Origin of the sequence: Pseudoalteromonas sp. S554 (genome assembly GCF_005930865.1) — a bacterium.
GTDB classification, from domain to species: domain Bacteria; phylum Pseudomonadota; class Gammaproteobacteria; order Enterobacterales; family Alteromonadaceae; genus Pseudoalteromonas; species Pseudoalteromonas marina.
In genome coordinates, this window is record NZ_PNDV01000001.1 from 1 (window position 1) to 57671 (window position 57671).

A 57671-nucleotide genomic window follows, 5' to 3' on the forward strand; every position below is an offset into this window, starting at 1 on the left:
AGGCTCAATGAGTATCAAGCTAATTAATAAGGACAAAAAACAGTTGGCTGTTTTCGTTCCTCAACATTTTAGCCAACAATTTTTTGCCCATTATTAGGGCGTTATATTGCTTTGTAAGGTCAAGTATTGAATTTAAAAGAAAGGAAGGAAAGCGGCATCTTATATGCGGTGTTCATTACCGTTCTGTTGTATTTCTTTTTTAAAATTACTTTAATTTTCTCTATAGTTTCAGTCAGGGATTCCACTTGCTTAAGCTCTATTTGGAGTAACTCTGATACTGTAATAACACCATTCTCTGCATTTTTTATTGTGGCAATATTTAGCTGCATTTGGTTATTTTATTGCGGTATAAAGTACAAACAAAAAGTAGGTAAATCGGCATATTTACTATTAGCCGTCGGAGCTGTGTTCTATTATTTTTGGTTCCAAGGTTTTTACGGTTTCTGGCAGCTAATGAGCTACGAGCAAAAGGAAATTACATTACAAGAGTTTTTTGAAAAAACAGGTGGTACAGAAAGGTTAAAGTTGTATGGTAGTGGCGCTAATCAAAATGTATTGTGTAAATCGCAGTATAACAAAGTAAATTAAAAGTGCGGACAAAAAACAGTGGGCTTTGTTCGTACCTCACAAATTATAGCCCACTATTTTTAGCCGTTTATTTGCGGCGTTATGTGTTTCGTAAAGTATGAGTTTCAAAAATAGCGACGAAGGTTTCGAATGTGAAACAGTACAAAAACATAATAAACTAGACAGATACTTTTATTTTCGCACTTTGATGAGCTACGTATCAGGCTTTAATTAGTGAAGAAATAAGTAAAGTATTACATAACAATCGTAAATTAATTAAGTGCTCACCTACTTTAATTTTTTCACAGGGAAGTTAAATGAACTTAAATCAAATTACATTACCTGTTACAGATATGGAAATTTCGACTAAATTTTATCGCGACTTAGGTTTTACTCAAATTGTAGACACCCCGCATTATGCTCGCTTTGAATGCCCAGACGGGGATTCAACTTTCTCCTTGTCTTTAGATCGAGGTGAGTTTGATTGTGGCACGGTAATATATTTTGAACATGAACAATTAGATCAACTGGTTGAGGCTTTAAAAGTTAAAGGTTTTGTATTTATACAAGAACCTACAGACCAGAGTTATTTATGGCGAGAGGCCGTACTGCATGATCCGTCAGGTCATAAAATTAAGCTATATTGGGCGGGTGTTAATAGGGTTAATCCACCTTGGCGTGTAGAAGTACGCAGCTAATACAAATCAGATCTTTAATTATGCAATGTTCAACTTTACGCTATTAAAATCTAACCTCAAAATACAAACAACTATCAGGCTTAACGCCATTGGCATTAAACCTGACAGCTCAAATTTAACCAATCAGCGTTAATTAGTCGGCATTAAATATATCTCGCGAACATTGTTGCGCTGGTTTGCTTCAATGGCAAACAGTACGGCGTCGGCTACATCTTGCGGGTCGAGCTTATCGGGCTTTGCTTCATCAAAAAATGGGGTGTTTACCATGCCAGGGGCTATGGTGGTACAGCGGCCGTTCCATTCGCTCATTTCCTCAGCTAAGTTTTGCCCAAACCCGTAAGCAAACCATTTAGTTGCACCGTAAATAGAGCCTTTTATTGGCTTACGGCCAGCGGCTGAGCTGGTTAATATAAAGTGGCCTTTGTTTTGGCGTAAATGGGGCAGGGTTGCTTTTGCCGTCCACAGCAGGGCTTTAATGTTTATGTCTATCATGGTTGACCATTCATCGGGATCGCCTTTTTCAGTGCCTGCGGTTGAAACGCCCATACCTGCGTTGGCAAATGCGGCATCTAGTCGGCCAAATTTTTTAAGCCCTTTTGTTACTACGTTTTCAAGTTCGGTAAAGTCGGTGGCATCTGCGGGTACACTCAGTGCGTTATCTTCACCTAATGACTCAACTAGTTCAGCTAATTTATCTTCACTTCTGGCGGTAAGAATGACTTTATGGCCGTTATTAACCAATGTTTTTGCACTCGCTTCACCTATGCCACTAGAAGCACCTGTAATTAGAACTACTTTTTCTTTCGCCATGATTATTTCTCCTATGTTTACATATTCAAAATTATAGAAATTCGATTAGTTAAATAGTGAATCGAATAAGACTTACCATAGCAGGCTGAAGTTAACCTAAATTGAACATATAGCGACTCATTTATTACTTTAATTTAGCTGTGTGTATAAAAAAATAGGTTAATTTTATTTATGGCTATATACTCGCGCGGCTTTTCGTTAGCGCGGTTGTTTTTTGTTCTAGTGTTAGATTTAATCACCGCAAAATAGAGTGAAAATAATCCTGTAGGGCCTATAGGTATTTGGTCGTTAACGTTAAATTATTAGCTAAAACGTATTTGGCTTATTTAAATTGTGCTGGTTGTCAGCCGTTTTTTGGAATATGTATGAAAGATAAACTTATTGTGTTTTGGCAAAGCCATTCAGAAACTATCATCACTTTAGGTTACAAAGTGGTATTAGCTTTGGCTATTTTAGTTGCGAGTGCACTTATTGCGCGTTCGGTTAAAAAAGCGATTAAAAATTCTAAATCGCCATTAAAAAAAGTAGACGAAACGCTACTGCCGCTGTTATCGAGCATTGCGGGGTATTTAGTTTACATAATTGCTGGGCTGTTTATTTTAGATATTTTTGGCGTTAATACGGCAAGCTTAATAGCGCTAATGGGCGCGGCGGGTTTAGCGATTGGTTTGGCGCTTAAAAACACCTTAAGTAATATTGCAGCCGGCATTATGTTATTAATACTTAGGCCATTTAAAGTAGGCGATTTTGTAGATGCTAGCGGCACGCTTGGCACAGTGAATGAAATAAACTTATTTACGACTATTTTTAAAACCACCGATGGCCTTTATATCGCATCGCCTAACGGTAAAGTGTGGGGCGGCAACATTAAAAACTTTACCCGCAACGGTAAAAGGCGCATGGATATAGTGGTGGGAATTTCGTACGCCGACTCTATTGATGTTGGCTTAAATGTACTTAAAGAAGTTGCCGAATCAGAAAGCCGATTACTTGCAGAGCCCGCACCTAAAGTAATGGTTACCTCAATAGGCGAAAGCGCAGTAAATATTCAATTACGTGCATGGGCTGTAAATGGCGATTACTGGCAAACCGTGTGGGATTTAAATAAGCGCGTTAAAGAGGCCATAGAAGGCGCGGGGCTGAGCATTCCGTTTCCGCAGCGAACGCTGCATATATCTGAGTCGATGGCATCGGCAATAACAGTAAGTAAAGAAACTTAAACTCTATTAGCATAAGCACAAATAAAAATAGCGAGCCTTGGCTCGCTATTTTTGTATTAGCCTTTGTGTTGGCTGAGGTATTAACCTTCTAATTGAAAGTCGTACACTGAGCCTAAGTTAAGCAGTTGGGTTAGTTCATCCAGTGCTTGGTAGCTTTCGGTAAGTAGGGCTGAATCGGCAAAGTCGTTTGCGCCTAATTTATCGCGGTAGTGACGTTTTGCCCAGTCACAAAGCTGTGTGTATTTAGTATCGGTTAAAATAACTTCTGGGTTTACAGCGCTTAGCTCTTGTTGGTTAAGGGCTACGCGTAAACGCAAGCATGCAGGGCCGCCGCCATTTTGCATACTTTGGCGCAGGTCAAAAAACTGCACTTGGTTGACTGGGTTATCCGCTAAAATCATTTCTTCAATGTAGGCGTTTACTGCGCTATTACGTTGGCACTCTTGTGGCGCTACTAATAGCATTGAGCCATCATCTAGGCTTACTAATTGGCTATTAAATAAGTAACTGCTTACTGCATCGCTAATGCTTACTTTATCGGTAGGTACTTCAATTATGTATAGCTGTTTGCTGCCGGTGTAGGCATCGCGAATTTCTTGCAGGGCATCTTGTTGGTTTAAAAATGCTTGCTGGTGGCAAAGCAATACGTTTGCGTTACCTACTGCAATTACATCGTTATGAAACACGCCTTGGTCTATAACATCTGGGTTTTGCTGCAGTAAAATTTGGCTCGATTCTTTTAAATTATGTAATCGGCAAATGGCTTCTGAAGCTTCTAGTGTTTGCCTTGCAGGAAACTTAGCCGGTTTTGGTAATTGGCTGTTAAAGGCACTTGCACCAAATACAAACATTTCTAGGCCTTGCTCGCCGTGGCTGTCGCAAAGTCGGGTATGGTTAGCCGCGCCTTCGTCGCCAAAAAAGCCCTGATCGGGTAAATGCGTGTGGTGTGCAAAGTAGCTATCGTTATTAAACATGGCTTTTAGTAAGCGGGTAGTTGTAGCAGGCTCTAGGGAGCGATGAAACTTATTGTTTAAATTAGCTGAGGTAAAATGCACTTTGCCATCGAGGGTGTCTGGCGAAGGTGAAACAGTGGCTGCATTGGCGGTCCACATTGCAGAGGCCGAATAACACGCGCGCAATAAAATAGGGTCGGCTTTAAATGCTTTATGAATAACTTGCGAGTCGTTGCCGGTAAAACCTAGGCGACGTAGTACGTTTAAATCGGGGCGTGCGTGGGGCGCAAACACACCTTGTGTTAGGCCTTTGTCGTGCATGGCTTTCATTTTTTCAAGGCCCTGTAACACAGCTTCTTGAGGGTTTGAAAAACTTGCCGCATTATTTAACGAGGCAACGTTACCATACGATAAACCCGCATAGTTGTGAGTAGGGCCAACTAAGCCATCAAAATTTACTTCTAAGGCGTGCATACACGTTCCAATCATATTGTTTTTAGTTACTTAACAATACAACGCAATGGCCGCGCTTGCAAAGCCTATAAATACGAAATTTATCGGCTGTAAACTCGCTCTTTATCGCACGTAGTATGGGTATTGCTCGGATCGTTTACCTGCCATACGCTAATGTCTAAACGCCATAGTAGGTAAAGGGTGTGGTATAGGTTAGCCATGGTATTTTCCTTGAAAGTTTCACTGAACACATCTGTACTTTGAAAGAATTATGCCAACTGTTAATTGAATATTTTATGAATACAAATCAGATATTTATTAAAACACTAAAAATAACTTTTGAGCGCTTAGCACCACTTTGGGGCTAAAAGGCTTAAAAGTTGCACCAAAAAGCCACGCAGCGGGTGCGTGGCGTATGGTTTATACGCTGTATTTAGCGCCCTACATTACCCTTTACTAGTGGGTCGAAGGACAGCACACTAAATTTTCCTTGGCTGGCATTTTTACCGTTATTTAATACTGGCGAGCGATGTAGCTCATCTACGGTAAAATATATTTTATGATCGGCGCCATAACTAAAGCCATCAGGCCAGCTTAAGCGCTCGTCTTTAAATAATACCTGGTATTTACCGCTTGGTTTTACCACGCCAATTGCGCCGTTGGTTATGTCGGTAACATATACATTGCCGCCGCCATCAACAATAATGCCGTCGGAAATGGGTTTAGTGCCGTAACGCGTTACTTTACTTTCAAGGGCGCTTGCGCTCAGGCTTTTATTGTTAATATCGCTTGTGGCAATACGATAAACCGACGTGCCAGACATAGAGCCAAAGTAAAGCCACTGTTCGCTTGGGTCGAGTGTGATTGGGTTTACCCCTAAACGTGCTGGTTGGCCGCCTAGTTTCATGGTGCGCCCTTCAATGACCATATCGATATTTTCGGCTGTGGTGTATGGGCTATTTTGTAAGACTCTGCGCGCCTCACCTGTTTTTAAATTTACGGTAATAATAGCGGCTTGGCTGCCTTGTGCGGTGTCGGCAATGTATACAACGCCGTGTTTATTATCGATAACTAAATCGTTTAAAAACGAGGTGTCGGTAATGGTGGGTTTAGCTAAATAAATTATTTTATGCAGCTGCTCTTTATTGGTATCCCATCCGACTAAACGCCCAGCATGATCAGGGCCTGATGTATCAAGCATCCATAACACGCCATCGGCAGATACATTTATGCCAAGTACGTCGTAAAAGCCTTTGCCGTTTTTATACGCGTATGCCCATTCTTCATTAGGGTAGGGTTTGGTGGTGCCATCGCTTAATAGCTCCATAATTTTTTGTTTTTGGCCGTAAAAACCATGTACCGATAAAAACTTACGACCCGAGGGCGTAATAGCAATATTACCCGGTGGGTGCTGCGCGTCGAATGTGGCTACTGTTTTTAAATCAGCGTTTTGATTAGCGGTATTAGCAAACACACTGCTGGTTAAAAACGCGGTGCTGCAGGCTGCAACTAAAAGTATTTTTTTAATCTGATTCATGGTTAAAAGCCTTCTAAAACAAGTTTACCGCGTGAGGTGTGCGATTCTAAAATTTGGTGTGCTTTATATAAATTAGCAGCGTTAATTAATCCTAAATTTTGCCCTAGCGTGGTTTTAAGTGTACCTGCGTCTATCAGTTCGCTAATTTCATTAAGTAAGGTGTGCTGCGCTGTTATATCGGCGGTAATAAATAGCGAGCGGGTAAACATAAACTCCCAATGCACCGATATACACTTACGCTTAAACTTTAAAATATCGAACGATGTAGGGTCATCTATTAGCGCAAATTTACCTTGCGGTTTAATACACTCTACTATTTGATCTTGGTATTGGTCGGTATGGGTTAAGCCAATAACGTAATCAAATTCAGCTAAACCTAGCTCTTTGCGCTGCTCGTTTAAGTTTTTAGAATGATCGAGCACGTGATCGGCTCCTAACTCTTTAAGCCAAGTTACGCTTTGCTCGCGCGATGCAGTACCTACCACGTTTAGCCCAGTAAGTTGCTTGGCAAGCTGTACTAAAATAGAGCCAACGCCACCTGCGGCGCCAATAACTAAAATAGATTGCTGAGTATTTTGCTTGTTTTTAGGCACTTGCAGGCGATCAAACAGCATTTCGTAAGCGGTAATACTGGTTAGCGGCAGCGCTGCGGCTTGTGCGTCGGTTAATGTTTTAGGCGCACGCCCTACAATACGCTCGTCGACTAATTGAAATTGCGCATTACTGCCTTGGCGCGATAAATCGCCAGCGTAAAATACACGATCCCCCACATTAAATAACGAAACCGACTCGCCAACGGCTTTTACTATGCCTACGCCGTCCCAACCTAATACTTTGTAGCCTTGCTCTGGCGTTACATTGGCACGTATTTTTGTATCTACAGGGTTTACCGAAATAGCCTTTACTTCAATAAGTAGGTCGTGCCCGTTAGCGGTTGGGGTATCAAGCTCAATTGCTTGTATAGAGCTTGCTGTAAGCGTTTTAGAGTTTTTGGTGTAGCCAAATGCTTTCATGTGGGTTCCTGATGATTTTAAGTACTTTTTAATATGCAAACACTATAGCTCAGTTGAAAAATAGAAAAAGACATGAAAAACTAAAGCACTTTCAAATTTTAATTGAAAACATGCGATCATTTAACGATATTCAAACCTTTATAGATGTAGCCAGTTGTGCCAGTATTTCTGAAGCCGCACGGCAAAACGCGCAAACCCCAGCGGCGGTAAGTGCAGCTATTAAGCGCCTAGAAAAAGATTTAGGAAACGTGCTGTTTATTCGCTCTACCCGCAGCTTACGATTAAGTGTGGCAGGGGAGCAGTTTTTAAGTTACGCCAAAGACTCCCTTTCGCTTATTCAACAAGGGGTAGCTGCAGTACAAACCGCTGTGGGCGAAGTAACAGGGACACTACAGGTATCGGCCCCGTGCGATTTAGGGCGTAATAAACTAAGTGAATGGCTTAATGAGTTTTTAGCGCAATACCCGCATGTAAAACTTAAACTGCACTTAAGTGACGAAGTAAGCGACATTTACAGCCAATCAATTGATATTGCACTGCGCTTTGGTGTACCAAAAGATTCGCAGTTAATTGCAGCGCCACTTTTTTTAAATAATGCGCGTATTTTAGTTGCCTCTCCTGAATATGTAGCAAACAATGGATTGCTTACACATCCCCTTAACTTAACGCAGCACACCACCATTACGTTTATGCGCTTTGGCGAAGTGTTTAAAGAGTGGCGATTTTATAAAAATGGCGCGGTTCAAAAAGTGCAGTTAAATTGCCAACACATAGTAAACGATGGCGAAATGGTTAGGCGCTGGGCGCTAGAGGGCAAAGGCATTGCATATAAATCATACTTAGATGTAATTGATGATTTAGCTAGTGGGGAGCTCGTTCATTTATGCCCCGAGTGGCAAAGCGATCCGCTACCGCTTTATATGATGTACGCCGACCGGCGACAAATGACCCCGGTGATCAGCGCATTTAGGGCGTTTATTCAACAAAAAATAACCGCGTTAGTTGGCTAACCCATCATCGTTTTTAGTTGTTAAATCGTTTACTACTAAATCAAGTAGCTGCATAAGCTTTTTAGCTTGTGTGGGGTCTACACTTTCAAACTTACATAATATATTTTTTGGAATATCAGCGGCTTCGTTTTTAAGGGCTTGCCCACTTTGGGTAAGCTGAATTAGGCGCTTACGCTTATCGTGCTCATCTTTAATAACAGCCAGCAGAGACTTTTCGGTCATTTTTTTGAGTATTTGGGTCATAGCGCCGCCATCAATAGCTGTTTTATCTATTAGCTGCGCTATGGTTACTTCATCTTGCTCCCAAAGTGCCATCATTACTACATACTGCGGATACGTTAAATTAAGTTCAGCCAAAGGCTCACGGTAAGCACGTGCAATGCTATTTGATGCCATATATAGCCTATGACACAGCTGATTTTTTAATTTTAGTTGCTCAAATGACATACCCAACTCCTAGTGCGTTAATACCTTCAACTCAAAAAACATTTTAATTTGCATGCAAAGTATTTGCAATCTCTAATTACTTGGCTTATTATTTTGCATGCAAAATAAATTAATTGATAAACTTTGGAGTTCACTATGAATGTATTACAAAACGTTGCCTACACAGCAAAAGCAACTGCAACCGGTGGCCGTGAAGGTGTAGCTAAATCAGACGATGGCCGTCTAAATGTAAACTTATCAACCCCAAAAGGGCTAGGTGGCGACGATGGACAAGGCACAAACCCAGAGCAATTATTTGCAGCTGGTTATGCAGCGTGCTTTATTGGTGCACTAAAATTTGTAGCCGGTAGCGAAAAAATTGCACTACCAAGCGATACACACATTAACTCTGAAGTCTCTATTGGCGCGATTGAAGGCGGGTTTGGCATTGCAGTTAAATTAGCTGTATCACTAGGTGATATGGATAAAACAGCAGCGCAAGAGCTGGTAAATAAAGCACACCAAGTATGCCCATACTCAAACGCTACACGCGGTAATATTGAAGTAGAGCTTTCGGTTATTTAATTAACCAATTACCTAACATTGTAATAGCCCAGTGGTTTGCCACTGGGCTTTTTTGTAAGCAAAGTTTATTAAATAGCTTTATAAATACATGAAAACAGCATGATTAAATTAACCCATGTACCATCAATTGACACAGCTGTATTTGTCTTGCAGTGATTAAGTAAGCAGCTCTTTAATGCTGAAAAATGTTGGGAGGATGAAAAGAGTTAAGGCGTTCTGCATGAACGCCGATAGAGGGCTGGCTTTATCGTCTGTATCGCCTGTATTGGGTGTGCTTACAGCCCTAACTCCGATAACCCTGGGTGATCGTCGGGGCGGCGTCCTTGGGGCCAATGAAATTTGCGCTCTGATTCTTTGATGGGTAAGTCGTTGATGCAAGCGAAGCGGTTTTGCATTAAACCATTTTCATCGAATTCCCAGTTTTCGTTGCCGTAGGAGCGAAACCAGTTGCCGCTGTCGTCGTGCCACTCATACGCGTAACGCACGGCAATACGATTTTCAGTGAAAGCCCATAACTCTTTTATCAGCCTATATTCCAATTCTTTTTCCCATTTTCCCGTTAAAAATGCAGCGGCTTCCTCACGGCTGTTCACGAAAGAGCTGCGATTACGCCATTTGGTATCCACTGTATAAGCAAGTGATACCTTTTCAGCGTTACGGCTGTTCCAACCATCTTCTGCTAGACGCACTTTTTCGATGGCGCTTTCGCGGGTAAAAGGGGGCAGTGGTGGGCGTGTACTCATGTTTAAATCCTCTTTGGGTAAAGTAACGTTGAATAACTTGTATAGGTTTCATCAATAAGTGACTTTGAATATTAACCTGATTAATTGAGCTACAAATCTAATATAACAGTGTCGCAATCTTTCGCTGGCACAGCGCAGCATAACAATACGTCTGATGGGTCAATATGCGCACTTGGCTTGGTGCGATACGTTACAGCACCACTTTTTAGTTTAACCGCACATGAGCCACATTGGCCGCTGCGGCAACTGTATGGTGGCGTAAGCCCTTTGCTTTCGGCTACGTCGAGCAGGGGCTTGTCACCCTTGTACCAGCTTTGTTCAATACCTGAGTGGGCAAACTTTATCACAGCAGATTCAGCCTCTAGCTCAGCGTGGTTGCTGGTATCTGTTGATTGGCGTGCTAAAGACGACGGCCCAAACGCTTCGGCGTGAATATCTTGATCTTTTACCCCAATGCCAATCAGTAAATCATACATACTTTGCATAAAACCTTGGGGGCCACACAGATAAAAGTCTTTGTCGAACAGCGACGGGAAATCGACGCTATGCTCTGTGGCCATTGCATTGAGTACGTCCATTAACAAGCTTTGGCTAATTCGCCCTTGGGATGTGTAATCGTTTGACGCAATAGCGTTATCTGTTTGATTGTTGTGCGCCTGACTTAAGACAGAATAATACTGAATACGCCTAGCGCTACGCTTTGCAATGTTGCTCAGCTCTGCATAAAAAGCGCGTTGCTCACTGTTTTTGGCCGCTTGAATAACTGCCATCGGGCGGATATAGCGAGTGCGAATACCTTCATTAAGGGCATCATTTGCCATAGCCACCATTGGTGTAATGCCCACACCCGCCCCTATTAAAATGGCTGGGCGCTGTTGTGTGTTATCGATAAAAAAATGGCCGCTTGGTGCTTTAATCTGTATTTCACTGCCAATCGATATTCGAGAATGCAAGGTACTTGATACCAGACCATACTCTTCACGTTTTACTGAAATACGGTAACCACTTTGCGATGGGGCACTGGATACAGTGTAATTGCGCACAAGCCAGTTTTCAGTATTTTGCTGCTTAATACGCAGGGTTAAATGTTGCCCTGGGGAAAATGGCAGTACAGGAGCATCATCTTTTGGCTGCAAGTAAAATGAGCGGATTGTACTGCTTTCGTCTTCGATTTTACTGACGGTAAATGCGCGCCACTGGTTACGTTTAGCTTGTGCTTTAACGATTGCTTCTGCCTGTGACCAAGTACCCGTTGCTTCAGAATTGGGAGAATAGCTGTTGAATTGAGCGCGAAATGGAAGTGCCGCTTTTAATGTCACCCCTTGGGTTAGGGTAAATTGCCAGCCGCGCTGCGCACCTTGAAACCCTTCTATTAAAGGTGAGTCACTCGCCAGCAATGTAACCGTGCCGGTTAACATAAAAACATCGCCGCTGGTAAAATCAACAAACAGTAACCCTGCCTTGGGGTTTAACACGAAATTACCCAGCGTATTGAAGAAGTTATTTCCTGCATAATCAGGAGTGGTGAGGGTGTTTTCGTCAACCTTTATAAAATCTGGCATGCCGCCACGGTGTGACACATCAATCCCCATAGCATTGTGGGCAGTTACCTGACGGTTTACTTCGTTTGCAGGTTCGTGACCCGCAGAACTGGCAACAAAAAACGTATCCGCTTGGCGGATAAAGGCCTTTAGACTATCACTTAGTTCAAAAAACGTTTCAGCACGTGGGGCCTTGTATGGCGCATCTGGCGAACGGATAAAGTGAAGGTCGCGAGTTTGAATATACTGCGGACAATTGCCAAAAGATTGCTCAACCTCTAAAGCAAATTGGTTGTTCGCTGAGCTGGTAACACAAGCGTTGATGCGGTTTCTACGCCGGGTCGACATTTCCAGTCCCAATAAACCCAATCGAGCACCTTGTGTGATTGCTGCGGCTAATGGATCACCTGATAAAATTGGGGTGTTTACTGTGAGCTGAGTCGGGGAAGGGGACTGCACGAAGCCCGGCTTTCCAGGCAAAATTGACGCCCAAAGTTGCCCCTTATCTGATGTACTACCCAACACCATGAACGGCAGTTGCTGGAAAAACTGCCTATGTTGATCTGGCATGTATGGGCGGATTGCGCGACGGCCAATATTGTCCATCTGCTCCAGAGCACCTACACTGGCTTGCAACTGACGTTCACCATCGTGAAATGGAGCATAGCGATTGCTTGGTTCCATGGGGCCTCCAATACGGGTAAGTTAATTTGCTTGATTGGTATGACTGGGCTTAGCACCCAGTCAAAAAAGGTAAGTCAATAGGTTAGGCAACGAGACCTGCTTTAGTCGTTGCCATTGGCTTAAACCCATCTAGTGCCTCTACATTTGCTAAAAAGCGACGAACATTTGGGTACTCAGCCAAGGACACATTACCCTCAGGAGCATGGGCTGTGTACGTATAAATAGCGATATCGGTTATGCTCGGGCTTTCTCCTACCAAAAACGCTCTATCCTCTAAATGTGCATCCAGTTTTTTCAACACGTTGTGGGCTGTAGCAATCGCAAAGTCAGCATCCAAGGTTGCGTTGAACACGGTAACTAAGCGTGCATTGCACGGGCCAAAAGCAATTTCTCCTGCCGCCAATGACAAGAACTTTTGCACTTGGGCTTCAAGCACGGCATCGGTAGGTAAATAGTTCGGCGCGTATTTACGTGCTAGGTAAACCAGAATGGCATTTGAATCACTGACAACCGTGTCACCGTCTTCTAATACGGGTACTTGACCCGCAGGGTTTAGGGCTAGAAAGGGGGCTTTTTTGTGCTCGCCGTTGGCTAAGTCAACATTGATTACTTGGTGGGCGATACCAGCGATGTTCGCAAATAACTCGACACGCTGAGCGTGGCCTGAAAGTGGGAATGAATGAATTTTGACTGCATTTGACATAATAGATCCTCTGTTAGGTATAAGGTTAACTGGCCTTGTTTGGGCTTATCTTTGCGTTCGAACAAATAATAGGCGCTGAATTTCTTATGTACAAAACATTGATTTATAGAAATACTGTGTACAATATGTTCATAAAGTGATTGGGATATTAAACGAGGTTTTATGGATACCATTGACGGCATGCGCACCTTTATTGCGGTGGCAAAGCAAAAATCTTTTACAGGTGGTGCCAAACAACTAGGCATAAGCACTAAACTGGCGAGTAAATACATTGCTCAGCTGGAGCAAAAACACGGTGCTTTGTTGTTCCACCGTACTACGCGCAGTGTTACGTTGACCGAAACTGGGCAGGCGTATTTTGTGCGATGCGTTCCTTTGTTGGAACAATTTGAAGAGTTAGAAGATGTCATTCAGCATCGGCAGTCTGATCTGTCTGGCACGGTTCGCTTAACCGCACCTACCGCATTTGGCAGTACTAAATTAGTCGATGCACTGGCCCCATTTTTAGCCAAGCATCCGAAAATTAATGTTGAGTTGAACTTGTCTGATCAGTATGTGGCTATCATCGATGAAGGTGTGGATGTTGCTGTGAGGTTTGGGCCGTTGAAGGATTCAACGCTGATCGCAAAAAAATTGATGGATATGCGTATTGTTTTTTTTGCCTCTCCTGAGTATTTAAAGCGCAATGGCACACCAAGCCATCCCCGTGCGCTGGCGACACACAATTGTTTATTGCAAACTTCTCAAAACGACCCCGAAAACTGGAAGTTCAAGGAAGATGGCAGTACGTTCACCGTTAATGTTAGCGGCGATTTTGCTTCTAACTCCCCCAGAGCCGTCACCCACATGGCTTCTCAAGGGCTGGGAATAGGCATGGGCCCACAATACGTGACAGAGCCTTACGTAAAAGACGGCTCATTGCAGTTACTGTTCGAACCCTACGAAGCAAGCATATTGGAATTAAACGCAGTGTATGCTTCAAACCGCCACTTACCGGCAAGAATACGAGCATTACTTGATCATCTTGCGCTTTCTTTTGCAACTTAGTGGTAATTACCTCAATAGCTACTGTGCAGGCACAATGTATAACGTATCTGCTTATTGATTTAGAGTTTGCTTGTGAAGTAGAGCAAAGCGTAGGGCATCTTTTTATCGCACAGACCTGCGTAAATACCTTGTTAGCATAAGGCTTTAAATTGCAGCAGCGATAAAGCACACCAAGTATGTCCATACTTAAACGCTACAAAAGCCCAGTGGTTTGCCCTGGGCTTTTTTGTGCGCTGCAATTTACTAGAGATCACATTAATTGAAGCGGACTTTAAATAAATATATGAAAAATCGTATATTCACTATTTCATATGTTCTAATTTTGTTTTATTGTATGCACACTAACTAAACGAGGATGCTATGGAACAACTCAACCCACTTCAATTTTACAAATGCTTAGCCGACGATACGCGCTTAAAAGCCATGTTATTAATTAGCCATGAGCAAGAGCTATGTGTGTGTGAGCTTGTTGCTGCGCTTGAACTGAGCCAACCTAAAGTGTCGCGCCATTTAGCGCAGCTTAGGCAATGTGGCTTATTGAACGACCGTAAGCAAAATCAATGGGTGTATTACAGCATTAATAAAGCCCTGCCACAGTGGGCTCTTAGCGTAATAGCACAAACCAAAAATGAAAATTCTGCGTTTTATAACGACGATTTAAATCGACTCAATGCAATGGGTAATCGCCCTGAGCGTGCAGCAAGCTGCTGTTAATTAAGCAAATTGATATAACTTTACTAAAGGTATTTATTATGACAATTAAAGTAGGTATTAACGGCTTTGGCCGTATGGGACGTTTAACACTGCGCGCAGCACTAGAGTGGCCAGAAGTAGAATTTATTAAAGTAAACGATGTAGCGGGCGATGCTAAAACACATGCCCATTTATTAGAGTTTGACTCAGTGCACGGGCGTTTAGCGCACAGCGTTACAGCAAACGAGAATAGCTTTAGTGTGGCTAAACATACTATTGCCGTTACCAATAACAAAACCATTAGCGATACTGATTGGTCTGATTGCGATGTAGTAATAGAAGCCAGCGGTAAAATGAAAACCACTGAGCTGTTAAATCAATATTTAGCACAAGGTGTTAAGCGCGTTGTGGTAACCGCTCCGGTAAAAGAAGACGGCATTTTAAATGTGGTTATGGGTGTTAACGATGATTTATATAACCCAAATGAGCACAAAATTGTGACTGCGGCTTCGTGTACGACTAACTGTTTAGCGCCTATTGTAAAAGTACTACAAGAAAAAGTAGGCATTAAGCACGGCTCAATGACCACTATTCACGATATTACCAATACTCAAACTATTATTGATGCGCCACATAAAGACTTACGCCGAGCTCGTTCGTGCGGGTCAAGTTTAATACCCACCACAACCGGTAGTGCAACAGCCATTACGCATATATTCCCTGAGCTAAAAGGTAAGTTAAATGGCCATGCCGTGCGCGTACCTTTAACTAACGCATCTATTACCGACTGTGTATTTGAGCTTGAGCGTGGAGTTACTGCAACAGAGGTGAATGAATGGTTTGCTCAGGCGTCTAAAAACGAGCTTGCAGGTGTATTAGGTTACGAAGAAAAACCGCTGGTATCGATTGATTACAAAACCGATCCACGCAGTAGCATTATTGATGCGCTTTCTACCATGGTTATTAATAACACCCAGCTTAAATTATACGCTTGGTACGATAACGAATGGGGCTACGCTAATCGTACCGCCGAGCTTATGCTTAAAGTTGCTAAAAGTGACGTGGTTTAACCATTTATAAGGTTTAAAGGGCTTTAACCATGTTTGAGCAACTTGCTAATTTACCTACAGCAATAAAACAGTATTTAATAATTACCGGTAATTACTGGGCATTTACCTTAACCGATGGCGCACTACGCATGCTGGTGGTGCTGCATTTTCATCAGTTAGGGTATGGTGCACTGGCCATTGCCATGCTGTTTTTGTTTTACGAAATTTTTGGTGTGATCACCAATTTAGTGGGCGGTTGGCTAGGGGCTCATTTAGGCCTTAATAAAACCATGAACTTTGGCTTGGCGCTGCAAATAATGGCGCTTGCCATGTTATGCGCGCCAAGTGAATGGCTTACAGTGGCTTATGTTATGACGGCGCAAGCGCTTAGCGGCATAGCAAAAGATTTAAATAAAATGAGCGCCAAAAGCGCCATTAAACACTTAGTGCCCGAGGGAGAAAGCGGCCAAGGGCAGCTTTACAAGTGGGTGGCTATTTTAACGGGCTCTAAAAATGCGTTAAAAGGGGTGGGCTTCTTTTTAGGTGGTTTACTCCTTACGGTACTGGGTTTTGTAGGTGCTTTAAAAGCCCTAATTTTATTACTCACTATTGCGTGGATTATTAGCGTTGTATTTTTAAAAGGCGACATGGGTAAAGCTAAAAATAAGCCCAAGTTTAAAGAGCTTTTTTCTAAATCCCGTGCAATAAATTTATTAAGTGCAGCACGACTATGCTTGTTTGCCGCGCGTGATGTATGGTTTGTAGTGGCTTTACCTATTTATTTAGCCCAGCAATTTAACTGGAACTTTTGGTGGGTAAGTGGCTTTATGGCACTTTGGGTAATTGGCTACGGTGGTGTGCAATCGCAAGCGCCGCGTATTACAGGCACCAGCAATTCAAACGTTGATACTGTTAAACATGCGTATTTATGGGTATTGCTGCTAAGTGGTGTAACAGCACTATTAGCACTACTTATGCAATTTGATGTGGCTGTGCACGCCACCTTGATTATAGGTTTACTTATATTTGGCGGTGTATTTGCCGTTAACTCATCTGTGCATAGTTACTTAATTGTCAGCTTTGCTAATAGCGATGGTGTATCGCTTGATGTTGGCTTTTATTATATGGCCAATGCCATGGGGCGTTTAGTGGGCACCGTGCTTTCGGGGTGGGTGTTTCAGGTTTATGGTTTTGTAGCGTGTTTATGGGTGAGTGTTGCTTTACTCATAGGTGCCTCAATAACCACAGCTATTTTGGCTAAGCGTTAAAACTCAACGTATTGTATTAAATTAAATTTTGTTCGCGGTTATCGATAGCTTGATTAGTAAAATCGTCTAAACTGTACTTGTAGTTTAAACAAAGGGCAGGTCAATGCGAGAAATATCGTTAGCAAAAAAACTATTATGGCTTACAGTAGGTAGCATATTTATAACCGTGTTACTGCTATCGAGCATTCTGTGGTGGGAGCTGTCGTCGAGTAACGATGAGCTATCAAGCCAATCAGAAAAATACATAGTGGCAGAAGTTGAAGAAAAACTAAGTGCAAACGCGGCTGTATACGGTGAAAGAATTGCAGGGTTTATTAACGAGGCATACCGTGTCCCTTTTTCACTAGCTGCCATATTAAGTGGCACGGCGGGTAATGACGCACTTAGCCGCGAATCCGTTGTTAATCTAAATAAATCCATATTAAATAATAATGAGTCGCTTTCTTCCATCTACTCCCAGTTTGAAGTAAATGGGTATGATTCAAAAGATACTCAATTTAAAAATGGCTACAGTCACTCTGTTGATGGTGCTGGTACACTCGAAATTTATTTTACACGCAGTAAAGAAGGCGTGGTCGAGCAGCAAGTTGTAGACGACCCTGCCGAAAAATATTTCACTAAGCTTAATGAATTTGGCCTGCGAGAGTCTGAATGGTATTTGTGTGCTAAAGACAACGTAAAGCCGTGTATTATGGAACCTTACTTATACGAAATTACACCAGGCAATTCAGAAATGATGACGTCTCTTACGGTTCCTATTATCAGAGACGGCCGGTTTGTTGGTATATCTGGTGTTGATTTAACGTTGCCGGTTTTTCAAAAATTAACAGAGCAGCTTTCAAAAGAGCTGTATAACGGTCAAGCTAAGGTTACCTTATTAAGTGATTTTGGTTTAATCGTAGGCAGTAGCCACTACAAAACAAAGCTTGGCCGGCCTTACAAAGAAGCAATGTCATCCACTATTACCAGTAAAGTTGAAAAGGTACGGGGTGAAAACAATCTTTTAAAAGCGGATGACACTTACCTGGTTAATTACCCTATAAATATAAAGCTTGCAGACACTCAGTGGTCGCTCATTATTGAAGTACCTGCAAATTTAGCTCTGGCTGGCCCACAGGCTTTGAGTGAAAATATGCAAAGTACCGCAGCAGCATTGGGTACTATTATTTTAGTAACCGGCTTAATTATTGCGGGTGTTGCTTTTGTAGTTATGAAATTGGTTGTAGCAGGTGTTATAGCCCCACTTGAACAAATACAAGAACGCGTTGATAACCTAGCCAGTTCAGAAGGCGACTTAACACACACCTTACATGTAGACAGCCATGCCGAACTAATTGCACTGGCTGGTGGCTTTAACCGCTTTTTAACTAAATTACGCGACCTAATTGCTGAGCTTAAAGCCGTATCAGATCAGACTAAGCAACAAGGCGAAATTGCCCAGCATATAGCCATCGACACAAAACATAATGTGCAGGCGCAGTTTAAAGAAATAGAAAGCGTTGTTACCGCTATGAACGAAATGAGCGCAACGGCGCTTGAAGTTGCAAGAGCTTCAGAACAATCAGCGCAGCAAGCTGACGAAATAAACGGCTTAGTGGTAAGCAGTGAGTCGAGCTTGTCGTCGGCTATGACGCAAGTAAAAACCATGTCTGAAGAAATAAAAGAGGCAAACCAAGCAGTTGAAAAAGTAGCGACGCGTAGTAAAGACATAACGCAAATTTTAGATGTGATCAGAACCATCTCAGAGCAAACTAACTTACTGGCACTCAATGCAGCTATTGAAGCAGCAAGGGCAGGCGAACACGGCCGAGGTTTTGCAGTTGTTGCTGATGAGGTACGAGCGCTTGCTTCTAAAACCCGTTCATCTACTGATGACATTAGCAACCTAATAGACAGCCTACTGCATGAGGTTGGTAATGCTTCCACCGTTATAGAAAAAGGTGTTGTAAGAGCACAAAATGCGGTTGACGAAACCTCTGTCGCCTTTGACGCGTTGCACAGTGTGGTTGTAAAAGTGGATGAAATAACCAATCAAATAACGCATATTGCAACAGCGGCTGAAGAGCAAAGCTTAGTAACAGAAGAAATAAATCGTAATTTAACGCTTATTTCTGATGCGGCATCTCAGTTGTCTGGTTTATCTTCGCAGGCAGGCGATAGTAGCGAAGTTCTTAATAAGCTGGTTGCTCAACAAGATAGCGAACTCAATAAGTTAAAAACCTAACAGGTATATAATTCCTAAAAATAAAAAACGGCGGTAATTATATTACCGCCGTTTTTTCATTAATTGAGTTGTTTAGTTTACAGCGTTTTCATAATTTTAAACATTTGATCGATCATAGGTTGTGCAAGCTCTTCAACACCCGGGCGGTTAAAATAGCCGCGTAGGCCTGTAAATTGCACTTTAAAAAAGCGAGCATAGTCTTTTGGGCTAACCTCACCTTTTAGCTCTTCACGCGCAATGGCTTGTGCAAATAAATCGCTTAAATAATCTTCAAATTTGTCTGATAAATCAAGGCTTAATGAATACAAACAGCTGTCTTCATCGGCAAACTCACAATTTGCTTTTACTAGCATACAAATAGCGCTCGGGGCATTTTTTTTATCTTTAATGATGACGTTTTCAACAAACGTTTGTAAACCACCAATAATAGTAGGCGAAGCCAATAAACACGTTTTTATTTGATCTTCTATTTGCATGGTGTAATTTTTTAAAGACTCAATATACAACCCTTCCTTTGAGCCAAACGCAGAATAGATACTACCTGGGCGCATATTAATTGCGTCCTGTAGATCGCGGGTCGAAGTGGCATTAAATCCCTTTTCCCAAAATAGCTGACTGGCAAGGCGGACAACAGTCTCGCGCTCAAATTTAACTTTGTTGACCATGCTGTTTCTCAATTAATTTGAACATTTGCTCAATTTTAACTTGAGCAGTCGCTCAAAATCAAATAGTATGTGCTTCGACGTTACTTAAACAACTTATTTTTGGAGCTAACAATGGCAGAATTTACTTTATATACAGCAGAAAATGCACCTGAAGAGTCAAAACCTTTATTAGCCGATTCAGTTGCTGCATTCGGCATGTTACCTAATTTACACGCAGTAATGGCTGAAGCACCAACGCTATTAAAAGGTTACCAAGTACTTCACGAATTATTTCAAAACACTTCATTTAACGCAGAAGAGTTAACAGTGGTATGGCAATCAATTAACGTTGAACATGACTGTCATTACTGTGTACCAGCACACAGTGCCATTGCAGCGTCAATGAAAGTTGACCAAGGTATTGTTGATGCTTTAGTGAATAAAACACCGCTTGCAGATGCAAAACTCGAAACATTACGTGAAACAACATTGGCTATGACGCGTGAACGTGGCGTAATTAGTGACGAGCAAATAGAAAAGTTTTTTGCAGCGGGTTACGGTCAACAGCAACTACTTGAGATTATTGTAGGTTTATCGCAAAAGGTAATGAGCAACTACACTAACCACCTAGCAAATACGCCAGTGGACGAACCATTTAAAAAATTCGCAAAATAATCGCGTTATAATTAACAAAAAAGGCAGCGAAAGCTGCCTTTTTTGTGCCGTAAGCACCGGGAGCTATTTGAATTTTACGGCTTGATTGCTACGCGTATAAATGCGTGACTCTGGTTTGGTCCATTCACCTTTTTTTAAATAGGAGGTAGACACAACCAATTTCCCATCTTTTAAATCGCTGGTCGACTTCACTTTAGTAATGCCTTCTTTACTACCTGTAACCTCTTCGTAAGCAACAAACTGCGTAGGGCTGAGTACTTTTATAGTGCCTTTTGTATAAAAACCGGCTGTTGTAAAATAATAAAAAACTAGTGAGTCTTTTTTGCTATCGTAAAAAATCATCGACTCGCCACCATATTCACCCTCATTGATAGAGTGTTTTGTTCTTATTGCCTTACCATTAAGCGCACGCTCCCATAAGCCTACGTCTTGAACTGGTTTAGTGCCTGGTGCAACATCAAAATCAGCTTGCCACGAGCCTAAATAAGGCTGAAATACACTAAGGTGTTTATCAAGTTTAAGTGGTTGTTCTTTTGCGTGAGTTGTAAAAGCTAAAAAGCACAAAGTAAAAAATAGCACTTTAAAATATGTCATAATTATTCTCTTATTATTTGAATTGATACAGACCAGTATAGGCGATAATTACTTGATAAAGAAAATCTTAATAGTTCTATCCTTACTTTTTATATCCATAGTATGGTTTGTACATTTTCAGTGGGGCGTAACTATTTTGGCGCCTACTTATATAACTGCTATTAGTGCCATAACATTTATTATGTATGCGTGGGATAAACACAAAGCTAAGCAGTCGGTAAATAAAAAAGTGACTCGTACGAGCGAGCGAACTCTTCATTTATTAGCACTATGTGGGGGCTGGCCAGGGGCGTTAATTGCTCAGCAATTGTTGCGTCATAAATCACAAAAAAAGCGTTTTATAACGGTACTTTGGGTGTGCATTTTATTAAATATAGTTTTATATTTTTTTGCTTTAGAGTTTTTTGGGTATTTGGAAATAGCTAAGGCAAGCTTTTAAAAAAACGACCCCACTGAAAAACAACTAAATCAGTGGGGCGATGATTGAATCACAACATTATCGTTTTAACTGTGCTTCGCTTTGGTTAAGTAATCTAATAATAGGGTTTTGTTCTAATATTTTATTTTTTAAAAAATAGCCAATCAATAACCCGGCAATAAAGCCCCCAATATGTGCGCCATAATCAATGCCATCAGGGCCGCTTAACGCACCAGATATATTTATAATCAACCAAATTGCAAAAAAACCAAGCAGCAGACAGTTTTTTCTGGTAAATAATAATCATAAAAGTGAGGCTGGCATGCCTAAACCACATTAAGTACATACCAAATAAGCCCGCAATTGCACCACTTGCACCTACGCTAGGTATTGCTGATGTTGGGCTAACAAGGTAACTAGAGAGAGAAGCTATTAGCCCACACACTAAATACCAGATTAAAAAGCGCTTGTGTCCTAAAACATCTTCTAAGTTGTCACCTACCACATATAAAAAATACATATTCCCTAGCAAATGCATTATTGAGCCATGCAAAAACATACAAGTGAGTAGTGTCCATACTTTATTGCCTTCACTTATATCTGACGGTGTCATGGCAAAAAACTCAATGGCGAAGCCAAATGCTTCACTATTGAAAAAGTATAAAGCAAAAATTAATGTGTTGAGTGCTACTAAACTGAAAGTGACCCATGCTTTTCGCTGAGGTTTTATATTATATTCAACAGGCATTTGAGTTAAAAATTGAAAAAAATACGTTTTCCAGCTTGTTCTTTGATTTAGCTCGTTTAGAAAAGCTTTTAATTCTGGACTTTTTTTAACGCTTTCAAGCTCATCTTTATCAATCCAGGTACCATCACAATGCCTACAAATATCAATTTCGGTATGAAAATCTTCTAGAAGATGAAAACGTTCCAAGCTTTTATTGCAATCAGGACAGTCAAGTTCTGAAATACCTAATGAATCACCAAAGCTGGTTTCAAATTTCTCACCGACAGGACCATCGTTGATTTCGTCAATCATGCGATTAACTTCATTTTTTTCAAACCAAAGGCCGCCACATTCGCGGCAGATGTCTATTTCTTCACCTTGGTAGTTTGTAGCTTCTAAAGCGTGTGTTTTACAATGTGGGCAGTGTTTAGTTGGCATTTTTTAGCTCCTTTAGCGATCCAACAGAAATATCATTTTGTTTTAATTCCATTTTTAACTGTTCAGCATTTTGTTTTAATGCGGGTAATGTTTCATCTTTTATTAAATGAGTAATTTTTTTTAGTTCAATTGCGGCTTGCTTAGCTGACATTTTCCTTGATATTGCTGCATTGATTACAAAGTCTGCTCGAGAATAAAACCGACGAATTTTAGTTAAAAACTCACTGGGTGTTTCAAGTGTAGTACGTGAAAACTGCATTGTTTTCCATATGTACTTCTCTAAAGTAGGTTTAAAAAATTCCATTTCAGATTTTGGTGGGCTTTTTGCTAAGCGCTCTGCATATTCCGCAACGGCATTTACGTTATCGTTAACTTCATCAAATAAAGAAGTCCGTAGATAATAGTTGTCTTCCATTTTACTAAAAGAATCAAATTTTAAAGCTTGTTCTAAACCACTTTGAGCGGCTAAATACACGCCAAATATGGTAGAGATAACCATAAAAAGTTGATTTAACCAAAAGCCTGTGCTTTTTAGCTCTTTGTTATCAACTGTTTTAAGTGCTTGAGCTAGTTTTTGAGTGGCCGCAGGGTTTTTGGGCTCACTTTGAGATGACGGAGTTGTGGGGTTCACTGCAAAATCCTTTTTTTACTTCCTTTGAAGCGAAATATATTCATGTCACTAGTTTTTTTCACTAATCACATTGCTTGATTTAACCACTTTTTAACAACACTGCTCCACTTTGCTCACTCCCTAAATGATCGTCTTTATTATAAATAGGGCAGCTTTTAAGTGATAAACACCCACAGCCAATACATCCATCTACGCGGTCGCGTATGCGTTGCATATACGCTATGCGTTCATCTAATTGAGCTTGCCAGCGTTTTGAAAGCGCAGACCAATCTTTTTTAGTGGGCGTGCGGTTATCGGGGAGTGAGGCAAGTGTTTGTTTTATATCGTCTAGCGAAATGCCCATGGCTTGTGCTGCTTTTATAACGGCCACTCGGCGAAGTACGTCGGGTTTGTAGCGGCGTTGATTGCCGCTGTTTCGCCAGCTTTTTATTAAATGTTTAGTTTCGTAAAAGTGTAATGTAGACACTTTTACACCACTTCTTTTTGCTACGTAACCTACTGTTAAAGTGGCGTCGATCAGCTTTTTTTGCTCAGCAGACATTAATTTTATTCCATGTATTGACCTCAATATAACTTGAGGTTTTAAGCTCCCTTCAACATTAAAAAAGGAGCTGGAAAAATGCAACAAAAACTTAGTCGTAACACCGTTATTATTTATTCATCGGCACGAAAAAATGGTAACACAGCCGCACATGTTAAAAGTTTTGCTGAGCAAAATGAGCTGCATGTTGTGTGTTTAGATGAATTTAAAATACCGCCTTACAGTTACAGTAAAAAATATACTGATGATGAATTTTTCTCGCTTTTTGAATCACTTTTAAATTACGACCATTGGGTATTTGCTTCGCCAGTGTATTGGTATAGCACCACAACACAAATGAAAACATTCATAGACAGAATTACCGATTACATGGATGACGAACATTTAAAACCAAAGTTGCGTTTACTGCGCAGTAAAGATTTTTCGTTGCTGTCTAATGCGTCGTCGAGTGAGGCGCCAGATGCTTTTGTTGCGATGTTTAAAAACACATTTAGTTATTTAGGCATGCGTTTTTTAACGCATCACCATAAAAGTTCGCACACTTTATCGTGAATAACTGCCTTTTGTACAAAGCATCTGGTACTTTATTTATACACTAAAAAAGCCAAAGGATTGTTTATGAAATATTTACTATTACTTTTGTTGTTAAGCCCATTATCTTTCGCTAATGAGCAACCTATTAACGGTTTTGGTTATTACTATAAAGTACCAGAGCATGCAGCGATTAATGATTCGACTCAATTTAAAATAGCGTTTGATGTGGCCGATGGCGCTAAAAAAGGCGAGCAAAATAATGCGATGAACTCACTTGCCCGCTTTATAAATATGCATGTTGCACATGGCATTAAACCAGAGAACATTAAGTTAGCATTAGTTGTACATGGTGGTGCAAGTGTAGATGTGCTATCGAACGATGAATATAAAAAACGCTTTAACGTTGATAATAAAAACGCGAGCTTAATAAAACAATTATTGGCAAATAACACGCAGGTATTTGTTTGCGGGCAGTCGGCTACTCACTTTAAAGTAACGCCTAAACAGCTTATACAAGGCGTTACCATGTCTTTATCTGCTATGACCGCGCATGCTCAACTTCAGCAGCAAGGTTACACTTTGAATCCATTTTAATGAAAAAATCTATTTTATGTTTTGGTGACTCAAATACGTGGGGGTTAAACCCCGCAACGGGAAAGCGTTTTGAGGAAAAAGTAAGGTGGCCGTCGGTATTAGCAGAAAGGCTAGGTGACCAATTTGCTATTATAGAAGCAGGGCAGCCTAATCGTACGCTTGTGAATAATCCACCATTTAATGGGGACTTATCGGGGGTAAGTTATTTAAAACCGCTTTTAGAAGCGCACTCTTTGACTGCTATAGTGATAGCCCTTGGTACTAACGATTTAAAAAAGCGCTTTAAATTAACGCCTGAGCAAATAGGGAACGGTTTGGCTAATTTAATAGACGGTATTGAAGGGTTTTACGATGGGAATAAACAACCCAAGCTCATAATATTGAGCCCACCCTATGTTAGTTGTGTAGGGCAATATAAACATGTTTACGAGGGCGCACCGAGTAAAAACCTAGCTTTGAGTAAAGAGTTTGAAAATGTAGCGTGTATTAAAAATGCCAACTTTTATGATTTACAAAAAATCGTTTCTGTTTCACCCATTGATGGGGTACATATAGAAGCCAATAGCCATGCTAAAATAGCGGGTTTAGTGTGTAATTTAATAAATGAAGTTGATGCTTAATTAACGCTAACGCTTAAATTATAAGTACGCTATTTACTATGAATATTGTGAGCTTATTTGCATTTAAGGCTGATTATGCAATGATGGAGAACACACTGATAGTGAATGCTTTATAGGCAATAAGGACATAATGAAAAAATACCAACAAAAGTCATTAATTGCAGTTTTAACCGGTGTTTTGGTTTTTGTGGTAGGTAGCCTCGTTTTACTGTATTTTGCAGGGCAAAAATTAGCGGCTGCAATACATAAAGATGCAAAGCAAATTGTTAACCACATAGACGCAGCTGTAAGCGAGCGACGCCAAATTCTTTTTCCTTTAAATGCATTAAACTTCTCTGAGTGTAGCGACGAAAACTTACTTGAAATGCGACGTGCACTTTTTGATGCCAAGTATGTTGTAGATATTGGCTTTTTTAAAAATAATCAGCTTGTTTGTACCACAGGTTCGGGTGTACTAAAAAACCCAATAAACGATAGAACCCCCGACTATATTCGTAACAATCTTGAAAGTAAAAACGACAATAACATCAGAGTTCGGTTTGAGCCTAAGTTAAAAATTTTACTTTTTGAAGAACGAATAATGCAAGTCGTGATAGTTAGGCAGGGTAACTATAATTTAATTATGGATACTGCAGCCATTAGTCGCAGTAACATTGCAGCACCGTACTGGGAAATAACGTATAAAACAGGTTCTGATTCATTTCATTTGGCAGGTAAAAGCGGCTTGAGTAAAGAGCTTGCAAACCACAAACAAATACCGTTTGAAACCGCACTTATGTGCAGCGATAAAAATACTGGATATTGCGTTGCGGTTAGAACGCCATGGAGTGAGTTTTTCGCTGACAATCAATTTTTGCTGATTATTTCTCTTATATTAACCTGCCTAACGGGTGTGTCGAGCGCGCTAATAGTGGATTATCAAATTGCCGCTCGTCGCTCTACTAATAATAGAGTGCGTAAAGGCTTAACAAAGGGCTCATTTTATTGGACTTACCAACCTATTATTTGTTTGCACACAGGTAAAGTAATTGGTTGTGAGGTGCTAGCTCGCTTTGAAGACAAATACGGGCCACTTTACCCCGATGAGTTTATTCCGGTGATACGAAAAAATAATTTAACGTGGTCGTTTACTCAAGCAATGGTAGCGAAAGTACTTAAAGAGCTTACAGAGTTGGACGATTTACCAACGGGTTTTAAGGTGTCTATTAATATATTTCCTTGCGATGTAGAGCTTGGAAATGTATCGCTGTTGACACAAGAACCTGCACTTATTAATTCACGCTTTATTATTTGCCTAGAAATAACCGAAGACGAGTACCTCGATACTAGCATTGCACATGCTCATTTTAGAACGCTGGTTGATTCTGGATTTAATTTGTCGCTGGATGATTTTGGTACTGGCTATTCTAATTTAAGAAATTTACAAAATTTAAGTTTCCACCAGTTAAAAATAGACCGAACTTTTGTACAAGATATAGCCACGCAAGGTTTAAAGGCGTCTATGATCCCTAATATAATGGAGTTAGTGCGTAAGTTTAATTACACCTGTGTAGCTGAAGGAATAGAAACAACTGAGCAAGAAGCTATGTTAAAAAGCGCGGGTGTACATTATGGGCAAGGTTGGAAATACGGCCGGCCAATGAAGGTCGATAAATTTAAACGGTATATAGCACAGCAAACGCTTTAAAAAAGATCGACGATCTTTTTTAAAGCGTATAAACAGTTAAATTTATTATAAAAACAGGCTAATTAGAATGATTAGATCAATATTTACAATGCTTTTGTTACTCTTAATAACTGGCTGCGCATCGCAATACCCTAATCAGCAAGTTGTCGGAAAGCAATTTCCAACGATTACTGGCGAAAGCTTAGAGAAGAAAGAATTTGTTATTCCGAGTGATTTTAACACTGAAAAAACCTTGCTGCTTATAGGCTATAAACAAGATAGCCAGTTTGATATTGATCGCTGGTTAATCGGTTTAGATATGGCAGGTGTAACACTCCCTACCTATGAGTTACCTACCATTGCCGGCATGGCACCGCGAATGTTTAGCACGTTTATTGATAATGGTATGCGCAAAGGGATTCCTAAAGAGTTATGGGGTGGTGTTATTACTATTTATAAAGACGGTGAAGCGGTGCAAAAGTTTACTGGTAACCAAAGTCCTAACAATTCGCGCGTTATTCTTATAGATAGCACAGGGAAAATATTATATTTTTACGACCGTGGTTTCTCCGTTGATGCGCTCAATAAATTAAAGGCAAAAATATAACGTTTTAAAGTGTGGTCGTTATTTATGGAAAATTTAAATAACGGCTCAGTATAATTTTTCAGTACTGAGTATTGAGATAAAGCTAATAGGTAATGCTCAACAGATCAGAGCAGTATAATATATGAGGTATAGTATAAATTAATTTTTAAGCTATTGTTATTTATATGTATTATTTTTTCGCTGCTTTTTTCTCTTTATTCTTAATACTAAAATCGCATTGTAAACCTCGGATATTTTAGTTAATCTAGTATCAAAGTTTCAAGGATGAAATCTATGCTAAAACCGCACACCGTATTTGTTAAAACCACCTTTCAATCTTCTTTTCACTGTGAAAGTTACACAATTATATTAAAAACTATGCAGGCTATTTTTGGTGATATAAAAATGGATGATGCATTGCCTAAACCTGACGCGCGCGACAAGTTTGATTTATATTTAATTGATGGTGCTAAAAATAACTGGCTTGATTTATTACCTGCTGATTTACTTTGTTTAGCAAAAAAGCATAAGGTTGTTTTATTTAATGTTGAGCAAGAGGCTGTTTGCGAAAAAAACTTACTATTAAATCATGTTAATGGTGTTTTTTATAAATCGGATGCGCCAGAAGTTATTTTTAAGGGGTTAGTTAGGGTCACATCCGATGAACTGTGGTTTACCCGAAAAGTAATTTCTAAAGCATTTAGTGATATTTTATTAGTTGCCTCTTCTTTTAACTCTTTAAAAGACGATATTACATTAAAGCAAGACGATTATGCTCACCTGACCAAACGCGAAAAGTCGGTTATTCATTTAATTGCTCAAGGCGCGAGTAATAATACGATCGCGGATAAACTTAATATAAGTGATCACACCGTAAAAACTCATTTGTATAGTGCCTTCAAAAAAACAAATTCACGAAATAGAATAGAGCTTGCAAACTGGGCCCAGCGTTATGTAGCGGTATTATTACCTATGAGTAAGTAGCTTATTGCGGCTAAATAACAACATAAACCACATAAAAAAGGCTACGTAATGTAGCCTTTTTAGTTTTTTTAAATAAAATATTAAGCTGCTTTTTGAGCCCATAAGCCTTTATCAATGCCCTTTGTAACTAGGTCGGTCAGTGCTTTTTCTATTGCTTGAGTAACACATATACTCATGGGTTCGTTGTCGCTAAAGCCACCTTCAGCTTCGGCAAGGCGCTTGTAGCTTACATATCTAAAAAAGCCTGCTCTCATTTCTTGGCTTAGTACTTTTTTGCTGGTGGCAACGCTCAATAGCACTTGGCCTGTTCGTACGTCTACGGCGCGTAAATATATTGAAATAGCATCTTCTCTATAAAGCTCAGAGGCGCCAATACCAAAGTACTCCATCCCTAAACCACCGGTTTTTACGTTGGTATCGTAGCTAATAATACCGCCTTCTAAAATTATTTTAGCGGTGGTTAATGGAGGAAGTTCAACACTGTTTGGGTTTTCTGATTGGGCTGCCCGAATAATTTTTCTTTCCGTTAATATATTTTGCAGACCTTCTCGTTCAACCGGTGTAAACCAGTCTGATTCATGAAGCGCTTGTACTAAAATAGAATTAGCGCCTTGTGTTACGGCAGTAGAAAAGGAGCTTACATTTGTTTGGGGTTTGTATTGACCTGTTTGATCTCTAAATGAGTAAACTGAAACCGGTATACTGCCTGCTGGCTTTGGTAAGTTTTTTAGATCGCTGAATATTTCTGTTGGCTCAAGGCTCATTGCATTTTGTTGTGACGGTGGAATTAATTTGCCTAATGTTGAGCAACCGCTTAGCAGTAATAGTATTGCTATTGTTATTATTTTTTTCATTATCCAAACCTCGGTACTTCAATAATCACGACGGTGTCATCAATAATATTTGTTATTTTGACTGTAATGGTATCAGCGGTGCTGGTGATGACTTCAATTTGATAATCGCCACTCATAAAAATTGAGTCTTGGTCAAAAATACTGTCTTCTATATCTTCCCCAAAGGCCATGTCTGTTATTTCACGTACCATACGGTTTAAATAAGTACGTTCAAGTGAGTCCTGAAATTGTTCAGCATAGCCTTTTTCGATTGAAGGCGCTTTATGCTTATTTTGGGCTTGTGCTTTACTCAATAGCATATTGGCATTAAGTGGGTTACCGCCAAAACTTGGGTTTATTGGGGTATAAACCATTTCAGTTGCTGATGCGCAAAAGGATAATGTTGTTATTATTGTAAATATTATTTTTTTCATTTTACCATCCATTTAAAGCCATATCTTTAGAAGATGTAGCCATGTTTGAGCGAGCCATTGCATCAATAACCGTATAGACCGCTTGTTCAACGCGTGCATCTAATGGCTCTAATCTGCGCCCTAAATAGGTTGCATATATAGTTTGATTGTTCATCACTAAGGTAAGCTTTGTTCCAGCTTTAGGTATTACTGTTTCTTTGATTTCAATGTTAAAACCAGCCGTTGAAGGTAAGTCTCGCCAGTAATTTGAAAATTCATAGTAGAATTGATGCCCAAATCGGCTAATGCTTCTATCAAGTAACAGCCCATCAATTTCAAGTTCATCTGCAGCAACACCTGGAGGGGCCAAATACAAAGCGAGTAAGAGCAGGAGAGTGATTTTTTTATTTATTTTCATAGTTTAAAATAGGGGAGTTGAAGCTCCCCTTCATTGTTATTAATTACATTTGTGTAATTGTGGCTGTATTACCGTCGCCAATTTGAGTAACCGTTACAGTACTATTAACACCAATAACACCACCCTCAACAATGTTGTCATTACCAAGTTGAGTTACATTGAATGTAACGTTTTCACCACCTACTAAAAACGGTGATTGCTCAGTACCAACAACCCAGTTATTTTCACCTTCTTGAGAAATATCTATGCTGTGGCCACTGCCTTCAACCATCATATCGATAAGGTTAAAGTCGCCATTTTGCGCAATATCAATTTGGTTAAAGTTACTATCAAGAATACCTGCAAGTGTAACCATGGTTTCATTTTGCAAGCCATCTTGTGTAATTTCGATGTCGTTTTCATTAGATGTAAGTGAAACGTCAGGGTAAGATGATTCAACAACGGCGATGTTTTCTTCACCAAGTTGGGTAAGGTTTACATCATTTCCTAGGCCATTAAAGTTTACTAAATGAGCTGAGTTAACATCGCCAAATTGGCTAATTGTAAATTCATTATCTGAGCCTAATACGCCCATGTATGCTTCATTTTCGCTACCATTTTGAATGGCTGTAAGTTCGTTGTCGTTACCAATTAACTCAGCAGTTGTTGTATTAAAGTCACCATTTTGCATCGCCATTACTTCGTTGTTTTCGCCTTCAAATAAAGCTGAATCAACATTATTAGCTAAGCCTTCTTGGTCTATACCTACTTCGTTATCATTACCTACAATAGCTGTGAAATTAACGGTGTTGTCTGCACCTTCTTGCTCAACACCAAACTCATTATTGTCACCGTAAAGCTCTGTAAGTGTTACAGCATTTTGGTCGCCAACTTGCTCAATGTCTAACTCGTTATCGTTACCTTGTAGCGAGGTCACTCTGAACGTATTATAAAAGCCGTCTTGCTCTACCATTACTGCATTATCGTCGCCTGTAGCGCTTGTAATTACAGCTTCATGCCATTCACCAGTTTGTAATGCACTTAGCTCATTGCCACTGCCTTGCATGTCCATGTTGTAAAACCAATGACCACCTGTACCTTGTTCAATATCAACAATGTTGTCATCACCCACAATAGAGTTAATTGCTTCATTGTTAAAAAATAAACCTTCGCCCTCTTGTGAAACATAAAGCTGATTATTGTTGCCGGTGACTGTAGTTAAAGCACCATTGTACAAACCGTCCTGAGAGTATATTTGTACGTTGTTATCGCCAACGGTGGTTACTTCTACAAAGTTACCTGTTTGGAATTGCGATACCTCGGTCGTGTTGTCATTACCAATGGTGGTAACCTGCATTGCATTGCCATCACCATCTTGCAGCAGTAATGCTGTGTTACCTACTTGGGTTTGCGCAAGTACCATTGAATTGCTCGTGCTTTGCACAGACACTTTTGTGCTTAAATCAGATACTGAGCCAGATTTAGTTGCTGTATCTGCAAAGGTAGAGAAGCTTGTGCCCATTGCAATTGCCACTGCACAGCTTAAAAGTGATTTATTTAACTTCATTATTTTCTCCTTGAAATAAAAATACCGAATGCCCTACGTTATTTTGTTTATATAGAGTATTCGCGTTTCCAGCATGCCGTGCCGGTATAAAGTTGTGATCTAAATGTTATTCAATGTTGTGTTGCGTTTTTTAAATGCACATTCACTGTATTCTTGAATTGTTAATTCTTAAATCATCTTTTTTTACCAATTTTTTTATTGTTTTAATACAATTGGTTATGGTGCTTATATTTTTATTCTCACTGTTTTATTAAAAAACCAGTAAAAATTGTTGATCTATTTAAGTGTCCGATTATAAGAATTTGGCTCATAAAAAAGACTGCTTTTAGTGTTTTTTTAGTTGCGCTACTGGTCAAAAATGTTGATTTTTTATTGTTTCCAATTTAAAGACTTGAGTAATTTTTGATTTGTTAGTTTGCTGGGTACATGCCATGTGATCTTTCTTATTCGATGTTGTCAGTAAACTTGCTTAAATTTTTAAGCTTAATCAACTATGGATAGAACAATGAAAACAAAATTATCTATTATTACACTTGCGCTTGTTCCTTGTTTAGCTGCTGCGCAACTACCAGAAACAAGTATTAAGCAATCAGTAACTGCAAGCAGTGATTCGCTTATTGTTAAATACAAAAAAAATGTGTCAGCTAAAATGCGTAAGCAAGCTCGCTCGTTAGTAAGAGCCAAAATCTCTGACATGAACAGCGATGAGGTTGATGATAACTATAAGTCTTTACTTTCAGGCCGCTTAGCTAAATTTAAAGTAACGGGTATGAGTACTAAAGAGGCGATTAAACGCCTTAAAACTCATCAGGCTATTGAGTATGTTGAGCCAGACTACCGTGTAAGCATTGCCACTACGCCAAATGATCCGCGTTTTGGTGACCTGTGGGGTTTAAATAACGAGGGTCAAACCGGTGGTGTAGCTGACGCCGATATTGATGCACCTGAAGCATGGTCAATTTCTACGGGTAGTAGAGATGTGGTTGTTGGTGTAATTGATACCGGTGTTGATTATAGTCACCCCGATCTTTTAGCAAATGCTTGGGTTAACCCTGGTGAGATTGCTGGCGATGGAATTGATAACGACGGTAACGGTTATGTTGATGATGTTCATGGCATCAATGCAATTACTAACTCAGGCAACCCAATGGACGATCAAGGGCATGGTACGCATGTTTCAGGAACCATTGGTGCAAGTGGCAACAATAACGAAGGTATTGTGGGTGTAAACCATGATGTATCTATCGCTGGTTGTAAATTTTTAGATGCTTCAGGTAGTGGTTCAACGTCTGATGCCATTAAATGTATTGACTACATGGTTGGTCTTAAAAACTCAGGTGTTAACCTTCGCGTACTAAATAATAGTTGGGGTGGAGGCGGTTATAGCCAAGCTTTAGCCGATGCAATAACGGCCAGTGAAGATGCAGACATTTTATTCGTAGCAGCAGCAGGGAATGACGCAGTAGATAACGATGTAAACCCGCACTACCCATCTAACTACGAAAACGACAGCGTGCTATCAATTGCAAGTACAGATAGCAGTGATAACATGTCTGGTTTTTCACAGTGGGGCCTAGAAAGTGTTGATATGGGCGCGCCGGGTAGCGCTATTCTTTCAACTATTCCAGGTGGCGGTTACGCTAGTTATTCTGGCACTTCAATGGCAACTCCACATGTTGCAGGTGTGGCTGCTCTTGTTCTTTCAGTAAACCCTGATTTAACAGCCGTAGAGTTAAAAGAGTTATTAATGAGCAGCGGCGATGCTAATACTGCTTTAACAGGTAAAACAGTTGCAGGTACGCGTTTAAATGCAAACCAGGCATTATTAGATGCTGACCCTACACCTGGCTTTAAATTATCGGTTACTCCTACAACTCAGCAAGCAACTGTTGGCGACACGGTTACCTACATGTTTGAAATTGGTTCGATTGCGCAGTGGGATGGCGATGTAGCGCTTTCTCTTAGCGCTGGTTTAGAGGGGGCAACATTAAGTGCTTCTACGGCACGCCCAGATGATGAGGTTGTTTTAACTGTAAATACGTTTGATGACACGCCTTGGGGTAATTATGATTTTACGGTTGAGGCAAGTACAGATCAGCAGTTAAAAACACAAACTGTGTCATTAATGCTACAGCCTGCAGGCTTAAACGATTTTACATATAGCAGTGATGATAACGTATCTATTCCAGATAACGATCCACAAGGTGCAAGCTCTGTAATTACTGTTGCTGATGATTTAACTATTTTTGGCACTTCTGCCGATGTAAACATTACTCACACGTGGTCTGGTGACTTGGTATTAACGTTAACATCGGCTCAAGGTTCTGAAGTTACGTTACAAAGTAATCAAGGTGGTAGTGACGATGATATTGTTAAAACATTCACATCAGGCGCCTTCAACAGTGAAGTTGCAACTGGTGATTGGACGTTACACGTTGTAGATACAGCGGGTGCTGATGTTGGTAACATCAATGGTTGGTCTCTTACATTTAGTGCGATTGGAGAAGTTACTCCACAGCCACCACAAGCGAGCTTTGACACTGAAATAGAAGGCTTAACGGCCATGTTTACAGATGCAAGTACTGATGCCAACAACGATATTACACAGTGGAGCTGGAACTTTGGTGATGGGGCAACATCGTCTGATCAAAATCCAACTCATGTGTACGCAGGCTCTGGCAGCTACAACGTTGAATTAACCGTAACAGACAGCGAAGGTAATACTAGCACGTCAATGCAAACGGTTGTTGTCAGCGATGTAGATATTGAGCTTACATTAAAACGCGCTAATAAATCACGCTTGGGTACTATGCGTGTAGATCTTAGCTGGGACACAGTGGGAGCTGAATCGATGAATGTTTACCGTAATGGTGAACTAATTGATACTACGTCGGATAACGGCCGCTACCGCGATTATGAGCGTGGTGCTTCACTATCAAGCTACGATTACCAATTGTGTGTTTCTGAAAACGTATGTTCTAACATAGTAACAGTCACATTTAATTAAGTAATAACCCCTTAGAGTAACCAAAGCCCAGCTATGCTGGGCTTTTTTTGTTTTACAATGCCATTATTTTAGAAGCGCCGTCATAATTATAATTGTTTGTATGGATGGGTTTTAAGCCAATGCTCCGCAATTTGCTCGCGCGTGGCAAACCAAACTTGTTCATGCGAGCGGGCATATTTTAAAAACCGTGCGAGGGCCTTAATGCGCCCAGGGCGGCCAATTAAGCGGCAATGCAGCCCTATCGACATCATTTTTGGGGCGTTTTCACCTTGTGGGTCGCCTTCTTCATAAAGCGTATCGAATGCATCTTTTAAATAATTATAAAACTGATCTCCGGCATTAAAGCCTTGCACAGCAGCAAAGCGCATGTCGTTTACATCAAGTGTGTAGGGCACTATTAGCTGTGGTTTTCCTTCTTTAATACTGTAAAAGGGTAAATCGTCGCTGTAATCGTCGGCGTCATATAAAAATGTGCCATTTTCTACCACTAGGGCAGCAGTATTTGGGCTTGTGCGTCCGGTGTACCAGCCTTTAGGCTTTTTACCGGTAAGTGCTTGAATGATCTCAATGGCTTTTTGCATGTGCTCGCGCTCGGTTTGCTTATCTATATGTTGATAGTTGATCCAGCGCAGACCATGGCTTGCAATTTCGTGTCCTGCCTCAACAAACGCTTTAGCTACATCGGGATGGCGCTCAAGGGCCATTGCGACTGCAAAAATGGTGACCGGTATATCGTATTTTTTAAAGAGTTTAAGTAAGCGCCACACGCCTGCGCGCGAGCCATATTCGTAAATAGACTCCATGCTTATGTGGCGGTCTTCTACATGCGGAGCACTGACTATTTCCGACAAAAATGTTTCAGCCGCTGCATCACCGTGTAATACACAGTTTTCGCCGCCTTCTTCGTAATTTAATACCACTTGTACGGCTATGCGGGCTTTATTGGGCCAATTTGCATGGGGCACCTGTGAGCCATAACCAATTAAATCGCGCGGGTAGTGTTTAAATTGCTCGCTCATGTTATTGCTCCTTTTTAAGCGCTGTGAGCCAAGAGCCTAGCGTTTCGCGTTCAGCATCAGTCATTTTGGTCATATTTGCCAATGGCATGTCTTTGGTTATAACCGCGCGGGTATGAATAAGCGTGCTGGCTTTTTTTACATCATTGATAGAGTCGAGCTTAAAGCCAAGGGGCGCTGTTTGAAAAAGCTCAGAGGTGGGTGTTTTACTGTGGCACTGTGTACAGTGCTTGCTGATTATATCCCACACTTGAGTGTCGGTAATGCTCGCTTGTAAAGGTGCGTTTTCGTCTGCATTTGTTGGGCTGCTAGGCCATGGAGCGATAGTAAGCATTAAGGCAAAAAAGGCGGCAATACCACTTATAAGTACCGAGGGTTTATTAACGCCTTGGTGCTTTAAGTTAAAGTAATGGCGTATCCACATGCCAATGCCAAATAGCGCAATTAATATAAGCCAGCCAAAGCTGTGGCTGTAGGTATATGGAAAGTGGTTGCTCAGCATAATAAATACCACAGGTAACGTGGCGTAGTTATTATGAATAGAGCACAGCTTTGCTTTTAAACCCGGTTCTGAATCAGGAATGCGGCCAGCTTCTACTTCGCTTACCATGTAGCGCTGCCCTGGCATAATTATGTGATACACATTACCAACCATACACGTGCCAATAAGCGCGCCTACATGAATATACACAGCGCGGTCACTAAATAGCTGGTCAACCCCGTAAGTCCAAAGGGCCAATATACCAATTACCACAGCAATAAACGCTTTGCCGTTTTCAACAAGTGGGGTTTTACACAATAATCGATAAACACCATACCCTAAGCCAATAAAGCCAAGCGATGCGCCAATAGCGGCAAATTTACTTAGTTCACTTTTACTGTTATCGATTAGGTAAACATCGGCGCCAACATAATAAAGTAGGCTAAATAATAAAATACCGGTGATCCACGTTGTGTAGGCTTCCCATTTAAACCAGTGCAGGGTGTGTGGCATTTGTTCAGGGCCATTTTGATACTTAGCCACTTCGTAAAAGCCACCGCCGTGCACGGCCCATAAATCGCCTTTTATGCCTTTGTCTTGTTTCCACTGGGGTGGGGTTTGTAAGTTATTATCAAGCCACGCAAAATAAAACGACGCTCCAATCCACGCTATACCTGCAATTACATGAAAATAACGCAGTACTAAATGAGCAAGCTCAAATAAATAATTTTCCATTGGCTAAGCCTCTTCTAATTGCGGTGTCTGGGTGGCTGTAAACTGTTTTTTATCATCGCGCTTATACACGCTTTTACCCATGATGTAGGTTTGTTCAATGCAGCGGTCGTCGCCTAGCATCATCATGGCAAAAAGTTGCTCGTGCAGGGTTTTTGCGTGGCCAATTCTGAACTTTAAAAACGAGGTGGCTGCGTAATCCATTACAATAAAGTCAGCCTCGCAACCTATTGCAAAATTACCTATGGTGCCCTCTAAATCAAGGGCTCGCGCACCGCCAAGAGTTGCTAAGTATAGGCCCTTAAAAGCTGAGAATTTTTGACCTTGAAGCTGCTGAATTTTGTACGCTTCATTGCCTGTTTGCAGCATCGAGAAACTTGTTCCTGCGCCTACATCTGTACCCATGCCTACGTTAATACCGTGCTCTTCACAGGCCTTTAAGTTTAATAAGCCAGAGCCTAAAAATAAGTTAGAGGTAGGGCAGTGAGAAATAGCCGCGTTGTTATCGGCAAGGCAGCAAAGCTCGCGCTCAGATAAATGAATACTATGAGCAAATACCGAACGTTTACGCACCATTTTAGCTTGCTCGTAAACACTTAAGTAGTCACCAGCCTCTGGGAACAACCCTTTTACCCATTCACACTCGTCTTTGTTTTCAGATAAGTGCGTATGCAGGTACGTGTCAGGGTATTCTTCTAATAATTGAGTACATTTTTGCAGTTGTTCGGGGGTTGATGTAGGTGCAAAACGAGGGGTTACCGCGTAGCTCAACCTATCGACATTGTGCCATTTTTTTATTAGTGCTTTTGATTGATCGTAACTGGTTTGCGCGCAATCTGATAAATCGTCAGGGCAATTTCTGTCCATCATTACCTTACCGGCAATCATGCGTAAATTACGTTTTTGAGATTCGTTAAAAAACGCATCAACCGATTGTGGGTGTACCGTGCCAAACACAAGCGCGGTGGTGGTGCCATTACGTAGTAACTCATCTAAAAAGCGGTTTGAGACTTCACTTGAGTACACTTCACTGGCAAACTTTTTTTCGGTTGGGAAGGCATATTCTGTAAGCCAGCTTAAAAGCTGCTCGCCATACGCGCCGACCATTTCGGTTTGTGGTAAATGTATGTGCGTGTCTATCATGCCGGGCATAACCAATTTGCCATCGTGGCGAATAATAGTGGCTGATTTATCTAAGCTTGGCAGTATGTCTTGCTCGTAACCAAGGTTAACCACTTTACCGTTTTGAATAACTAATGCGCCTTTTTCAAAATAGCGGTGGGCGTTGTCGCCTACTATGGCGGGGTCGTCAACAAAATCGAGTATGTTGGCACAAATTACGGTTAGTTTATTATTGTTTTGCGTGCTCATTATTAGCTACCTCTGTACGTTGAGTAGCCAAATGGGCTAAGCAATAACGGGATGTGATGATGCTTTTGATCTTGCAATCTAAAGGTTATTTGCGCTTCTGGGTAAAACGCAGGTGTTTCTTGGTTTTCATAGTAACTATCTAAATCAAATACTAGCTTATAGGTGGCAAATTCTACGTCTGTATTTAGCCAGTCGGCAATTCGCCCGTCGCTGTTTGTTTTACCTTGGGCGATTAATTCCCACTCGTTATTAGTATGAACAAACAATTTTACTGTGACATTTTCAGCTGGCTTGCCTGTGCTGGTATCTAAAATATGAGTAGTGATAGGGCTTTTATTCATACTTTTATTCATAGCAATGACTCCAATCTTATTTTTGTTATTTTGGCTTGTTCGCCCGCGGCAGTTGTTAGCTCTTTTTCGCGGGTGTTATGTACGCGCTGCTCTATAAGTTCAAGCATTTGCTCAGCACTTTTACCGCTAGCGCACACAATAAATATAAAGCCAAATTTACTGAGGTATTGTTTATTTAGCGCAATCATTTTTTTTAGGGTTTGCTCGTTTGCTTTGCTCATACCCGATTGTTCGTGCCCCGCTTTTTGCGCTGTAGCGGCGTACTTTTTACTTAAGGTTGATAAATCGCCTATTTGCGGGTGGCCTTCAAAAGCGGCTAAATAATCGCTCTCACCCAGGCTATCCCATACGCTTTGTGCGCTGTTAAATAAGTGCTCTTTATTTTCAAATGGCATGATATTTAGCATACCGCTTACCCAGTTAGGGGCGGCGCAGCAATGCTCTAATGCTTGATGCGCTTGCGCTGCATTTAGGTCGTTAATTTTTAAGCTACTCATGCGTTTTCTTCCTCGTGCGTGGTACTAATTAAGGCATTTTTAAGTGCACGCCATTGCAAACCTTGGCGTTTAGGCGCATGAGCTTGCATAGCCTGATAAAGGCCAATTAACTGCCCGCTAATCGAAATGGCTACTTCCATAGGGAGCTTGCCCGTTACATTTTCTAGCCCAACAGGGCAGGTCATTTGGTTTATTTGCTCGGTGGTAAAATTGCGATGAGCTAAGCGTTGTTTAAAGCGTTTTGCTTTGGTATCTGAGCCAATAACACCGAGCCAATTGGCATCAGCGCGTTTAATAATGGCTTGTGTGAGTGCAAAATCGAGCTGGTGGTTATGGGTTAATATTAAGTAATTATTAGCTTTAGGGGCGCGTTTTACTTGCTCTGTTGGCTCTTCATCAACCACTTTTATTACGTTATTAGGAATAACCTGCGGGAATACATCGGCGCGGCTATCTATCCAACGTATACGCATAGGCAGCTGTGCCAATATACCAATAAGCGCCTGTGCTACATGGCCTGCGCCATAAATATCAAGGGTAAAACGCTCGCATTGCATACACTCAAGCATAACGGTGGCAGCTCCGCCGCAGCACTGGCCTAAATTTGCGCCTAGGTTAAATTGCTCTATCACTTGGGCTGCTTCGCCTTTGGCAAGTAGCTCGCGGGCTTTTTCTATTACTACGTATTCAAGGTGACCACCGCCAAGGGTGTCGTAAATATGCTCGCCACTTATTACCATTTTAGAGCCCGTGCCACGTGGGGTTGAGCCGTTGGTGCCAAGCACCGTCGCAATAACATAGTTAGTGCCGCTTTGTTCATGCTGGTTTATAGCTTGCGCCCAGTTTTGCGTATGAAAACCCTGAAACGACTCATTTAAATTAGCCATGTTGCTGCTCCTTAAACCAGCTGGCGGTTTGCTCAATTGCATTTAATACACGTTCAGGTGTAGCAGGCGTATCAAGTGGGGCGGTGTATTTGTAATCAGCCACACTGCTTATGGCGTTTCGAATCGCACTCCACACACTAAAGGCCAACATAAACGGCGGCTCGCCAACTGCTTTTGATCTAAAAACGGTGGTTTCTGGGTTGGCAGAGTTATATAAATTGACGTTAAATTCGGCTGGGGTATCGCCAATAGCCGGGATTTTATAGTTAGCAGGGCCAAAGCTGGCAAGCTGGCCTTTATCGTTCCATTGTAAGTCTTCGGTGGTAAGCCAGCCCATACCTTGCACAAAAGCCCCTTCAATTTGGCCTATATCAAGTGCAGGGTTAATTGAGCTGCCCACATCGTGCAGTATATCTACGCGGGTTACGGTGTTTTCGCCTGTTAGCGTATCTACTTCTACTTCACTCAGTGCTACGCCATGCGCGTAGTAAAAAAACGGTCGGCCTTCGCCTTTTGCTCTATCGTAATGAATTTTAGGCGTGGCGTAATAACCGGTTGATGAAAGCGATATACGGTTCATATAAGCAAGGTTTGCAAGTTCGCTAAAGCTAATTTCGCCTTTGCTAAAGGTAATCAGGTTATCTTTAAATACAATACTTTGGCTGTCTGCTTCAAAGTGCTCGCTTATAAAGTTTATTAAACGCTCTTTTATAGTGTTTACCGCGTTTAGCGCCGCCATGCCGTTTAGGTCAGTCCCACTTGATGCGGCGGTTGGCGAGGTGTTTGGTACTTTGTCGGTACGAGTAGCGCTTATGCTTACTGCGTCAAAATCAACGCCAAAGCCATGGGCTACTATTTGCGCTATTTTTGTATTAAGCCCTTGGCCCATTTCGGTGCCGCCATGGTTTAAATGTATCGAGCCATCGCTATATACATGCACGAGTGCACCCGCCTGGTTTAAGTGCTGTACGGTAAACGATATACCGTATTTAACCGGCGTCATCGCAAGGCCTTTTTTGATAATGGGCGATGATGCATTAAAGGTTTTAATTGCCTTTTTTCGCGCCCAGTAATCACCCGACTCCTCAAGCTGGCTTATCATATCTTTTAAAATATGTTGCTCTACGGTTTGATGGTACGGCGTGGTGTCGCGGCCTTTTTTGTATAAATTAAGTTTTCGGATCTCAAGCGGATCTTTACCCAATTTAGCGGCTATATCGTCCATTATTAGCTCGCCCATGATCATGCCTTGCGGGCCACCAAATCCTCTGAATGCGGTGTGGCTTACAGTATTAACTTTACAGCGATTCCCTTTAATTGTGGCGGCTGGGTAGTAATAAGCGTTATCGGCATGAAACATGGCGCGGTCTACAATGGCATCGGATAAGTCAGGCGAATAACCACAAAACCCATTTACGGTTACATCAGCGCCTTCAATTAGGCCATTTTGGTCAAACCCTACATGGTATTGATTATAAAATGGGTGGCGTTTACCGGTAAGTTTAAAGTCGTCGCTGCGGGCTAGCCGCATTTTAACGGCGCAGCCAAGGTGATAAACCGCAAGCGCTGCAAGGCAAGCCCACGGCGCGCCTTGAGTTTCTTTGCCGCCAAAAGCACCGCCCATTCGGCGGGTTTCTACGTTTACAAAGCTAAATGGCTTTTTTAAAATTTTAGCAACTAAGTGCTGCACCTCGGTTGGGTGCTGCGTAGAACATTGAACATGAATCCCGCCATCGTTGTCGGGCTGAGCAAGTGCTATTTGCCCCTCAAGGTAAAAGTGTTCTTGCCCACCTATGTGTATTTCGCCTTTAAGCTGGTGGGCTGCTTTATTTATGGCTTGCTCGCTATTACCACGCTTGAGTGAGTGTGGCGGTCTTACCCAGTGCTCTTTTTTTATCGCTTCTTTAATATCAAGTATGGGGGTGGTTTGCTCGCACTCTATAACCACTAAGCGAGCAGCGCGGCGCGCCATTTCGTAGCTGTCGGCAACGACTACCAGCACAGGTTGCCCGTGGTATTGAATTTCGTGATTGGTTAATAGCACATCACCTGGGAATATTGGGCCAATATCAAGCTTACCGGGTACATCATCAGCCGATAAAATACGTTTAACGCCTGCCACTTCAAGCGCTTTACTTGTATCGATTGATTTAATAAAGCCGCTGGTAATGGGCGCAAGTACAGGGTAGGCGTGTAAGCAGCCATGAGGCTCTGGGTTATCGTCGGCGTAGTTTGCATTGCCACATACTTGTTTTATTGCACTTTCGTGGTACTTAGATTGGCCAACGCTTCCGCCTTGGGCTTTTAGTTTATCCATTTCAAAGTGACGCATGTGAGATCCTCGTAATGGCAATGTTGTTATTATTTTTATTGCTACTAGGCTGTGCATCGCAAAACTCAATACCAATACGCTGTAGCAAGTTTTTGCTTACTGAAGTGCGGTAATGTGCGCTGCTGCGTACATCGCTCATTGGGGAAAAGTCGTCATTTATAGCGGCTGCGGCATCTATAAACGTACTTACTTGTAAGGGCTGAGCATTAAGTTTTTGCTCTATGTGCGTGGCGCGTTTGGGTATTGCTGCCATACCGCCCATGGCGCAGCGGGCATTGCTAATTACGCCTTGCGTTTGCTCTATAGCCAGTACTAAACACACAGTAGATATGTCATCTTCAAAGCGTTTTGAAATTTTATGACACGCAAGCTTTAACGAGTCTGGACGTTTAGGTACGGTAATTTTGCTAATGACTTCATCGCTTTTAATGACCGTTTTTTTGTAATCAACAAAGTAGTCGGCCACGTTTATAGTGCGTGTGCCTGCTGCGCTTAATAAATCCATAGTGGCATTAAGTGCAATGAGTAAAGGAGCTGGATCGCCAATAGGAGAGGCATTTCCTATGCTGCCACCTAAGGTGCCACTGTTACGTACTTGGTTAGAGCCTAGGCGTTCAAATAGCTCTTTAGACTCTGGGTAGTAATTGTAAAAAATATCTACAAACTGGCTGTAAGGGAGTGCTGCACCAATATGTAGCTCGCCGTCGTTATCGCTTAATGTGCACAGCTCCTTAGCTTCGCTTAGGGATATTATTACATCGGGTAATAGCATATTTTGGCTAAGCTCAATGGCAAAGTCGGTGCCACCAGCAACCAAGTGTGCATGCGGGTAACGCGCTTTAAGCTCAACAAGTTGCTTAGCATTTTGTGGCAAGTAGAATTTGCGAGGGCCATTTTTTAAAAATGGAACATCGTCATCATGTTGCGTATTAAGTGAGGCTTTAAACTGAGCTGCCATGGCTGAGTAAGGCTCATTTTTACGCTCATAGCTGTAGGCTTTTTCTACCGCTAGTAAAATAGGGCTGTAGCCAGTACAACGGCACAAGTTGCCACCTAAAGCATGAATAGCAGCTTTTTTACCTGGATAACTCGGTTGATTAATATAAAGCGCCAACATGCTCATTATTATACCTGGGGTACAAAAACCGCATTGCGAACCATGGCACTCTACTAATGCGCGTTGTACTGGGTGTAAGTCATCAAGGGTTGGGTAAAGCCCCGTTGTTACAGCCTCTACGGTTACTATGTGTTTTGCGTGTGCATTGCCTAATAAAAGCAGACAGCTGTTCATAGTTTGGTAGTGCCAAACTGGGTTACCGTTTGAGTTTAGTTTTTCTTCGCCAACTAAAATTGTGCACGCGCCGCAATCGCCTGTAGCACACCCTTCTTTGGTGCCCATTTTCCCTTTTTTGGTGCGAAGCCAGTCCAAAATGGTGAGACTTGGCGAGCATTCTTGTTCTTCAATTGGCGTGTCATTTAACAGAAACTGAATCACACAGACCCCCTTAGCTTTTTAACACCCTGTTTTTAATAAGGTTTGTTGTTTGCTTTTTCGTATTGTTATTGCGCAAGTAAGAAAAAAGCTGTTTTATTATGATTAATACTTTGCAGTTAATATGCCATATCTGACCGATCGGTTAGCTTTTTTGTGTTTGGTTAATTTAACAAGCATTAAAAGCAAGGGGGTGTATTTATTTTTATATTTTATATCAGATGTTTATTTTGTTTTTATTCTTTTTTATATGAGGTGATTAAATTTTTTTGTTAGCTTTTAGGTGAAATTTAAATAGCTTTTATGTATAAACCTGACCAAAAGGATATGTTTATTTTTGTGAGCTTTTTGCTTTTGAAAAGTGCGTTTACATAACTTTTTAAGTTACAGATGTGTGAATATTTAATTGGCTAGGTTGAATGCTTTTTATAAATAACAAGGTCTTTATTAGGCATGACAAATTTAATGAGCACACAATGAACCTAACACACACAAATAACGCACTCACCTTCATACTTACACTCAGCTTTGCATTACTTGGTGTATCGCTTGCTTTAGGTGCAAACCCAAACACACTTACAGCGACCTTTAGCTTTTATGAACTTGATATCTTACTCAGTGTAAATACGTTAGGTTTGCTCACAGGCACCGCTATGATTGCATTAGCTCTCGCCACTCTAGCCGCACATTTAAAATTACTAAAGCCTATGCCAGTAGCTGTTTTAGCGTTAATTGTTTGCATTGTGCCTTTACTTACTTTATTGGCCAGTAACCGTTGGATGGCGCAGTTAGGAGGCTTTCCAATTATTGGCAGTGGGCAAGGCATTATTAAATACTTTGCTGTTATTCCTTTGTATTTATTTTTGTTTTATAAAAATAAGCTCACCGACAAACAACATGTTTTTTTAAACTTTATACCGGTTGCGATGGTTTTACTGTGGATTGGCGGCATGAAATTTTATGAGTTTGAAGCTAAAGCCATTGTGGGGTTAGTAGAAACCTCACCGTTTATGTCGTGGTTATACACGGTATTTAGCGTACAAGGCGCATCAAACGTAATTGGCGGGTTTGATGTATTATTTGCAGTGTTACTCGGTGCGGGCATTTTAATTAACAATAAAAAGCTCATTATAGTGAGTGGTTTAGCATGTTTAAGTGTTTTTTTAATGACCCAAACATTTTTAATTACCGCCACCGGCGCATTAAGTTCAGGCGCGTTATTAGATCGATTAGGCCAATTTGTAATTAAAGATTTATGGTATGTAGGCAACTTAATTGTTATTGCCACTTTAATACTATTTAAACCAGCTAAATAATGTAAAGAGAACCTTATGATCAGTTGCAACCATTACGATTACATCGAAATTGCTTGTATGCACAGGCTGAATATTGAGCTTGTATTAAAAAATGGTGATAGTGTATGTGGTGTAGCAGCTGATATAAAACGCAATGCACTCAAACAAGAGTGCATTGCCATAAATGCAAGTGGCGAGCTAAAGCTCATAGAACTTACCGGCATTAGTGTAATTAAAGCGCTCACTCACAACCCGTATTTTGATAATATAAACTTTGAGGTTAATTAAATACTCCACTATAGCTTTATTAATAATGCTGCAAAGGCAGCGCTGTAAAGCCCTATTAAAAACAAACAATGTATATAATCCGCAACTTTTACTCTAATTCGCAACCCAACCCAATAACCTTATCAATACGGCTTTTGTACCTTATGAAAAGTCACTTTTATAACCCCTAATTGCCTGTTTACATTGTAGTTATTAGGTGGGATTATTAAGCTATATTATGTGTGCCGTTTATGGCAAGCGTCATATCCTTTATTTGGAGTAGTTGTTGTTAAAGTGTAGTAAGTGCAAAACAAAAAATAGTTTTAAAACTGATTTTTGGATGTCAAAAATCGATATGGTGGGATTTCTTTTTCTTAGCCTTTGTTTATCTATTCCAATAGGTTTCTTGGCTTTTTTAGCTGAAGAGTCACAAGGTTTTGCTTATTTTATAGCTTTTTTTACATTTGTTATTGCGGTAATTGGCAAGCACTATAAGGTTGTGGCACTTTTATTTGTTGAGTTGTGTATAGATTCAGCACTCTACGAAAATGGCGCTTATGAATTTAGTTTTATGGTGGCAACAGCGTTTGTTCTGACGTTTATAAAAATTGGAAGTAAAGTGTATGGCTTCTTTTTTCAGTGCGTTAACTATAAGTTCGAATTAGATATCACCTGTGGTAAGTGTAAGAAAGTTTATAAGCAATTAAAATTACCGCAGCAGGCATAGTCAGCATATATCAAGCGCATTAAAAATGGCGTTAAATGCTCTTTTGAGACTCATTCTCTGCTAATTATAGCCAAGCATTCCCCGCATTATATGCAGCGTTAGCAATCATCAATCTTAGTAAGGAGCCAACATTTGAAAAAAGTTATACTCGCTGTTGCAGTTTTAATGTCGAGCATTTCACATGCATCGGAAAATGCGAAAAGTTTTTTTGATGAATATACGAAGTTAGGTAGTAATTTTGACGTGAAAGTTGCTTCTTTATATGCAAACGATGCCAAAATTCATTCCTATCGCGTTTACCCGCATGGTAAGGAGCGTCAAATGGAAATTACGGGTGAACAGTGGAAGGTGCTTGTCCAACGTGTAATGCCATTGGCAAAAATGAAAAATGACAAAAGCACATTCAAAAACATAGCAATAAAGCCTGAAGGAAATGGCTACAAGATCAAGGCACACCGATATTCTGAAAAGAAATGTTATACCGATAAAGGCTATTATATGCTTCTAAAAAGAACGGAGAAGGGGCAGCTAGAAATTGTGGAAGAATACATGGAAACACAGCCGCAATCTGATTGCTAACCTACCACCTAGTTACATTATTAAATAATTGACGTAAATACGCCGTTTAAACATCAGTAATATTACAATTGAATATAAAAAGCAGGTATTTACTATTACTGCTGTAGCTGTAACTCATCTTGGTGATATGCGAGTAAAACCTCGCAAAGTTAATCGTTAAATAGAGCAATACTTACATTTTAACCTCTGGATTACTTATTAGCTTCACTATTCTTTTAACGTTTGTGTATACAGTACAAGCGCGCTGTACATTATGCTGAGTGCTTTTGTTACATCGCTGTCGATAACAGCTTCTGCGGGGTGATGGCTTATGCCGCCAGGGCTGCGTATAAATAACATGCCAACGGGGCAAATAGGGGCTATGGCCATTGCATCGTGCCCAGCGCCAGAGGCAAGTGAAGGCGATGCTTGGTTGTTAAGTTTGCATGCGCTAGTAAATAAATGCTGAATTTGAGTGTCGCACGCTACGGCTTCGGCGGCATGAGTCCACTGCCAATCAAGCGTTAAATTGCGTTTGTTTGCTATAGATTGAGCGCTACTTTGTATGGCGCTTAGTAAGTTAGCGAGATCGGTGTCGCTCTGTGCACGTGCATCTAGGCTAATGGTGGTTTTACCAGCAATAACATTTGTAGCGCCTGGACGAGCATGAATTTGACCTACGGTGGCTACCTCACCATTACTCGCGTTTTTTGCTAGTTGCTCTATGGCAAGAATCAGTTCGGCGCAGCCTGCTAACGAATCCTGGCGTAAATTCATTGGTGTAGTACCCGCGTGGCCGCTTTGACCTGTTAAAGTGATCATAGCGCGCTTGGCCCCTGCAATGGCTGTGACAATGCCTAATGCCTGATTTACCGACTCAAGCACAGGGCCTTGCTCTATGTGGGTTTCCCAGTAACCGAGTAACTCGTTTTTGTTGAGCGCGGCTTTAGCGTAATCATCTGGGTTTAAACCAAAATCCAGCATGGCTTGGCGCATAGTAATGCCGTTAGTATCTTCTATATTTAACCACTGCGGGTCAAACTCGTTTGCCAGTGTTTTTGAGCCAATTAAAGTGGTGGCAAAGCGGGTGCCTTCTTCATCACAAAAACCCACAACATCTAAATGAAAGGGTAAATCAAGCTTAAGCGTGTGTGCAAGGGCGGCTATTTCAATACCAAGTAACACCCCTAAAATACCATCAAATGCACCGGCGTTTGGTACAGTGTCAAGGTGCGACCCTATAATTAAGCGTTTAGCGTGTGGGTTGGATGATGTTAAGCGCCCCCATAAGTTGCCTACTTCGTCTTGCCACGATTGCATGCCCGCCTCAGCCATCCAAGTGGCAGTAACGCTATTACACTCTTTGTGCTCTTTAGATAAATACACACGGTGAATGCCACCTTGCATTTGCGATAGGCTGCTAAGTGTTTTACAACGCGCTAAGGCGCGTGCAGCAAATTTATTAGCCAGCTCTCTGTTTAATAATGGCTCATGGAGTGGGCTTGCAATCGTCATGCTAAATCCTTTTTATTATTTGTAATGGGAAAGGGCGGCAATAGCGGCTTCGCCTTTAGGGCCTTTGTAACCGTTGGCATGCAGGCAGGCATCTAGGCTTGCCAATGTTTGTAATACGGCATCTTTACGGGCGTTGTAACCCATGGTGCCAATACGCCAAATTTTGCCATGCAGCGGGCCAAACGAGGTGCCAATTTCAATACCAAAGTCGGTTAGCATTTGAGCGCGTACGTGGTCAGCATTAATGCCCTCGGGTATATAAACACCCACTACGTTGTTCATTTTATGGTTTAAGTCGCCAAATACGTTTAACCCCAGCGCTTGAATACCCGTTAGCATGGCATCGCCGTGTAACTTGTGGCGGGCAACGCAGTTATCTACGCCTTCTTCAATAACAATGCGAGCACATTCTGATGCGCAATACAGCATGCTGGTGGCTTCGGTGTGGTGGTTAAGGCGCTCCTCCCCCCAGTAATTCATGATCATGCCTAAATCAAAGTAGTTAGAGCGTACAAATGGCTCGGTGCCGTCGGTATGCTCCGCGGTGCGAATCCCCGCTTCTACTTTTTTGCGTTTTTGGATCCAATCGGCGCATTTATCGCTCAGTGTTAAAGGGGCAGAGCCAGACGGGCCACCTAAACATTTTTGCAAACCAACCGACAGCGCGTCGAGTTTCCACTCATCGGCGGGTAAATCGTTACCCACAATTGAGGCGGTGGCATCGCAGTAAAATAATACATCGTGCTTTTGGCAAATATCACCAATGTGTTCAAGCGGCTGGTTCATGGTTGTAGAGGTATCGCCTTGCACCATGGCAAGTACATGGGGTTTTACATCAACAATGGCTTTTTCTATTTGTTCGGGGGTAAATACTTCGCCCCAGGGTACGTCTATGGTGTGTACCTTTGCGCCTACGCGCTCGGCTATTTCAGCAAGCAAGTGGCCAAAGCGGCCCATAATGGGCACCAGTACTTTATCGCCAGGGCGTAAAATAGAGCACAATACGGCTTCTATTCCTGCGCGCGATGTACCGTCAACTAACATGGTCCATTCGTTTTTGGTTTTAAATATTTCGCGATAACGCGCCATGGTTTCATTCATAAAACCGGTCATTACTGGGTCGTATTGGCCAATTAGCTGCGCCGACATAGCACGCAGGACGCGTGGATCTGCGTTAATTGGCCCAGGCCCCATGAGTAAACGCTGCGGCGGGTTTAAAGTTTGAATTTGCGTTTTGCTAAACATGTTTTAGGCTCCGATTGTCTGAATAAGCATGCGAATGCCCGTTATCATTAATACAACGGCAAAGGCGCGTTTTAATTGTTTTTGATCCAGCTTGCTACCAATTTTTACGCCAATAGGCGCAAACAAAATAGTGAGTGGAATAATAAGTAAAAAGGCAGGGAGGTTAACTAACCCCCACGTACCTAGGGGAGCATCGGTTGGCGTGGTGCCAATACTTAATAAGGTAATTACGCCCGGTAGCGCAATCAATAAGCCAAATACAGCTGCTGTGCCAACGGCAACATGGGCACGTACGTTAAATGCGTTAAGCATGGGCACACCAATTGTGCCGCCGCCAATGCCTATCATTACCGATAAGCCACCAACAATACTTGCCATTACGCCTTGGCCAAATTTACCCGGTAATTTACTTACAAGGGCTGGTGCGCCGGCTCTAAACAACATGTTAAGGCTGACTAAAATAGCAATACAAGCAAACATAAGTACCAGTGCATTACCGCGTATTGAGTGCGCTAAGTAGCTGCCTACAATGGCCATTACTAAAATAAACGGCGCCCAGTATTTAATTAAAGCAAGGTCAATGTTGCCCTTTGCATGGTGCGAGCGAATAGACGAAATAGACGTAGGCACTATGGTGGCAAGCGATGTCGCGGTGGCTATCATCATGGCCGACTCAGGGCTTACGCCAAAACCTTGCAGTAAAAAATACAGCACAGGTACGATAACAATACCGCCGCCTACACCAAAAAGTCCTGCTAAAATTCCGGCAAAAATACCGGTTGCTATTAAGGCCGCAATAATTGGCCATTGATTCATTATTTCTGTCATGTGTGTTCCTACTACGTTGATGAAACAGTTGCACGGCCATCAGAGCGAGGATCCGTTGCAGCTTCAAGGGTTGTAGGTGTATCTAAAATAGCACCCGCGTGACCCATCATTTCGTTGTTGTCTTCGACACTTACCCAGTCGTGGCCACGTTTATTTAATTCATTGTCTATTTGGGCAGCGAGGCTGTGTTCTATTTTTAAATTTGTGCTGGTGTCGCCCCATGTGCGGCCCAGTAACCAGCGCGGATCGCTTACCGCTTGGTTAATTGATTTATTTCGCCACGCGTATCCGGCAAATACAGCTGCTTGAGTTTGTGGTTGGCCTTCACCACCCATAGTGCCGTAGGCAAGGCGTCTGCCATCGTCAAACTTAGCCATAGCTGGGTTAAGGGTATGCGCTGGGCGTTTATTTGGCGCTAGTGCATTGGTATCTTTAGTGTTTAAGCTAAAGCTTAGCCCGCGGTTATTCCATACAAACCCGCCTTCGCTCATGAGTATGCCGCTACCAAATTCCCAGTAAATACTTTGAATAAAGCTCACTAGTTGGCCGTTTTTATCGCGTGCTGCCATCCAAACTGTATCGCCGGGCTGAGCATCAAACGGCCATTTTTTGGCGGTATTCATATCAATATTGTTGGCAAGCTCGGTTAAACGCTCATCAGTTAATGCGTTTTTATAATCATCCCCAAGCGCTTTAGGGTCGGCCCAAAGCGTTGGTCGGTGCGTAAAGCTTTGCTTGGTGGCTTCTACAATTAAGTGGGTCCAATCGGCTTCGGTTTTAGCGGTGTGTTTTAGCTTATTAACGGTACCAATTATTTGTAGCGAATGTACGCCTTGAGTAGGTGCAGGTAAGTTGTAGCAATTAATACCCGACAAATTAGCATTTAGCGGGCTTATTACATCGGCTTGCGTGTTGGCAATATCATTTGGGGTAATAATACTGCCAGCTTTGGCTAAATCGGCTGCAAACGAGTCGGCAAGTTCGCCTTCATAAAATGCATTTAAGCCATGTTTAGCTAAATGCTCAAAGGTATCGGCAAGTTTTGGGTTTTTAAAATGTTGGCCTGCTTTTAACGGTTTGCCATTTGGGATGTATAGTGCTTTAAATGCATCATTTGTATTGGTAACCGTCGCGAGTTTTTCACAGCCTGCTTGCAAACTTTTGGTAACAGTAAACCCTTCGCGGGCAAGTTTGATAGCTGGGGTTAAAATAGTACTTAACGAAAGGACTGCGTGCTCATCTAATTCAAGGGCTTTTTGCCAGCCACGAAGTGTAGCCGCTTGAGTCAATGCGCTTAAACCGCCACGCTCTGGTATGTGTGGCTCATTGCTGTAGGCGCTGATGTTGTTTGGTGCACGCCCGCATGCATCAATAGCGTTGGGTGTGCTTTGGTTTGGGTTGTCAATAAGCCAAAAACTGTCGCCACCAATTGAGTTCATATGTGGGTAAACCACGCTAATAGCAGCGGCTGCTGCAACCATAGCCTCGGTGGCTGTGCCGCCTTGTTTTAGTATTGAGGTGCCTGCCTCGGTCGCTGAGAAGTGCGGGGCCGTAAAGGCAATGTTGTGTGCGTTCATGTGAGAGTTTCCTGTTTAAAATATGCAGCTAGTTGTGTTGCGCAGGCAAGTAAGCTTTTATCGTTATTGTGGCTCATCATGAGTGAAAACCCATATGGATGGCCATTTGCTAGATTAGCCAATGGTAAGTGAACTTGCGCCGAGCGGCTCAAGCCCGCAATAGCCGATAAGGTGATTATTTGCATGCGTAAGGCGCTTGTGTCGGCGCCCAATTTAGGTGCGGTTGTTGGGGTTGTTGGCAAAAATAAGCAGCTAGTTGAATTTAGGTTTTTAGCAATTAATGTTTGCCATTGGGTTTGAACGTTAAGTGCTTCTTTTTCTTCTTGGGCGGTTAGTGCCAATGCCATTTTAAAACGGGCCGCGATTGCCGGAGCAAACTGGGGAGGGTGCTCCGGCAACTGAAGCCAATCTTTGTGCACTTTAGCAATAGCACGTCCTTGCAATATTCTAAAACTATCAGCGAGTTCGCTTAATAAGCTGATGTTAGGTAGTTCAAAATTTTTGTGGTGTTTAAAATAAGGTTTGGTTTTTTTAAGCAATTGTTTAAGTGGTGCTTGTAAAGCTGGGCTGACTAGCTCAAATAAGGGCTCACAAATAACCAAGGTATTTACACTATTAATAGCTTGGCTTGGTAACAGTACATTGCCTACTTTTTCTAATAGTTCTGCGCTTTGGGTAAGCCAACCAACGGTATCAAAAGGCGGTGCTAGCGGGATTAGGCCGTCTTTTTCAATTACGTTATGGCTTGGCCTAATACCAAATAAACCGCAATAACTTGCGGGTATTCTAATAGAGCCTCCGGTATCGGTGCCCAACCCGATGTCAGCTAAATTGCCGGCTACTGCGGCGGCTGATCCCATACTAGAACCACCGCATGCATGCCCTTTTATTTTGGGGTTTTGTGCTGCGCCATAGTGAGTATTATTACCTTCTAAGCTATAGGCAAGCTCGTCGGTATGGGTAAAACCTTTAAAAATACAGCCAGCATCCATTAATTTGTTAACACTACTTGCTGTTTGCTGGGCAGGTTTTGCTGCTTTAAACCAGCTAGGGTTACCTGCGCTGTTGCGCTCGCCTTTAACTGCAAATACATCTTTTACGGCTAGGCGCTTAGTGCTTAGTGTGCCCGTTTGACTTGATTGCCAATTACTGGGTCCATGGTCACAAAATATACCTGTGTATTTAGTTTTTAATTGCGTGTTCATTTTGTAACCCACCTACATAAAACTGACCAAATGGTTATTTACTAATTTTAAATTGAGTAAAAGAGAATAGTGTTGTTATTTTTTTCGGCTCTCTACGTAATATCTTATTTATATTAACTGAGCACTAATTGTACTTTGCATCGGTGGTTGTGGTTTTAGCGAACTTAATACAAGCAAAACAAATGCCAAAAGTAAATTCCCTGTCCGATTGGTCAGGTTTTTGGGCGTTGCAGAGAGGGATTTATAATTTTTAAGTTATAAAGTGGGTGTTTTTAACCGCAAAACAAACCAACTTGGTGCATTGTTGCACCAAACTGGTTGTTATTATTTACACGAATTTATTAAATAAGGGGGGCTTTACTAATTATTAGGCCATTAACGTCGCCATACAGCCAATCGTTTGGTGCTATTGCGGTACCCAGCATATTAATAACTTGGTCTTGATCGCCAAAACCGCGCTTAAGTGTGCTACGAGGGGTTGAACCAATTGCCATTACGGGTAAATTCATAGTGGCAAGTATTTCTATATCGCGGCAACAACCATTTATTACAACACCTTCCCAGCCATTTTGTAGCGCGCGTTCGGCCATAATGTCGCCAATAAAAGCAAAACGTTTGCTAGCAAACCCATCAATTACTAACACTTTCCCTTTACCATCTTGATGGAGAACATCGGCGGCAAGCGAGTTGTCTTCTGGGCAGGTTACCGTTACTGCTTGGCCACTAAAGGTGGTTTTTTTACCAAAGTGGCGCAAGCCACTATCTGCTACTTGAACCGAGTTGCGGTGATCGTCGAATAGGTCAGGGGTTGTAAAGTTTTCCATGTGTTAGGCCTCGTTTGGGGCGGGTATTTTTAAGCCAATACCTTTTAAAATTATGTGGGCAATTGATTGTGTTATTTGTGCCACGTCGGTTTCGTCATATTCTAATTTATTCATAACTAGCAGTACTTCTGCTTGAAAGTCTGCGTAGTATTGTGTTGTTGACCAAATAGTAAATAAAAGGTGATGGGGATCAACTTGGTCTATTTTTTTTGCGTCCATCCAGGATTGAAACACATCAATTTTTTGTTTAACCCAAGGCCGTGTATTTGTTCTAAAGTAGTTTTGTAAATAGGGGGCGCCACGCAAAATTTCATTGGCAAATAAACGAGACTGAAGAGGTTGGTTTACGGCAAGTATTACTTTACTTTTTATGTAGTTATAAAGCACTGCTGCGGGGTCGTCTTCAGCGGTGACGTTATCAAGGCCTAAGTTCCAATTTGCTATTATTCTGTCTATTACCGCTTCGTAAAGGCCATCTTTGCTTTTAAAGTAATACAGTATGTTAGCTTTTGGAACGTTAGCCTCTTTTGCAACCATGCTCATGCTTGCGCCGTCATACCCATTAAGAGAAAATAATTGCTCGGCGGCATTTAATATAAGCAGTTGGTTTTTTTCCCGAGTGACTTCTTTTTTATTTGGTTTTATTTGTGTGGTCATTATTGATTGTGCGTGTTTAACGTGTTGATTGATTGTAGCTTTACTGACCGAAAGGTCAATTACTAAAGTGGCTTTAAATTTAACAGCACGTAAATATGCTTAGGTATGCAGAGGTTAGATGGAGTTAGCAGGTGTGTGTTTAGCGTGTAGGGAGCTAAACACACCATGGTGTTAAATACTATGTTTATTTAGCCAGTCTAGTGCTAAAGGCCATAAAGCGGCAGACCTTTTACTAAAAAACTTCATATGGCCAATATCTTTCAGGTTATATTCACTGGGCGTTAAATGTAGCGTTTGTGCGTTAAGTTTTGGAAAAACAGAAAGCATATCAGCAACATTATCGTTATTTGCTATATCATCATCGCTGGCATTAATCCAAAGGGAAGGCATGGCTAGTTCATTATAAAAATGTTGAAATACTGTATTGCCAAATGCTGATTTAACATACCCTTGTGCGTTACACCATTTTTGCCACTGTTGAGCTACGCCTTTAGGTAAAGGCTCGCCCATACCAAACCATTGTGATTTAGTATGGCCAAATAGTGCATTACTCACCGGAATAACCCCATTCATAAAAAAGTGTGCTTTGACCTGATACGCCAAGCGCATATTGGTCAACTTGCCCGACGAACACGCAAAGTTAAACAGTGAGCTGAGTTGAGTGGCATTGTGCATTAAACCTACTAGCTGCCCGCCGGCACTGTGACCTATCAAATGGTAGTGGGTATTCGGAAATGTTTTTTGAAGTTGTTCTAGCACTGCGGGCATATCCTGCTCGCCCCACGATTGCAAATTCGCTTTACTATTTTTAATGCTGCCTTTAAGTGATTGGCCTATCCCGCTGTTGTCAAACGTAATAACGGCAAATCCATTTTGCTGCAAGTAAGTAGCAAAGTTTGCATAAAACTGCTGCTTAATCCCCGTTGCAGGTGCAATCATTACTGCGCCTTTTATGGTGCCTTCTGGTTTAAATACATGCGCGCTTAATGTTTGCCTGTTATTGCAGGTAATAGTGATGTGATCAAAGTGTGGTGTGGCCATTAGAGTTATTATTTTCCATATAAAGTACACAGGTGAAAAGAATAGCTGGTTAGACCAGTAGAGGCAATAATACTATTTTTCCCGTGTTCATGTCTTAATGGCAAAAAATCAAAAACAAGCTATTTTGCGTCACTATTCACCTGCGCTAGTAAGTCGAGTACTTTTTGTTGACCAAAAGTTTGTGCAAATTGCTCTGCTGTTTGGCCGGCTTTGTTTTGATGGGCGTTATCGCAATCAAGGCTGACAAGTGTTTTAGCTATACTAAATTCGCCCCTAAAGATAGCGGCCATTAGGGCCGTATTACCACGCTTATCTTCAAGGCAGGCATTAGCGCCTAACTGTAAAAGCGTGTTAACCGTGCTTTTATTACCGTGATAAGTGGCAATCATTAGCGCGGTGTAACCTTTGTTGTTGTAACTATTAATAGGAATACCAGCATCAACAAACTGCGTTATTACGGCGGTGTCGTCAGTACGTGCGGCAGCAAAGTAATATGCAAGTAAGCTGTCGTATTGTGCTTGTGCGGTTGTTGGCTCATTCACAGTATTTTGTTGTTCATTACCAAGGCTTGAAAAGCTCATTACTAAAGTAAATATAATAAGGAATTTACGCATACGGTTTACCTTTTAAAAAAAGAGGAAGGAGAGTCGATCCTTCCTCTTGGTTGGGTAAAATTATTAAAGTTTAGCGGCTAATTGTTTAACCATTTTAATATCGCCATTTACGGCTTTCGTTAAACGTGTACCGTACTCGTTGTCGGCTTTGTAGAAGTAGCTGAGCATTTTGTGCTTTACTTTGCTGTCTTTCACTTTGCCTAAATCGCCGGCTAAGTTGTTAACTAAGTTAGTGCGTTCTTGCTTACTAAAGCCACGGTAAAGTACGCCAGCTTGTGCGAAGTTTTGCTGCTTTTTAATCGCGGCTTGTTGTACAAAACCTTTAAGTTCAGTGTTACTTCTGCGTGCAATTGGGTTTTCTGCAACGTTTTCGTGACTTGGTTGGTAGTTCACATTACTTGTTGTATTACCGTAGTTCATTGCGCCGTCTTGGTTGTAGTTAACCACATCAACTCTTGCGCGGTTAATTGGCAATTGTTGGTGGTTAGCACCTAAGCGGTACATTTGTGTATCTGAGTATGAAAACACACGCCCTTGTAATAGTCTGTCTTCAGATGGCTCAATACCCGGGATTACATTTGCCGGTGCCATTGCAACTTGTTCTGTAGATTGAAAGAAGTTAGTTGGCATACGGTTTAAGGTCATTGTACCCACTTTTGTTTCTTTAACGTCTAACCACATTTTTGTTGCATCTAATGGGTTGTAATCAAAGTCATCTAACTGCGATGGGTCAAGTGTTTTAATGTATAGATCCCACTTAGGGAAGTTGCCTTTACCAATTTCGGTGTACAGGTCGCGTGTTAAGTGTTGAAAATCTTTTCCTTGTACTTCGGCTACTGCTTTTGCATCTAGGTTGTCGATACCTTGTTGGCTTACCCAATGAAACTTAACGTATTTAACATCGCCTGATTTATTAATCATTTTATATGCATGTACGCCCCAACCATCCATTTTGCGTAAGCTTGCTGGTGTACCGTAGTCGCTGTATACCCACGTTAACATGTGAGTAGAGCCCGGTTCGTACGAGAAAAACTCAAATAAGCGGTTAGGATCTTGAATGTTAT

General features: G+C 41.5%; 59 protein-coding genes (1 of these 59 running past the window's edge). 23 read left to right on the top strand and 36 right to left on the bottom strand.

Features of this window, described 5'->3' with window-relative positions:
- The first annotated feature begins 126 nt into the window (after positions 1–126).
- Positions 127–588 carry a hypothetical protein gene (locus tag CWB65_RS00005; protein WP_138739514.1) on the top strand — a complete coding sequence of 154 codons (462 nt, stop codon included), beginning with the start codon at positions 127–129 and terminating at the stop codon, positions 586–588.
- Between the two features lie 296 nt (positions 589–884).
- Positions 885–1265 carry a VOC family protein gene (locus CWB65_RS00010; protein ID WP_008130011.1) on the top strand — a complete coding sequence of 127 codons (381 nt, stop codon included), beginning with the start codon at positions 885–887 and terminating at the stop codon, positions 1263–1265.
- A 129-nt stretch (positions 1266–1394) separates the two neighbouring features.
- Here the strand turns inward: CWB65_RS00010 and CWB65_RS00015 are convergent, their stop codons facing one another.
- Entirely contained in the window at positions 1395–2075 is a 681-nt protein-coding gene (locus CWB65_RS00015) for an SDR family oxidoreductase (protein ID WP_004587015.1), read from the bottom strand.
- Positions 2076–2440: 365 nt separating this feature from the next.
- On the opposite strand from CWB65_RS00015, the gene CWB65_RS00020 reads away from it, so the two are divergent.
- Complete coding sequence (locus tag CWB65_RS00020; RefSeq protein WP_058429943.1) at positions 2441–3295, top strand: mechanosensitive ion channel family protein; 855 nt, start codon at positions 2441–2443, stop codon at positions 3293–3295.
- An 80-nt stretch (positions 3296–3375) separates the two neighbouring features.
- Here CWB65_RS00020 and astB read toward each other — a convergent pair whose 3' ends face one another.
- The 3 genes from astB to CWB65_RS00035 all read right to left on the bottom strand — a co-directional run bounded on the left by astB (position 3376) and on the right by CWB65_RS00035 (position 7251).
- Positions 3376–4722: an N-succinylarginine dihydrolase gene (gene astB, locus CWB65_RS00025; RefSeq protein WP_138739515.1), complete on the bottom strand. Its 1347-nt coding sequence runs from the start codon at positions 4720–4722 to the stop codon at positions 3376–3378.
- A 412-nt stretch (positions 4723–5134) separates the two neighbouring features.
- On the bottom strand, positions 5135–6238 hold the full coding sequence (locus CWB65_RS00030; RefSeq protein ID WP_138739516.1) for an L-dopachrome tautomerase-related protein: 1104 nt from the start codon (positions 6236–6238) through the stop codon (positions 5135–5137).
- Positions 6239–6240: 2 nt separating this feature from the next.
- Entirely contained in the window at positions 6241–7251 is a 1011-nt protein-coding gene (locus tag CWB65_RS00035; RefSeq protein ID WP_138739517.1) for a zinc-binding alcohol dehydrogenase family protein, read from the bottom strand.
- A gap of 110 nt (positions 7252–7361) precedes the next feature.
- On the opposite strand from CWB65_RS00035, the gene CWB65_RS00040 reads away from it, so the two are divergent.
- A complete protein-coding gene (locus tag CWB65_RS00040; RefSeq protein WP_249365000.1) occupies positions 7362–8261 on the top strand; it encodes a LysR family transcriptional regulator in 900 nt (299 codons plus the stop codon).
- On the opposite strand, the gene CWB65_RS00045 is transcribed toward CWB65_RS00040, so the two are convergent.
- A complete protein-coding gene (locus CWB65_RS00045) occupies positions 8250–8708 on the bottom strand; it encodes a MarR family winged helix-turn-helix transcriptional regulator (protein ID WP_138739519.1) in 459 nt (152 codons plus the stop codon). The genes CWB65_RS00040 and CWB65_RS00045 overlap by 12 nt on opposite strands.
- 135 nt (positions 8709–8843) lie before the next feature.
- Between CWB65_RS00045 and CWB65_RS00050 the strand changes: the two genes are divergently transcribed.
- Complete coding sequence (locus tag CWB65_RS00050) at positions 8844–9272, top strand: organic hydroperoxide resistance protein (RefSeq protein WP_004587024.1); 429 nt, start codon at positions 8844–8846, stop codon at positions 9270–9272.
- Between the two features lie 275 nt (positions 9273–9547).
- On the opposite strand, the gene CWB65_RS00055 is transcribed toward CWB65_RS00050, so the two are convergent.
- The 3 genes from CWB65_RS00055 to CWB65_RS00065 form a co-directional block, all read right to left on the bottom strand.
- On the bottom strand, positions 9548–10015 hold the full coding sequence (locus tag CWB65_RS00055) for a nuclear transport factor 2 family protein (RefSeq protein ID WP_008129990.1): 468 nt from the start codon (positions 10013–10015) through the stop codon (positions 9548–9550).
- A gap of 89 nt (positions 10016–10104) precedes the next feature.
- Complete coding sequence (locus CWB65_RS00060; protein ID WP_138739520.1) at positions 10105–12240, bottom strand: FAD-binding oxidoreductase; 2136 nt, start codon at positions 12238–12240, stop codon at positions 10105–10107.
- An 82-nt stretch (positions 12241–12322) separates the two neighbouring features.
- A complete protein-coding gene (locus CWB65_RS00065; RefSeq protein WP_138739521.1) occupies positions 12323–12943 on the bottom strand; it encodes a glutathione S-transferase family protein in 621 nt (206 codons plus the stop codon).
- A gap of 162 nt (positions 12944–13105) precedes the next feature.
- On the opposite strand from CWB65_RS00065, the gene CWB65_RS00070 reads away from it, so the two are divergent.
- From CWB65_RS00070 to CWB65_RS00090, 5 genes are all read left to right on the top strand, one after another.
- Positions 13106–13990: a LysR family transcriptional regulator gene (locus CWB65_RS00070; RefSeq protein WP_138739522.1), complete on the top strand. Its 885-nt coding sequence runs from the start codon at positions 13106–13108 to the stop codon at positions 13988–13990.
- A 360-nt stretch (positions 13991–14350) separates the two neighbouring features.
- On the top strand, positions 14351–14704 hold the full coding sequence (locus CWB65_RS00075; RefSeq protein ID WP_138739523.1) for a metalloregulator ArsR/SmtB family transcription factor: 354 nt from the start codon (positions 14351–14353) through the stop codon (positions 14702–14704).
- 38 nt (positions 14705–14742) lie between these two features.
- The gene (locus CWB65_RS00080) at positions 14743–15753 is read left to right on the top strand and encodes an ArsJ-associated glyceraldehyde-3-phosphate dehydrogenase (protein WP_138739524.1); all 1011 of its coding nucleotides are present in this window, start codon (positions 14743–14745) and stop codon (positions 15751–15753) included.
- Between the two features lie 29 nt (positions 15754–15782).
- Positions 15783–17000, top strand: coding sequence for an organoarsenical effux MFS transporter ArsJ (gene arsJ / locus CWB65_RS00085; RefSeq protein WP_138739525.1), 1218 nt, complete (start codon positions 15783–15785; stop codon positions 16998–17000).
- A 103-nt stretch (positions 17001–17103) separates the two neighbouring features.
- On the top strand, positions 17104–19224 hold the full coding sequence (locus tag CWB65_RS00090) for a methyl-accepting chemotaxis protein (RefSeq protein ID WP_138739526.1): 2121 nt from the start codon (positions 17104–17106) through the stop codon (positions 19222–19224).
- A 77-nt stretch (positions 19225–19301) separates the two neighbouring features.
- Here the strand turns inward: CWB65_RS00090 and CWB65_RS00095 are convergent, their stop codons facing one another.
- Entirely contained in the window at positions 19302–19889 is a 588-nt protein-coding gene (locus CWB65_RS00095; RefSeq protein WP_138739527.1) for a TetR/AcrR family transcriptional regulator, read from the bottom strand.
- A gap of 111 nt (positions 19890–20000) precedes the next feature.
- On the opposite strand from CWB65_RS00095, the gene CWB65_RS00100 reads away from it, so the two are divergent.
- Entirely contained in the window at positions 20001–20543 is a 543-nt protein-coding gene (locus tag CWB65_RS00100) for a carboxymuconolactone decarboxylase family protein (protein WP_006794430.1), read from the top strand.
- Positions 20544–20606: 63 nt separating this feature from the next.
- Here CWB65_RS00100 and CWB65_RS00105 read toward each other — a convergent pair whose 3' ends face one another.
- Complete coding sequence (locus CWB65_RS00105; RefSeq protein WP_006794431.1) at positions 20607–21137, bottom strand: hypothetical protein; 531 nt, start codon at positions 21135–21137, stop codon at positions 20607–20609.
- A gap of 52 nt (positions 21138–21189) precedes the next feature.
- Between CWB65_RS00105 and CWB65_RS00110 the strand changes: the two genes are divergently transcribed.
- Positions 21190–21576, top strand: coding sequence for a DUF1294 domain-containing protein (locus CWB65_RS00110; RefSeq protein WP_138739528.1), 387 nt, complete (start codon positions 21190–21192; stop codon positions 21574–21576).
- Between the two features lie 57 nt (positions 21577–21633).
- On the opposite strand, the gene CWB65_RS19990 is transcribed toward CWB65_RS00110, so the two are convergent.
- The 4 genes from CWB65_RS19990 to soxR all read right to left on the bottom strand — a co-directional run bounded on the left by CWB65_RS19990 (position 21634) and on the right by soxR (position 23892).
- Positions 21634–21807 carry a rhomboid family intramembrane serine protease gene (locus CWB65_RS19990; protein ID WP_239104516.1) on the bottom strand — a complete coding sequence of 58 codons (174 nt, stop codon included), beginning with the start codon at positions 21805–21807 and terminating at the stop codon, positions 21634–21636.
- A complete protein-coding gene (locus CWB65_RS00115; protein WP_249365001.1) occupies positions 21770–22720 on the bottom strand; it encodes a rhomboid family intramembrane serine protease in 951 nt (316 codons plus the stop codon). Before CWB65_RS00115 ends, CWB65_RS19990 begins: the two co-directional genes overlap by 38 nt.
- A complete protein-coding gene (locus CWB65_RS00120; RefSeq protein ID WP_039037507.1) occupies positions 22710–23351 on the bottom strand; it encodes a hypothetical protein in 642 nt (213 codons plus the stop codon). The genes CWB65_RS00115 and CWB65_RS00120 overlap by 11 nt, the downstream gene beginning before the upstream one ends.
- 79 nt (positions 23352–23430) lie before the next feature.
- Entirely contained in the window at positions 23431–23892 is a 462-nt protein-coding gene (gene soxR / locus CWB65_RS00125; RefSeq protein WP_058429932.1) for a redox-sensitive transcriptional activator SoxR, read from the bottom strand.
- 78 nt (positions 23893–23970) lie between these two features.
- Between soxR and CWB65_RS00130 the strand changes: the two genes are divergently transcribed.
- From CWB65_RS00130 to CWB65_RS00155, 6 genes are all read left to right on the top strand, one after another.
- A complete protein-coding gene (locus tag CWB65_RS00130) occupies positions 23971–24444 on the top strand; it encodes a flavodoxin family protein (RefSeq protein WP_039037509.1) in 474 nt (157 codons plus the stop codon).
- A 66-nt stretch (positions 24445–24510) separates the two neighbouring features.
- Positions 24511–25020, top strand: a complete 510-nt coding sequence (locus CWB65_RS00135; RefSeq protein WP_138739529.1) for a DsrE family protein — start codon at positions 24511–24513, stop codon at positions 25018–25020.
- A complete protein-coding gene (locus CWB65_RS00140) occupies positions 25020–25640 on the top strand; it encodes an SGNH/GDSL hydrolase family protein (protein ID WP_138739530.1) in 621 nt (206 codons plus the stop codon). Before CWB65_RS00135 ends, CWB65_RS00140 begins: the two co-directional genes overlap by 1 nt.
- 130 nt (positions 25641–25770) lie before the next feature.
- Positions 25771–27327 carry an EAL domain-containing protein gene (locus CWB65_RS00145; protein ID WP_138739531.1) on the top strand — a complete coding sequence of 519 codons (1557 nt, stop codon included), beginning with the start codon at positions 25771–25773 and terminating at the stop codon, positions 27325–27327.
- Positions 27328–27394: 67 nt separating this feature from the next.
- Positions 27395–27913, top strand: a complete 519-nt coding sequence (locus tag CWB65_RS00150; protein ID WP_006792596.1) for a hypothetical protein — start codon at positions 27395–27397, stop codon at positions 27911–27913.
- A 273-nt stretch (positions 27914–28186) separates the two neighbouring features.
- Entirely contained in the window at positions 28187–28876 is a 690-nt protein-coding gene (locus tag CWB65_RS00155; protein WP_138739532.1) for a helix-turn-helix transcriptional regulator, read from the top strand.
- An 80-nt stretch (positions 28877–28956) separates the two neighbouring features.
- Here CWB65_RS00155 and CWB65_RS00160 read toward each other — a convergent pair whose 3' ends face one another.
- From CWB65_RS00160 to CWB65_RS00175, 4 genes are read right to left on the bottom strand one after another with little or no spacing between them, the layout of a single operon-like run.
- Positions 28957–29730, bottom strand: a complete 774-nt coding sequence (locus CWB65_RS00160) for a CsgG/HfaB family protein (protein ID WP_006792598.1) — start codon at positions 29728–29730, stop codon at positions 28957–28959.
- Positions 29730–30155, bottom strand: coding sequence for a curli assembly protein CsgF (locus CWB65_RS00165; RefSeq protein WP_006792599.1), 426 nt, complete (start codon positions 30153–30155; stop codon positions 29730–29732). The genes CWB65_RS00160 and CWB65_RS00165 overlap by 1 nt, the downstream gene beginning before the upstream one ends.
- Positions 30145–30540 (bottom strand): curli production assembly/transport protein CsgE, encoded by a 396-nt coding sequence (locus CWB65_RS00170; protein WP_006792600.1) that lies wholly within the window; start codon positions 30538–30540, stop codon positions 30145–30147. The genes CWB65_RS00165 and CWB65_RS00170 overlap by 11 nt, the downstream gene beginning before the upstream one ends.
- Before the next feature lie 43 nt (positions 30541–30583).
- Complete coding sequence (locus CWB65_RS00175; protein ID WP_008128501.1) at positions 30584–32086, bottom strand: curlin; 1503 nt, start codon at positions 32084–32086, stop codon at positions 30584–30586.
- A gap of 505 nt (positions 32087–32591) precedes the next feature.
- Between CWB65_RS00175 and CWB65_RS00180 the strand changes: the two genes are divergently transcribed.
- Complete coding sequence (locus CWB65_RS00180; protein ID WP_138739533.1) at positions 32592–35093, top strand: S8 family serine peptidase; 2502 nt, start codon at positions 32592–32594, stop codon at positions 35091–35093.
- Positions 35094–35179: 86 nt separating this feature from the next.
- Here CWB65_RS00180 and puuE read toward each other — a convergent pair whose 3' ends face one another.
- Genes puuE through xdhA form a run of 8 tightly spaced genes read right to left on the bottom strand, consistent with a single transcriptional unit; the run spans position 35180 to position 44257 of the window.
- Positions 35180–36112, bottom strand: a complete 933-nt coding sequence (gene puuE / locus CWB65_RS00185) for an allantoinase PuuE (RefSeq protein ID WP_138739534.1) — start codon at positions 36110–36112, stop codon at positions 35180–35182.
- Between the two features lies 1 nt (position 36113).
- The gene (locus CWB65_RS00190; RefSeq protein WP_138739535.1) at positions 36114–37325 is read right to left on the bottom strand and encodes a urate hydroxylase PuuD; all 1212 of its coding nucleotides are present in this window, start codon (positions 37323–37325) and stop codon (positions 36114–36116) included.
- Between the two features lie 3 nt (positions 37326–37328).
- A complete protein-coding gene (gene guaD / locus CWB65_RS00195; RefSeq protein WP_138739536.1) occupies positions 37329–38693 on the bottom strand; it encodes a guanine deaminase in 1365 nt (454 codons plus the stop codon).
- Positions 38694–38695: 2 nt separating this feature from the next.
- The gene (gene uraH, locus CWB65_RS00200) at positions 38696–39046 is read right to left on the bottom strand and encodes a hydroxyisourate hydrolase (RefSeq protein WP_138739537.1); all 351 of its coding nucleotides are present in this window, start codon (positions 39044–39046) and stop codon (positions 38696–38698) included.
- Positions 39043–39543, bottom strand: coding sequence for a 2-oxo-4-hydroxy-4-carboxy-5-ureidoimidazoline decarboxylase (gene uraD, locus CWB65_RS00205; protein ID WP_138739538.1), 501 nt, complete (start codon positions 39541–39543; stop codon positions 39043–39045). The genes uraH and uraD overlap by 4 nt, the downstream gene beginning before the upstream one ends.
- The gene (xdhC, locus tag CWB65_RS00210; RefSeq protein ID WP_138739539.1) at positions 39540–40430 is read right to left on the bottom strand and encodes a xanthine dehydrogenase accessory protein XdhC; all 891 of its coding nucleotides are present in this window, start codon (positions 40428–40430) and stop codon (positions 39540–39542) included. Before xdhC ends, uraD begins: the two co-directional genes overlap by 4 nt.
- Complete coding sequence (gene xdhB / locus CWB65_RS00215; protein ID WP_138739540.1) at positions 40423–42762, bottom strand: xanthine dehydrogenase molybdopterin binding subunit; 2340 nt, start codon at positions 42760–42762, stop codon at positions 40423–40425. Before xdhB ends, xdhC begins: the two co-directional genes overlap by 8 nt.
- Positions 42749–44257, bottom strand: coding sequence for a xanthine dehydrogenase small subunit (xdhA, locus tag CWB65_RS00220; RefSeq protein WP_138739541.1), 1509 nt, complete (start codon positions 44255–44257; stop codon positions 42749–42751). The genes xdhB and xdhA overlap by 14 nt, the downstream gene beginning before the upstream one ends.
- 473 nt (positions 44258–44730) lie before the next feature.
- Between xdhA and CWB65_RS00225 the strand changes: the two genes are divergently transcribed.
- The 4 genes from CWB65_RS00225 (at position 44731) to CWB65_RS00240 (ending at position 47122) form a co-directional block, all read left to right on the top strand.
- Positions 44731–45570 carry a DUF417 family protein gene (locus tag CWB65_RS00225; RefSeq protein WP_008128526.1) on the top strand — a complete coding sequence of 280 codons (840 nt, stop codon included), beginning with the start codon at positions 44731–44733 and terminating at the stop codon, positions 45568–45570.
- 15 nt (positions 45571–45585) lie between these two features.
- Entirely contained in the window at positions 45586–45837 is a 252-nt protein-coding gene (locus CWB65_RS00230) for a Rho-binding antiterminator (protein WP_033025257.1), read from the top strand.
- A gap of 319 nt (positions 45838–46156) precedes the next feature.
- Positions 46157–46543, top strand: a complete 387-nt coding sequence (locus tag CWB65_RS00235) for a hypothetical protein (RefSeq protein WP_138739542.1) — start codon at positions 46157–46159, stop codon at positions 46541–46543.
- Between the two features lie 132 nt (positions 46544–46675).
- Positions 46676–47122: a hypothetical protein gene (locus CWB65_RS00240; RefSeq protein WP_008128531.1), complete on the top strand. Its 447-nt coding sequence runs from the start codon at positions 46676–46678 to the stop codon at positions 47120–47122.
- A gap of 207 nt (positions 47123–47329) precedes the next feature.
- Here CWB65_RS00240 and CWB65_RS00245 read toward each other — a convergent pair whose 3' ends face one another.
- From CWB65_RS00245 to CWB65_RS00290, 10 genes are all read right to left on the bottom strand, one after another.
- On the bottom strand, positions 47330–48616 hold the full coding sequence (locus CWB65_RS00245) for an allantoate amidohydrolase (RefSeq protein WP_138739543.1): 1287 nt from the start codon (positions 48614–48616) through the stop codon (positions 47330–47332).
- 15 nt (positions 48617–48631) lie between these two features.
- Positions 48632–49861 (bottom strand): pyridoxal-phosphate-dependent aminotransferase family protein, encoded by a 1230-nt coding sequence (locus CWB65_RS00250; protein WP_138739544.1) that lies wholly within the window; start codon positions 49859–49861, stop codon positions 48632–48634.
- 3 nt (positions 49862–49864) lie between these two features.
- Entirely contained in the window at positions 49865–50689 is an 825-nt protein-coding gene (locus tag CWB65_RS00255) for a sulfite exporter TauE/SafE family protein (RefSeq protein ID WP_138739545.1), read from the bottom strand.
- Between the two features lie 11 nt (positions 50690–50700).
- The gene (locus CWB65_RS00260; RefSeq protein ID WP_138739546.1) at positions 50701–52266 is read right to left on the bottom strand and encodes a gamma-glutamyltransferase family protein; all 1566 of its coding nucleotides are present in this window, start codon (positions 52264–52266) and stop codon (positions 50701–50703) included.
- On the bottom strand, positions 52263–53471 hold the full coding sequence (locus CWB65_RS00265; RefSeq protein WP_138739547.1) for an amidase family protein: 1209 nt from the start codon (positions 53469–53471) through the stop codon (positions 52263–52265). The genes CWB65_RS00260 and CWB65_RS00265 overlap by 4 nt, the downstream gene beginning before the upstream one ends.
- 341 nt (positions 53472–53812) lie before the next feature.
- Positions 53813–54295 (bottom strand): putative 4-hydroxy-4-methyl-2-oxoglutarate aldolase, encoded by a 483-nt coding sequence (locus tag CWB65_RS00270; RefSeq protein WP_008128543.1) that lies wholly within the window; start codon positions 54293–54295, stop codon positions 53813–53815.
- 3 nt (positions 54296–54298) lie between these two features.
- Positions 54299–54952, bottom strand: coding sequence for a TetR/AcrR family transcriptional regulator (locus CWB65_RS00275; protein ID WP_006792620.1), 654 nt, complete (start codon positions 54950–54952; stop codon positions 54299–54301).
- Positions 54953–55123: 171 nt separating this feature from the next.
- Positions 55124–55993, bottom strand: coding sequence for an alpha/beta hydrolase family protein (locus CWB65_RS00280; protein ID WP_006792621.1), 870 nt, complete (start codon positions 55991–55993; stop codon positions 55124–55126).
- Between the two features lie 119 nt (positions 55994–56112).
- Positions 56113–56574: an ankyrin repeat domain-containing protein gene (locus CWB65_RS00285; protein WP_375277670.1), complete on the bottom strand. Its 462-nt coding sequence runs from the start codon at positions 56572–56574 to the stop codon at positions 56113–56115.
- A gap of 96 nt (positions 56575–56670) precedes the next feature.
- Positions 56671–57671, bottom strand: partial view of a catalase gene (locus tag CWB65_RS00290; protein ID WP_138739548.1) — the 3' portion only. The gene runs 532 nt beyond the window's last position; the window shows 1001 of its 1533 coding nt (coding positions 533–1533); its start codon lies off the right edge, out of view; the stop codon is at positions 56671–56673.

Coding starts and splice junctions, on each gene's coding strand:
- uraD (WP_138739538.1), bottom strand. CDS start 39,543: ATGAGTAGCTTAAAAATTAACGACCTAAATGCAGCGCAAGCGCATCAA.
- CWB65_RS00080 (WP_138739524.1), top strand. CDS start 14,743: ATGACAATTAAAGTAGGTATTAACGGCTTTGGCCGTATGGGACGTTTA.
- CWB65_RS00035 (WP_138739517.1), bottom strand. CDS start 7,251: ATGAAAGCATTTGGCTACACCAAAAACTCTAAAACGCTTACAGCAAGC.
- CWB65_RS00010 (WP_008130011.1), top strand. CDS start 885: ATGAACTTAAATCAAATTACATTACCTGTTACAGATATGGAAATTTCG.
- CWB65_RS00135 (WP_138739529.1), top strand. CDS start 24,511: ATGAAATATTTACTATTACTTTTGTTGTTAAGCCCATTATCTTTCGCT.
- CWB65_RS00150 (WP_006792596.1), top strand. CDS start 27,395: ATGATTAGATCAATATTTACAATGCTTTTGTTACTCTTAATAACTGGC.
- soxR (WP_058429932.1), bottom strand. CDS start 23,892: ATGTCTGCTGAGCAAAAAAAGCTGATCGACGCCACTTTAACAGTAGGT.
- CWB65_RS00170 (WP_006792600.1), bottom strand. CDS start 30,540: ATGAAAATAAATAAAAAAATCACTCTCCTGCTCTTACTCGCTTTGTAT.
- CWB65_RS00230 (WP_033025257.1), top strand. CDS start 45,586: ATGATCAGTTGCAACCATTACGATTACATCGAAATTGCTTGTATGCAC.
- CWB65_RS00180 (WP_138739533.1), top strand. CDS start 32,592: ATGAAAACAAAATTATCTATTATTACACTTGCGCTTGTTCCTTGTTTA.
- CWB65_RS00255 (WP_138739545.1), bottom strand. CDS start 50,689: ATGACAGAAATAATGAATCAATGGCCAATTATTGCGGCCTTAATAGCA.
- CWB65_RS00100 (WP_006794430.1), top strand. CDS start 20,001: ATGGCAGAATTTACTTTATATACAGCAGAAAATGCACCTGAAGAGTCA.
- CWB65_RS00130 (WP_039037509.1), top strand. CDS start 23,971: ATGCAACAAAAACTTAGTCGTAACACCGTTATTATTTATTCATCGGCA.
- xdhB (WP_138739540.1), bottom strand. CDS start 42,762: ATGCGTCACTTTGAAATGGATAAACTAAAAGCCCAAGGCGGAAGCGTT.
- CWB65_RS00245 (WP_138739543.1), bottom strand. CDS start 48,616: ATGACGATTGCAAGCCCACTCCATGAGCCATTATTAAACAGAGAGCTG.
- CWB65_RS00090 (WP_138739526.1), top strand. CDS start 17,104: ATGCGAGAAATATCGTTAGCAAAAAAACTATTATGGCTTACAGTAGGT.
- astB (WP_138739515.1), bottom strand. CDS start 4,722: ATGCACGCCTTAGAAGTAAATTTTGATGGCTTAGTTGGCCCTACTCAC.
- CWB65_RS00250 (WP_138739544.1), bottom strand. CDS start 49,861: ATGTTTAGCAAAACGCAAATTCAAACTTTAAACCCGCCGCAGCGTTTA.
- CWB65_RS00235 (WP_138739542.1), top strand. CDS start 46,157: ATGTCAAAAATCGATATGGTGGGATTTCTTTTTCTTAGCCTTTGTTTA.
- CWB65_RS00155 (WP_138739532.1), top strand. CDS start 28,187: ATGCTAAAACCGCACACCGTATTTGTTAAAACCACCTTTCAATCTTCT.
- CWB65_RS00145 (WP_138739531.1), top strand. CDS start 25,771: ATGAAAAAATACCAACAAAAGTCATTAATTGCAGTTTTAACCGGTGTT.
- CWB65_RS00020 (WP_058429943.1), top strand. CDS start 2,441: ATGAAAGATAAACTTATTGTGTTTTGGCAAAGCCATTCAGAAACTATC.
- CWB65_RS00225 (WP_008128526.1), top strand. CDS start 44,731: ATGAACCTAACACACACAAATAACGCACTCACCTTCATACTTACACTC.
- CWB65_RS00275 (WP_006792620.1), bottom strand. CDS start 54,952: ATGACCACACAAATAAAACCAAATAAAAAAGAAGTCACTCGGGAAAAA.
- CWB65_RS00270 (WP_008128543.1), bottom strand. CDS start 54,295: ATGGAAAACTTTACAACCCCTGACCTATTCGACGATCACCGCAACTCG.
- arsJ (WP_138739525.1), top strand. CDS start 15,783: ATGTTTGAGCAACTTGCTAATTTACCTACAGCAATAAAACAGTATTTA.
- CWB65_RS00105 (WP_006794431.1), bottom strand. CDS start 21,137: ATGACATATTTTAAAGTGCTATTTTTTACTTTGTGCTTTTTAGCTTTT.
- CWB65_RS00190 (WP_138739535.1), bottom strand. CDS start 37,325: ATGGAAAATTATTTATTTGAGCTTGCTCATTTAGTACTGCGTTATTTT.
- CWB65_RS00175 (WP_008128501.1), bottom strand. CDS start 32,086: ATGAAGTTAAATAAATCACTTTTAAGCTGTGCAGTGGCAATTGCAATG.
- uraH (WP_138739537.1), bottom strand. CDS start 39,046: ATGAATAAAAGTATGAATAAAAGCCCTATCACTACTCATATTTTAGAT.
- CWB65_RS00075 (WP_138739523.1), top strand. CDS start 14,351: ATGGAACAACTCAACCCACTTCAATTTTACAAATGCTTAGCCGACGAT.
- CWB65_RS00060 (WP_138739520.1), bottom strand. CDS start 12,240: ATGGAACCAAGCAATCGCTATGCTCCATTTCACGATGGTGAACGTCAG.
- CWB65_RS00050 (WP_004587024.1), top strand. CDS start 8,844: ATGAATGTATTACAAAACGTTGCCTACACAGCAAAAGCAACTGCAACC.
- CWB65_RS00160 (WP_006792598.1), bottom strand. CDS start 29,730: ATGAAAAAAATAATAACAATAGCAATACTATTACTGCTAAGCGGTTGC.
- CWB65_RS00030 (WP_138739516.1), bottom strand. CDS start 6,238: ATGAATCAGATTAAAAAAATACTTTTAGTTGCAGCCTGCAGCACCGCG.
- CWB65_RS00165 (WP_006792599.1), bottom strand. CDS start 30,155: ATGGATGGTAAAATGAAAAAAATAATATTTACAATAATAACAACATTA.
- CWB65_RS00280 (WP_006792621.1), bottom strand. CDS start 55,993: ATGGCCACACCACACTTTGATCACATCACTATTACCTGCAATAACAGG.
- CWB65_RS00055 (WP_008129990.1), bottom strand. CDS start 10,015: ATGAGTACACGCCCACCACTGCCCCCTTTTACCCGCGAAAGCGCCATC.
- puuE (WP_138739534.1), bottom strand. CDS start 36,112: ATGAGCGAGCAATTTAAACACTACCCGCGCGATTTAATTGGTTATGGC.
- CWB65_RS00265 (WP_138739547.1), bottom strand. CDS start 53,471: ATGAACACGCAATTAAAAACTAAATACACAGGTATATTTTGTGACCAT.
- CWB65_RS00015 (WP_004587015.1), bottom strand. CDS start 2,075: ATGGCGAAAGAAAAAGTAGTTCTAATTACAGGTGCTTCTAGTGGCATA.
- guaD (WP_138739536.1), bottom strand. CDS start 38,693: ATGAGCACGCAAAACAATAATAAACTAACCGTAATTTGTGCCAACATA.
- xdhC (WP_138739539.1), bottom strand. CDS start 40,430: ATGGCTAATTTAAATGAGTCGTTTCAGGGTTTTCATACGCAAAACTGG.
- CWB65_RS00260 (WP_138739546.1), bottom strand. CDS start 52,266: ATGAACGCACACAACATTGCCTTTACGGCCCCGCACTTCTCAGCGACC.
- CWB65_RS00115 (WP_249365001.1), bottom strand. CDS start 22,720: ATGCCAACTAAACACTGCCCACATTGTAAAACACACGCTTTAGAAGCT.
- CWB65_RS00285 (WP_375277670.1), bottom strand. CDS start 56,574: ATGAGCTTTTCAAGCCTTGGTAATGAACAACAAAATACTGTGAATGAG.
- CWB65_RS00065 (WP_138739521.1), bottom strand. CDS start 12,943: ATGTCAAATGCAGTCAAAATTCATTCATTCCCACTTTCAGGCCACGCT.
- CWB65_RS00040 (WP_249365000.1), top strand. CDS start 7,362: ATGCGATCATTTAACGATATTCAAACCTTTATAGATGTAGCCAGTTGT.
- CWB65_RS00140 (WP_138739530.1), top strand. CDS start 25,020: ATGAAAAAATCTATTTTATGTTTTGGTGACTCAAATACGTGGGGGTTA.
- CWB65_RS00070 (WP_138739522.1), top strand. CDS start 13,106: ATGGATACCATTGACGGCATGCGCACCTTTATTGCGGTGGCAAAGCAA.
- CWB65_RS00095 (WP_138739527.1), bottom strand. CDS start 19,889: ATGGTCAACAAAGTTAAATTTGAGCGCGAGACTGTTGTCCGCCTTGCC.
- CWB65_RS00045 (WP_138739519.1), bottom strand. CDS start 8,708: ATGTCATTTGAGCAACTAAAATTAAAAAATCAGCTGTGTCATAGGCTA.